The 57,671-nt window shown below is 38.5% G+C and carries 54 protein-coding genes, 4 tRNA genes and 5 pseudogenes (1 of these 63 running past the window's edge); 13 read left to right on the top strand and 50 right to left on the bottom strand.

What is annotated here, in order from left to right:
* Positions 1 to 105: 105 nt before the first annotated feature.
* The 7 genes and pseudogenes from HMPREF2933_RS10465 to gyrA all read right to left on the bottom strand — a co-directional run bounded on the left by HMPREF2933_RS10465 (position 106) and on the right by gyrA (position 6,738).
* Positions 106 to 591, bottom strand: coding sequence for an acyl-CoA dehydrogenase family protein (locus tag HMPREF2933_RS10465; protein WP_024051637.1), 486 nt, complete (start codon positions 589 to 591; stop codon positions 106 to 108).
* Positions 592 to 663: 72 nt separating this feature from the next.
* Positions 664 to 864, bottom strand: coding sequence for a hypothetical protein (locus tag HMPREF2933_RS10470; RefSeq protein WP_024051638.1), 201 nt, complete (start codon positions 862 to 864; stop codon positions 664 to 666).
* A gap of 15 nt (positions 865 to 879) precedes the next feature.
* Positions 880 to 1,727: pseudogene (locus HMPREF2933_RS08985) on the bottom strand (LysR family transcriptional regulator).
* A gap of 187 nt (positions 1,728 to 1,914) precedes the next feature.
* Positions 1,915 to 2,567, bottom strand: a pseudogene (locus tag HMPREF2933_RS08990) (3-oxoacid CoA-transferase subunit B).
* A gap of 1 nt (position 2,568) precedes the next feature.
* Positions 2,569 to 3,291 carry a CoA transferase subunit A gene (locus tag HMPREF2933_RS08995; RefSeq protein WP_024051642.1) on the bottom strand — a complete coding sequence of 241 codons (723 nt, stop codon included), beginning with the start codon at positions 3,289 to 3,291 and terminating at the stop codon, positions 2,569 to 2,571.
* 235 nt (positions 3,292 to 3,526) lie between these two features.
* Positions 3,527 to 4,270 (bottom strand): class A sortase, encoded by a 744-nt coding sequence (locus HMPREF2933_RS09000; RefSeq protein ID WP_024051643.1) that lies wholly within the window; start codon positions 4,268 to 4,270, stop codon positions 3,527 to 3,529.
* A gap of 20 nt (positions 4,271 to 4,290) precedes the next feature.
* Entirely contained in the window at positions 4,291 to 6,738 is a 2,448-nt protein-coding gene (gyrA, locus tag HMPREF2933_RS09005; RefSeq protein ID WP_024051644.1) for a DNA gyrase subunit A, read from the bottom strand.
* Between the two features lie 198 nt (positions 6,739 to 6,936).
* Here gyrA and HMPREF2933_RS09010 point away from each other — a divergent pair, with 198 nt between their 5' ends.
* The gene (locus tag HMPREF2933_RS09010; protein ID WP_003024429.1) at positions 6,937 to 7,920 is read left to right on the top strand and encodes an L-lactate dehydrogenase; all 984 of its coding nucleotides are present in this window, start codon (positions 6,937 to 6,939) and stop codon (positions 7,918 to 7,920) included.
* A 221-nt stretch (positions 7,921 to 8,141) separates the two neighbouring features.
* Here the strand turns inward: HMPREF2933_RS09010 and HMPREF2933_RS09015 are convergent, their stop codons facing one another.
* From HMPREF2933_RS09015 to parE, 11 genes are all read right to left on the bottom strand, one after another.
* Entirely contained in the window at positions 8,142 to 8,546 is a 405-nt protein-coding gene (locus HMPREF2933_RS09015) for an NUDIX hydrolase (RefSeq protein ID WP_024051645.1), read from the bottom strand.
* 66 nt (positions 8,547 to 8,612) lie between these two features.
* Positions 8,613 to 8,684: transfer RNA gene (locus HMPREF2933_RS09020), tRNA-Arg, on the bottom strand.
* Positions 8,685 to 8,766: 82 nt separating this feature from the next.
* Positions 8,767 to 9,966, bottom strand: coding sequence for a 30S ribosomal protein S1 (gene rpsA / locus HMPREF2933_RS09025; RefSeq protein ID WP_024051646.1), 1,200 nt, complete (start codon positions 9,964 to 9,966; stop codon positions 8,767 to 8,769).
* A 162-nt stretch (positions 9,967 to 10,128) separates the two neighbouring features.
* Positions 10,129 to 10,200 (bottom strand) — tRNA-Gln (locus tag HMPREF2933_RS09030).
* 40 nt (positions 10,201 to 10,240) lie between these two features.
* A tRNA-Tyr gene (locus HMPREF2933_RS09035) sits at positions 10,241 to 10,321 on the bottom strand.
* A gap of 52 nt (positions 10,322 to 10,373) precedes the next feature.
* Positions 10,374 to 10,604 carry a DUF2969 domain-containing protein gene (locus HMPREF2933_RS09040; protein ID WP_024051647.1) on the bottom strand — a complete coding sequence of 77 codons (231 nt, stop codon included), beginning with the start codon at positions 10,602 to 10,604 and terminating at the stop codon, positions 10,374 to 10,376.
* Positions 10,605 to 10,707: 103 nt separating this feature from the next.
* On the bottom strand, positions 10,708 to 11,745 hold the full coding sequence (locus tag HMPREF2933_RS09045) for a branched-chain amino acid aminotransferase (protein ID WP_224784586.1): 1,038 nt from the start codon (positions 11,743 to 11,745) through the stop codon (positions 10,708 to 10,710).
* Between the two features lie 122 nt (positions 11,746 to 11,867).
* A complete protein-coding gene (parC, locus tag HMPREF2933_RS09050; protein WP_042753937.1) occupies positions 11,868 to 14,324 on the bottom strand; it encodes a DNA topoisomerase IV subunit A in 2,457 nt (818 codons plus the stop codon).
* Between the two features lie 268 nt (positions 14,325 to 14,592).
* Positions 14,593 to 15,129: a hypothetical protein gene (locus HMPREF2933_RS09055; RefSeq protein WP_070241637.1), complete on the bottom strand. Its 537-nt coding sequence runs from the start codon at positions 15,127 to 15,129 to the stop codon at positions 14,593 to 14,595.
* A complete protein-coding gene (locus tag HMPREF2933_RS10160; RefSeq protein WP_024051651.1) occupies positions 15,113 to 15,271 on the bottom strand; it encodes a hypothetical protein in 159 nt (52 codons plus the stop codon). Before HMPREF2933_RS10160 ends, HMPREF2933_RS09055 begins: the two co-directional genes overlap by 17 nt.
* A gap of 11 nt (positions 15,272 to 15,282) precedes the next feature.
* Positions 15,283 to 17,232 carry a DNA topoisomerase IV subunit B gene (gene parE, locus HMPREF2933_RS09060; RefSeq protein ID WP_024051652.1) on the bottom strand — a complete coding sequence of 650 codons (1,950 nt, stop codon included), beginning with the start codon at positions 17,230 to 17,232 and terminating at the stop codon, positions 15,283 to 15,285.
* 182 nt (positions 17,233 to 17,414) lie between these two features.
* Here parE and plsY point away from each other — a divergent pair, with 182 nt between their 5' ends.
* On the top strand, positions 17,415 to 18,062 hold the full coding sequence (gene plsY / locus HMPREF2933_RS09065) for a glycerol-3-phosphate 1-O-acyltransferase PlsY (protein ID WP_024051653.1): 648 nt from the start codon (positions 17,415 to 17,417) through the stop codon (positions 18,060 to 18,062).
* 37 nt (positions 18,063 to 18,099) lie between these two features.
* Here the strand turns inward: plsY and nt5e are convergent, their stop codons facing one another.
* The 4 genes from nt5e to HMPREF2933_RS09085 all read right to left on the bottom strand — a co-directional run bounded on the left by nt5e (position 18,100) and on the right by HMPREF2933_RS09085 (position 22,165).
* Positions 18,100 to 20,253 (bottom strand): cell surface ecto-5'-nucleotidase Nt5e, encoded by a 2,154-nt coding sequence (gene nt5e / locus HMPREF2933_RS09070; protein WP_024051654.1) that lies wholly within the window; start codon positions 20,251 to 20,253, stop codon positions 18,100 to 18,102.
* A gap of 159 nt (positions 20,254 to 20,412) precedes the next feature.
* Positions 20,413 to 21,048 carry a tetratricopeptide repeat protein gene (locus HMPREF2933_RS09075; RefSeq protein ID WP_070241638.1) on the bottom strand — a complete coding sequence of 212 codons (636 nt, stop codon included), beginning with the start codon at positions 21,046 to 21,048 and terminating at the stop codon, positions 20,413 to 20,415.
* Positions 21,049 to 21,095: 47 nt separating this feature from the next.
* Positions 21,096 to 21,563: a deoxycytidylate deaminase gene (locus HMPREF2933_RS09080; RefSeq protein WP_003024408.1), complete on the bottom strand. Its 468-nt coding sequence runs from the start codon at positions 21,561 to 21,563 to the stop codon at positions 21,096 to 21,098.
* Positions 21,564 to 21,580: 17 nt separating this feature from the next.
* Positions 21,581 to 22,165: a TetR/AcrR family transcriptional regulator gene (locus HMPREF2933_RS09085; RefSeq protein WP_070241639.1), complete on the bottom strand. Its 585-nt coding sequence runs from the start codon at positions 22,163 to 22,165 to the stop codon at positions 21,581 to 21,583.
* Positions 22,166 to 22,298: 133 nt separating this feature from the next.
* Between HMPREF2933_RS09085 and HMPREF2933_RS09090 the strand changes: the two are divergent.
* Positions 22,299 to 23,142: pseudogene (locus tag HMPREF2933_RS09090) on the top strand (DegV family protein).
* A gap of 93 nt (positions 23,143 to 23,235) precedes the next feature.
* Here the strand turns inward: HMPREF2933_RS09090 and HMPREF2933_RS09095 are convergent.
* From HMPREF2933_RS09095 to eno, 4 genes and pseudogenes are all read right to left on the bottom strand, one after another.
* Positions 23,236 to 23,916 carry a DUF3307 domain-containing protein gene (locus tag HMPREF2933_RS09095; protein ID WP_070241640.1) on the bottom strand — a complete coding sequence of 227 codons (681 nt, stop codon included), beginning with the start codon at positions 23,914 to 23,916 and terminating at the stop codon, positions 23,236 to 23,238.
* A pseudogene (locus tag HMPREF2933_RS09100) lies at positions 23,909 to 24,583 on the bottom strand (SatD family protein). The gene HMPREF2933_RS09095 and the pseudogene HMPREF2933_RS09100 overlap by 8 nt, the downstream one beginning before the upstream one ends.
* Positions 24,584 to 24,715: 132 nt before the next feature.
* Entirely contained in the window at positions 24,716 to 25,456 is a 741-nt protein-coding gene (locus tag HMPREF2933_RS09105; RefSeq protein WP_070241641.1) for an NAD-dependent protein deacylase, read from the bottom strand.
* Positions 25,457 to 25,534: 78 nt separating this feature from the next.
* Positions 25,535 to 26,839: a surface-displayed alpha-enolase gene (gene eno, locus HMPREF2933_RS09110; RefSeq protein ID WP_003029634.1), complete on the bottom strand. Its 1,305-nt coding sequence runs from the start codon at positions 26,837 to 26,839 to the stop codon at positions 25,535 to 25,537.
* Between the two features lie 174 nt (positions 26,840 to 27,013).
* On the opposite strand from eno, the gene HMPREF2933_RS09115 reads away from it, so the two are divergent.
* On the top strand, positions 27,014 to 27,466 hold the full coding sequence (locus HMPREF2933_RS09115; RefSeq protein WP_042753938.1) for a DUF1694 domain-containing protein: 453 nt from the start codon (positions 27,014 to 27,016) through the stop codon (positions 27,464 to 27,466).
* 11 nt (positions 27,467 to 27,477) lie between these two features.
* Positions 27,478 to 27,801, top strand: a complete 324-nt coding sequence (locus HMPREF2933_RS09120) for a nuclear transport factor 2 family protein (protein WP_070241655.1) — start codon at positions 27,478 to 27,480, stop codon at positions 27,799 to 27,801.
* Positions 27,802 to 27,886: 85 nt separating this feature from the next.
* Here HMPREF2933_RS09120 and HMPREF2933_RS09125 read toward each other — a convergent pair whose 3' ends face one another.
* The 6 genes and pseudogenes from HMPREF2933_RS09125 to HMPREF2933_RS09150 all read right to left on the bottom strand — a co-directional run bounded on the left by HMPREF2933_RS09125 (position 27,887) and on the right by HMPREF2933_RS09150 (position 33,402).
* Positions 27,887 to 28,636 carry a PHP domain-containing protein gene (locus HMPREF2933_RS09125; RefSeq protein ID WP_024051664.1) on the bottom strand — a complete coding sequence of 250 codons (750 nt, stop codon included), beginning with the start codon at positions 28,634 to 28,636 and terminating at the stop codon, positions 27,887 to 27,889.
* A gap of 237 nt (positions 28,637 to 28,873) precedes the next feature.
* A complete protein-coding gene (locus HMPREF2933_RS09130) occupies positions 28,874 to 30,067 on the bottom strand; it encodes an MFS transporter (protein ID WP_024051665.1) in 1,194 nt (397 codons plus the stop codon).
* 110 nt (positions 30,068 to 30,177) lie between these two features.
* The gene (gene asnS, locus HMPREF2933_RS09135) at positions 30,178 to 31,524 is read right to left on the bottom strand and encodes an asparagine--tRNA ligase (protein WP_024051666.1); all 1,347 of its coding nucleotides are present in this window, start codon (positions 31,522 to 31,524) and stop codon (positions 30,178 to 30,180) included.
* Between the two features lie 19 nt (positions 31,525 to 31,543).
* Positions 31,544 to 31,690 (bottom strand): annotated as a pseudogene (locus tag HMPREF2933_RS10195) (glyoxalase); the annotation flags it as partial.
* 48 nt (positions 31,691 to 31,738) lie between these two features.
* Positions 31,739 to 32,917 (bottom strand): pyridoxal phosphate-dependent aminotransferase, encoded by a 1,179-nt coding sequence (locus HMPREF2933_RS09145; RefSeq protein ID WP_024051668.1) that lies wholly within the window; start codon positions 32,915 to 32,917, stop codon positions 31,739 to 31,741.
* Positions 32,914 to 33,402, bottom strand: a complete 489-nt coding sequence (locus HMPREF2933_RS09150; protein ID WP_024051669.1) for a cell wall elongation regulator TseB-like domain-containing protein — start codon at positions 33,400 to 33,402, stop codon at positions 32,914 to 32,916. Before HMPREF2933_RS09150 ends, HMPREF2933_RS09145 begins: the two co-directional genes overlap by 4 nt.
* Before the next feature lie 84 nt (positions 33,403 to 33,486).
* Between HMPREF2933_RS09150 and HMPREF2933_RS09155 the strand changes: the two genes are divergently transcribed.
* Together HMPREF2933_RS09155 and HMPREF2933_RS09160 are read left to right on the top strand one after the other, a co-directional pair.
* Positions 33,487 to 33,933 (top strand): MarR family winged helix-turn-helix transcriptional regulator, encoded by a 447-nt coding sequence (locus HMPREF2933_RS09155; protein ID WP_024051670.1) that lies wholly within the window; start codon positions 33,487 to 33,489, stop codon positions 33,931 to 33,933.
* A gap of 66 nt (positions 33,934 to 33,999) precedes the next feature.
* Positions 34,000 to 34,551: an NADPH-dependent FMN reductase gene (locus HMPREF2933_RS09160; RefSeq protein WP_024051671.1), complete on the top strand. Its 552-nt coding sequence runs from the start codon at positions 34,000 to 34,002 to the stop codon at positions 34,549 to 34,551.
* Positions 34,552 to 34,593: 42 nt separating this feature from the next.
* Here the strand turns inward: HMPREF2933_RS09160 and yaaA are convergent, their stop codons facing one another.
* Positions 34,594 to 35,325, bottom strand: coding sequence for a peroxide stress protein YaaA (gene yaaA / locus HMPREF2933_RS09165; protein ID WP_024051672.1), 732 nt, complete (start codon positions 35,323 to 35,325; stop codon positions 34,594 to 34,596).
* Between the two features lie 113 nt (positions 35,326 to 35,438).
* On the opposite strand from yaaA, the gene HMPREF2933_RS09170 reads away from it, so the two are divergent.
* Both HMPREF2933_RS09170 and HMPREF2933_RS09175 read left to right on the top strand, forming a co-directional pair.
* A complete protein-coding gene (locus HMPREF2933_RS09170; RefSeq protein WP_024051673.1) occupies positions 35,439 to 35,897 on the top strand; it encodes a DUF1836 domain-containing protein in 459 nt (152 codons plus the stop codon).
* Positions 35,881 to 36,528 (top strand): PAQR family membrane homeostasis protein TrhA, encoded by a 648-nt coding sequence (locus HMPREF2933_RS09175; RefSeq protein ID WP_024051674.1) that lies wholly within the window; start codon positions 35,881 to 35,883, stop codon positions 36,526 to 36,528. The genes HMPREF2933_RS09170 and HMPREF2933_RS09175 overlap by 17 nt, the downstream gene beginning before the upstream one ends.
* A gap of 110 nt (positions 36,529 to 36,638) precedes the next feature.
* Here HMPREF2933_RS09175 and HMPREF2933_RS09180 read toward each other — a convergent pair whose 3' ends face one another.
* From HMPREF2933_RS09180 to HMPREF2933_RS09215, 8 genes are all read right to left on the bottom strand, one after another.
* Positions 36,639 to 37,595: an ABC transporter permease gene (locus tag HMPREF2933_RS09180; protein WP_070241642.1), complete on the bottom strand. Its 957-nt coding sequence runs from the start codon at positions 37,593 to 37,595 to the stop codon at positions 36,639 to 36,641.
* Between the two features lies 1 nt (position 37,596).
* On the bottom strand, positions 37,597 to 38,661 hold the full coding sequence (locus HMPREF2933_RS09185) for an ABC transporter permease (RefSeq protein ID WP_070241643.1): 1,065 nt from the start codon (positions 38,659 to 38,661) through the stop codon (positions 37,597 to 37,599).
* A complete protein-coding gene (locus tag HMPREF2933_RS09190; RefSeq protein ID WP_024052201.1) occupies positions 38,654 to 40,189 on the bottom strand; it encodes an ABC transporter ATP-binding protein in 1,536 nt (511 codons plus the stop codon). Before HMPREF2933_RS09190 ends, HMPREF2933_RS09185 begins: the two co-directional genes overlap by 8 nt.
* Positions 40,190 to 40,325: 136 nt before the next feature.
* Positions 40,326 to 41,381, bottom strand: coding sequence for a BMP family lipoprotein (locus HMPREF2933_RS09195; RefSeq protein ID WP_024052202.1), 1,056 nt, complete (start codon positions 41,379 to 41,381; stop codon positions 40,326 to 40,328).
* 72 nt (positions 41,382 to 41,453) lie between these two features.
* Positions 41,454 to 41,843 carry a cytidine deaminase gene (locus HMPREF2933_RS09200; RefSeq protein ID WP_024052203.1) on the bottom strand — a complete coding sequence of 130 codons (390 nt, stop codon included), beginning with the start codon at positions 41,841 to 41,843 and terminating at the stop codon, positions 41,454 to 41,456.
* Positions 41,830 to 42,492 (bottom strand): deoxyribose-phosphate aldolase, encoded by a 663-nt coding sequence (gene deoC / locus HMPREF2933_RS09205; RefSeq protein WP_024052204.1) that lies wholly within the window; start codon positions 42,490 to 42,492, stop codon positions 41,830 to 41,832. Before deoC ends, HMPREF2933_RS09200 begins: the two co-directional genes overlap by 14 nt.
* 18 nt (positions 42,493 to 42,510) lie before the next feature.
* Positions 42,511 to 43,788, bottom strand: a complete 1,278-nt coding sequence (locus tag HMPREF2933_RS09210) for a pyrimidine-nucleoside phosphorylase (protein ID WP_024052205.1) — start codon at positions 43,786 to 43,788, stop codon at positions 42,511 to 42,513.
* Positions 43,785 to 44,378, bottom strand: a complete 594-nt coding sequence (locus tag HMPREF2933_RS09215; RefSeq protein WP_024052206.1) for a class I SAM-dependent methyltransferase — start codon at positions 44,376 to 44,378, stop codon at positions 43,785 to 43,787. The genes HMPREF2933_RS09210 and HMPREF2933_RS09215 overlap by 4 nt, the downstream gene beginning before the upstream one ends.
* Positions 44,379 to 44,470: 92 nt before the next feature.
* On the opposite strand from HMPREF2933_RS09215, the gene coaA reads away from it, so the two are divergent.
* From coaA to HMPREF2933_RS09230, 3 genes are all read left to right on the top strand, one after another.
* Positions 44,471 to 45,391, top strand: coding sequence for a type I pantothenate kinase (gene coaA / locus HMPREF2933_RS09220; RefSeq protein WP_024052207.1), 921 nt, complete (start codon positions 44,471 to 44,473; stop codon positions 45,389 to 45,391).
* 53 nt (positions 45,392 to 45,444) lie between these two features.
* The gene (rpsT, locus tag HMPREF2933_RS09225; protein ID WP_020999623.1) at positions 45,445 to 45,696 is read left to right on the top strand and encodes a 30S ribosomal protein S20; all 252 of its coding nucleotides are present in this window, start codon (positions 45,445 to 45,447) and stop codon (positions 45,694 to 45,696) included.
* 63 nt (positions 45,697 to 45,759) lie between these two features.
* Complete coding sequence (locus tag HMPREF2933_RS09230) at positions 45,760 to 46,269, top strand: DNA topology modulation protein (protein ID WP_042754050.1); 510 nt, start codon at positions 45,760 to 45,762, stop codon at positions 46,267 to 46,269.
* Positions 46,270 to 46,317: 48 nt separating this feature from the next.
* Here the strand turns inward: HMPREF2933_RS09230 and HMPREF2933_RS09235 are convergent, their stop codons facing one another.
* Entirely contained in the window at positions 46,318 to 47,934 is a 1,617-nt protein-coding gene (locus HMPREF2933_RS09235; RefSeq protein ID WP_024052209.1) for a M20/M25/M40 family metallo-hydrolase, read from the bottom strand.
* A 176-nt stretch (positions 47,935 to 48,110) separates the two neighbouring features.
* Here HMPREF2933_RS09235 and HMPREF2933_RS09240 point away from each other — a divergent pair, with 176 nt between their 5' ends.
* Complete coding sequence (locus HMPREF2933_RS09240; RefSeq protein ID WP_070241644.1) at positions 48,111 to 49,559, top strand: alpha-amylase; 1,449 nt, start codon at positions 48,111 to 48,113, stop codon at positions 49,557 to 49,559.
* A 433-nt stretch (positions 49,560 to 49,992) separates the two neighbouring features.
* Here the strand turns inward: HMPREF2933_RS09240 and HMPREF2933_RS09245 are convergent, their stop codons facing one another.
* The 8 genes from HMPREF2933_RS09245 to carB form a co-directional block, all read right to left on the bottom strand.
* On the bottom strand, positions 49,993 to 51,339 hold the full coding sequence (locus HMPREF2933_RS09245; protein ID WP_024052211.1) for a sensor histidine kinase: 1,347 nt from the start codon (positions 51,337 to 51,339) through the stop codon (positions 49,993 to 49,995).
* A complete protein-coding gene (locus HMPREF2933_RS09250; RefSeq protein ID WP_003024352.1) occupies positions 51,329 to 52,003 on the bottom strand; it encodes a response regulator transcription factor in 675 nt (224 codons plus the stop codon). Before HMPREF2933_RS09250 ends, HMPREF2933_RS09245 begins: the two co-directional genes overlap by 11 nt.
* Positions 52,004 to 52,277: 274 nt before the next feature.
* Positions 52,278 to 52,736, bottom strand: coding sequence for a hypothetical protein (locus HMPREF2933_RS09255; protein ID WP_024052212.1), 459 nt, complete (start codon positions 52,734 to 52,736; stop codon positions 52,278 to 52,280).
* A gap of 347 nt (positions 52,737 to 53,083) precedes the next feature.
* Positions 53,084 to 53,827, bottom strand: a complete 744-nt coding sequence (locus HMPREF2933_RS09260; RefSeq protein ID WP_070241645.1) for an alpha/beta fold hydrolase — start codon at positions 53,825 to 53,827, stop codon at positions 53,084 to 53,086.
* Between the two features lie 129 nt (positions 53,828 to 53,956).
* Positions 53,957 to 54,028: transfer RNA gene (locus tag HMPREF2933_RS09265), tRNA-Arg, on the bottom strand.
* 39 nt (positions 54,029 to 54,067) lie between these two features.
* A complete protein-coding gene (gene rplS, locus HMPREF2933_RS09270) occupies positions 54,068 to 54,415 on the bottom strand; it encodes a 50S ribosomal protein L19 (protein ID WP_003024326.1) in 348 nt (115 codons plus the stop codon).
* Positions 54,416 to 54,566: 151 nt separating this feature from the next.
* Entirely contained in the window at positions 54,567 to 55,526 is a 960-nt protein-coding gene (locus tag HMPREF2933_RS09275) for an ROK family glucokinase (protein WP_024052255.1), read from the bottom strand.
* A gap of 106 nt (positions 55,527 to 55,632) precedes the next feature.
* Positions 55,633 to 57,671: the 3' portion of a carbamoyl-phosphate synthase large subunit gene (gene carB, locus HMPREF2933_RS09280; RefSeq protein WP_024052256.1), read on the bottom strand. Its footprint extends 1,141 nt past the window's final position; only the last 2,039 of its 3,180 coding nucleotides appear in the window; its start codon lies off the right edge, out of view; the stop codon is at positions 55,633 to 55,635.

Consider the following 57,671-nt stretch of genomic DNA (forward strand, 5'->3'; position numbering starts at 1 on the left):
TCATCTACCCACTACAGTTGACAAAGAGCCAATTTATTTTGATGAATTTCCACATCAATTAAACGCTTTCCAAATCCTCTCTTCACCTTTGCAAATTCAATACCTTTATTGAAAGCCCCCCTCAGCAACACCTAATGCAATAGCACTTAAGCCAAGTTGCATATTTTTAATGATGTTAGCAAATTGGACATCCCCAGCTAATTCGTCTCCCAATAAGGCGTTTTCCGGGAGCAAGACATTTTTCAGCGTGACTGAACTCAAAGGAAGACCTATCAAGCCCGATTTTTCAATCTGTTCACCAATTAGCACATCCGAATCTTTTGGATCAACAATAAAGAGTCCGTACTTCTCCACCTTACCTTGTTCTTTTACTTTTGCCAAAACCAGTAGTATATCTGCAACGCTGCTATTGGAAATCATCGCCTTTTTCCCTGAGAGACACCATCCCTGCTCAGTCTTTGTCGCATACGTTTCAAGATCTTCTAGCCCCTTTAGATGTTTATACTCGCAAAATCCTAATCCTCCTATATACTGACCTTTTAGTAACTTTTCAAGATATAATTCCTTTTGCTCTGCTGTCCCAAAATTCAAAATAGAATAAATTCCATAGCAACCTTGTGTTAATAAAACAGCTGAAAGAGCAGCAAATTCATTAGCAATTTTTCAGATAAATGTGATGAAATCAGAACTTAACGTGTGATTCTCTTCAGATAAAATGGGCAAAAATATATCCATTTCGTTCGTCAATTCATCCCACATTTCCTTTGGAAAATAAGTTGATTCATCATGTGATTTTATATAGTTTTTAATTGCTGTATTCGTATATGAATCAATCATAGCTGCTGTAGTGCTAATTTTTGACATCAATTTGCTCCTTTATTAGGTATCAAGGCTCGAAATAGGATGATAGTAACCTTTCAAAAGTTCTTCATAAACGTATGCTTCAACTTCATTATAATTTGCTTTATACGGTCTGCAGAACCAGATATTAGAGGTAAAATAGTAATCATATCATTCTTATACGTAGACTCTGTTAAAAAATCCCATGCTGATGATAAATATGTAAAATTTGTCTCTATCTTCTTATTTTTTAATTTTTCAGCTACTAATTCATAAGTGGTAAATGACTTATTAAATGTTGCTAAATCGTAAGCGGCGATGTCTTTCCATTCAAGAAGTTCTTTATCTGCTAAAGGATGATTTTTATCCATATAAGCTGCATATTCATCGGCTTGTATAATATATTGCTCGTACTTTTTAGCACCTAAATTAGTCGGCTCAATCAATAAAACAAAATTTAAATCACCTTCAAGAAATTTTTGACGTAAATCCTTGCTTCCTCCCTCCACAACTTGAATATTAATGTTCAAATTATCCTTTAAAAATTTAGGGAGAGCACTTGCAAAATAAACACGCAAAATCAGAGAAGGAATGCCTAAGTTAATGGTTCCTTTTTGTTTTTGCGCTTCCATATGAATCATAGATTGCATTTCTTCATGACGATTGACAATTTCCGTAACAAAACGATAAATTTTCCCACCAGCTTCTGTCAGACTTTCTAATCTTCCATTTCTACGATTAAAAAGCTGCAGTCCTTCAGTCGCTTCAAAATTTGTGACAAATTGACTCAAAGCAGATTGACTAATATGAATTTTTTTAGCAGCAATCGAAAGATTACATCCACATTCGACGATATTGATAAAGTAAGTCATTTGAATAATATCCATGTTCATCGTCTCCTATCTTTCAATATTTGTAATATAATTGTCAGGAATAAAATAGCAACTGATCTTTTTAATATAGATGATCAGTTGCTAATAGGTTGATTAAAAACTTATCATCGATAAAGTTCGTTATAAGCATATACTAACACACTTTATGGCAAACAGTAGCTATATTTGCTTGATAATTTAACTAGATAGACATTGTTTTTAAGTCATCTGATACGATTACTTCGCCCTCTGTCTTTTCAAGAACTTCTTCCAAAGAGACACCGGGAGCTAATTCTTTCAAAAGGAATTTCCCGTCTTGAAAACCAAATACTGCTAATTCTGTAATGACCAAATCCAAAACTCCTTTAGCTGATAAGGGCAGTGTGCATTCTTTCAGCATTTTTGATTTGCCGTCAACGGTAGTATATTGAATAGCCGCGATAACCCTTTTGACACCAACTAGAAGATCCATAGCTCCCCCCATTCCTGGAGCAAACTTATCGGGGATAATCCAGTTTGCAATACTACCATCTTGGCTAACTTCTAACGCTCCTAAAACTGTAGCATCAACGTGGCCTCCACGAATAATGGCAAACGACGTTTGAAGGTCAAATAAAGATGCTCCCGTAAAAGAGTAGTGGGGGCTCCACCAGAGTTCGCCAGATTCGCATTGTAGTTTTCTTTTGTTGGTGTCTCACCAAAACGAAGAGCATCATTTTCTGCTTGAAGGATAACATTCACGCCTTCAGGAATATAATCAGCAGAGGCATTCGGAATACCAAATCCAAGGTTGATGACATCTCCATCTTTAAATTCAAGAGCTACACGTCTTGCTATAATTTCTTTTGATTTCATATTAATTTACCCCTGCCAATTTTTTAGTCTCTATCCAGAGGTCGCTCATCATTTTATGATGTTCTTTAGAAGTCAAGCTTTTAACAACATAGTCTACAAGAATTCCGGGAATATATACATCGTTAGGATCAATTTCTCCAACTTCAACAATTTCATTGGCTTCAACAATCACTGTATCAGCTGCAAGAGCCAGCTGCAATGAAATATTTTTAGTTGTCCCATCAATGTATAAATTGCCATATTTATCTGACTTGGTAGCTTTAATCAAAGCAACATCGATTTTCAAAGGATCATAAACCAGATATTCTCTGCCGTTGCGAGCTACTTTTTCATAATCTTTTTCCAAAATAGTCCCAACTCCAGTCGGAGTCAAGACAGCTCCCAAACCAGCACCCGCAGCGTGAAGTCGTTCTACCACAGTTCCCATTGGTGTGAACTCAACTTCCATATCACCACTAAAATATTCATGTTGTACGGCAGCAGAAGTTCCCACATGAGCAGCGATGTATTTTTTTACTTGGTGATTTTCACACAAGCGACCAACGCTAAGCTCTTTACCCGGTTGTGAGGTAACAACAGATACTATTGTTAAGTTCTGTTGATTTTGTCGAACCAATTCTTCAATGAGTTCAAATGGTTCACCTACCCCAAGAAAGCCTGAGATGCCAACCATATAACCAGATTTAATCTTAGAAACTGCTTCTGGTAATGTTACAATGTGCATACCACTACCTCCACCTACTATTTGCGATTTAATCACGACTTCTGCACTTTGACAAAAATATTGTCATAAACCATTTTGATTTCATTCGACAAAAAAACAAAAGTGGGATAGGGCTGAAAACTAAAAATTTTTAGCCCGTTCTCTCACTCTTGCAAAACTTGCTCAAGTATCGCGTGACTATTTATTTCCATCATAAAAACGAGGCTGGGATATTATCGTCCCAACCTCGTTTTTATTATAGTTGCATTTGGTTATACGTTTTACTAAATGCATTTAGAATTTCTTTTGGTGCGTCTTTATAAGAAGTTTCTTCTTCCAGCGTTCCTTTAACAATCGTTCGTGACGTAGCTGCAGCATCTTCACAAGTCACCAAAGTCACTTCATTGACACCTTCGCGGTCATTAATCACATCTACTCTATCAGGTGCTACATTCTCAACTGAAGTAATGGAGTAAGTATAAATTTTTTCCTTATCTGTCAGATAAATTTTCATTCCGGCTTTAGCACGATCTAAAGGAGAAAAGAGCATATTGCTTGCACCTGTAATCCCAAATACATGGTGACTAGCCAATGCGTAATTCCCTTTCCCCATTTGCTGCGTTTCTTTCATCGTACCTGCGCCATAATAAAGCCCCACATTATCCAAGCCTTTAAAAATCGGCAAATTCATTGAAAGTTCAGGAATAGCAATTCCACCAACAACTGGTAATTGCTGTGCTTTCCATTGCGCGTTAATCACATCTTCGGTAGACAGCGATTTAACTTTATCGAAATTAAAGCTAGTTTTGGCTTTTTTATTTTGAGTGATTTTATCTTTTGAAACTTTGCTCACTTGATACCGATTGGTATGCCAAACCATTATCATATTCCGAATAGAAGAGTTGAAAATAAGTGCAAGTGCAACAATGATTAACAATGTCGCAATAATGTTAATCAGAATATTTTTTCTTTTATTATGTTTTTTTCTTGTTGATGACATAACATTTCCTTTTATTTAGTTTATTCTTCATCCACTTCTTTTTCATTCTCTGCTGCAACGCTTGTAAAAGTAACAATCTGCGCTCCCTTATCTAGTCGCATTACTTTAACACCCAAAGTTGCACGTCCTGTTTGAGAAATATTAGCAACATTTGTCCGAATAATAACCCCTGTATTTGTGATAATCATCAAATCTTCATCACCATTCACAGCCATCAAACCTGCTAATGGACCATTTTTCTCAGTAATATTAGCTGTTTTCATCCCTTTTCCGCCACGTCCTTTCGTAGCGTATTCACTAGCTAAAGTACGCTTGCCATATCCTTTTTTAGTGATGACTAACACTTCTTGATCATTCAAAATGACACTTGCTCCTACAACATGGTCACCCGCACGCAAATTCACTCCACGCACACCGGTCGCAGCCCGTCCCATATTTCGGACTTGGTTTTCATTAAAACGTACAGCATAACCCATTTTTGTTCCAATAATGATATCTGCTTGACCATTTGTCAAAAAGACATTGATGAGTTCATCCTCATCTTTTAAATTCAGAGCTTTCAGACCATTTTGACGAATATTAGCAAACTCTGTTACGCTTGTCCGTTTCACAACACCATGACGCGTTGTAAAGAAAAGGTAGGAATTATCATCATGCTCGGCTTGAACGTTGATAATCGTTTGGATTGTTTCGCCTTCGTCCAATTTCAATAAATTAACAATCGGCAAACCTTTCGCTGTACGACCGTATTCAGGAATTTCATAACCTTTCAAACGATAAACACGACCTTTATTGGTAAAGAAGAGTAAGCGATCATGTGTGCTGGTAGAAACTAATTCACGGACAAAATCGTCATCCTTTACACCTGTTCCTTGAATACCACGCCCACCACGTTTTTGCGCAGTAAATTCATCTTGGTTCAACCGTTTAATGTAACCCTTATTGGAAAGTGTAATCAAAACATCTGCTTCCTCGATGAGATCTTCATCTTCCAGAGCCAGTACTTCACCAACCATTAGTTCTGTACGACGTTCGTCAGAAAACTTACGTTTAATCTCTTCTAATTCTTCCTTGATAATCGCAACAACTCGTTCTGGTTTTGCCAATATATCTGCTAGATCTGCTATCAATTTCATCAAGTCGTCATATTCAGATTGAATCTTATTCCGTTCTAATCCCGTTAAACGGCGAAGACGCATATCCAGAATCGCCTGACTTTGACGTTCGGATAATTCATAGCGTGCCATCAACTCTGCTTGCGCTTCTGCATCTGTCTCACTGTTTCGGATGATGCGAATCACTTCATCAATGTGATCAAGTGCAATCAGCAAACCAGCTAAAATATGTGCACGAGCTTCCGCCTTTTCCTTATCAAAAACAGTCCGACGTGTCACCACTTCTTTTTGGTGTTCAATATAAGCAAGCAAAATCTCGCGTAAAGACAGAATCTTTGGCACTCCATTTTGAATTGCTAGCATATTGAAACTGAAATTCGCCTGCATTTGCGTGAGTTTAAACAAATTATTCAAAATAACATGCGCACTTGCATCACGTTTCACTTCAATGATAAAGCGAACCCCTTCACGGTTAGACTCGTCACGAACTGCCGTAATCCCGTCAATACGCTTTTCTTGGACTAACCGCACAATATGTTCATGAACTTTTGTTTTATTGACCATATACGGAAATTCGGTAACAACAATCCGTTCGCGACCAGATTTAGTTTCTTCGATTTCTGTCCGAGCACGTAAAACAATGGACCCCTTCCCAGTTTCATAAGCGCGATGAATGCCTGATTTTCCCATAACCAAAGCGCCTGTCGGGAAATCTGGACCAGGCAACACTTCCATAAGGTCACGTGTGGTCACATCTGGATTATCCATGACTAATTTCACAGCATCAATGGTCTCACCAAGATTGTGAGGAGGAATGTTTGTTGCCATTCCCACAGCAATACCTGTCGCCCCATTGACCAGCAAATTAGGAAAACGTGACGGTAAAACTAATGGTTCACGCTCACTGCTATCATAGTTATCTGCAAAATCAACTGTATTTTTGTTAATATCGCGCAACATTTCAAGTGATATTTTGCTCATCCGAGCTTCTGTATACCGTTGTGCCGCGGGACCGTCTCCGTCCATAGAACCAAAGTTTCCGTGACCATCTACTAACATGTGACGGTAAGACCACCATTGCGCCATCCGCACCATTGCTTCATAGATAGAAGAGTCTCCATGTGGGTGGTATTTACCCATGACATCACCCGTGATACGAGCAGATTTCTTATGTGGTTTGTCAGGAGTTACCCCCAACTCATTCATTCCATACAATATTCTACGGTGAACAGGCTTTAAGCCATCACGAACATCAGGAAGCGCTCGAGCAACAATGACACTCATGGCGTAGTCAATGAAACTCGTCTTCATTTCACTCGTTAAATTCACATTTACTAAATTATTATCCTGCATTAAAAAATGCCTCTCTTCATTTATATGACCATATCATTATAACATAAATTGGGATTTTTTTCAGTAAACATCCCTTATTATAAAAACGTTTACATAAGATGATATGTATTATATTCGTGACAAAATGTTACAAAAGTGATAGAATAGATGTGTAAAGGGAAAACGTTCCCCAATAAAATAAAGGAGATGTTTAGCAAAATGACTCTTACTAAACAACATAAAAAAGTCATCCTTGTTGGTGACGGTGCTGTAGGTTCTTCTTACGCATTTGCTCTTGTCAACCAAGGAATCGCCCAAGAACTTGGTATTGTTGATATTTTCAAAGAAAAAACAGAAGGGGATGCTGAAGACCTTAGCCATGCCTTGGCTTTCACTTCACCTAAGAAAATTTATTCAGCAGAATATGCTGATGCGCACGATGCAGATCTTGTCGTTTTGACTGCTGGTGCACCACAAAAACCGGGTGAAACTCGTCTTCAATTGGTTGAAAAAAACCTTCGTATCAACAAAGATGTTGTTACTAAAATTGTTGCTTCAGGATTCAACGGTATCTTCCTTGTAGCTGCTAACCCAGTTGACATTTTGACTTATTCAACTTGGAAATTCTCTGGATTCCCTAAAGAACGTGTCATTGGTTCAGGTACTTCTCTTGACTCAGCACGTTTCCGTCAAGCACTTGCTGAAAAATTAGATGTAGATGCTCGTTCTGTCCATGCTTACATCATGGGAGAACATGGTGATTCAGAATTCGCTGTTTGGTCACATGCCAACGTTGCAGGTGTCAACCTTGAAAATTATCTCCAAGACGTAGAAAACTTTAATGCAGCTGAATTAGTTGACTTGTTTGAAGGTGTTCGTGATGCTGCATACTCAATCATCAATAAAAAAGGTGCAACTTTCTATGGTATCGCAGTTGCCTTAGCTCGTATCACAAAAGCTATCCTTGATGACGAAAATTCAGTTCTTCCACTTTCAGTATTCCAAGAAGGTCAATATCCTGGCGTTACAGATTGCTACATTGGTCAACCAGCTATTGTCGGCGCACATGGTATCGTACGTCCAGTAAATATCCCGTTGAATGATGCTGAAAAACAAAAAATGCAAGCTTCTGCTAAACAATTAAAAGACATCATCAATGATGCCTTCTCCAAAGAAGAATTTGCTTCAGCAGCTAAAAACTAAAGAATTTCCTTTCTTGAGAGTGGGGCTGTAAAAGTTGATTTATCAACGTATTAGAGTCCACTCAGCCACTGCGTCTTATAATTCTAACTATATAAACAAAGGAAGCTGGAGACTTTTGTCTCAGCTCCTTTTTCATATCTAAAACGGATACGATAAAGTCATGATGCCGTGCAAATCAACTTTATCGTATCCATTTATTTTATATAATCTCACTTTATCAATTATTTCAATATATCTTTTAAATAAGGAACAGTCTTCTCACCCTTCATATCTGACAGCACCCGAATCCAGCGAAACGCTGTATGCTCTTCTGGATCAAGTTTAATCTCTCTATATTCCAGCAAATTTGCCTTATACACTAGACGCGTAAAAACGACGCCCTTTGTATCATCATAACAGCTATCCTCATGAAGAATCGAACTTAATTGTACCTTTTGGTTAACTTCTTCCATCGCTTCACGTACAGCTCCTTCTCGTGGCAATTCGTCTTCTTCCACACTCCCTCCAGGAATGTCCCAATATTCGGGATACATATTTGGCTCACCACGTTTTATTTTACTTCGTTTGATGAGCAAGTATTTTCCATTTTTTTCAATTAGAGCATGTGCAATCAATTTCACAGGCATTGGTAATCTCCCTTATAAAAATAAAAAATCTTGCATATAACAAGATTTATAAGCAGATAACAATCATCCACCCTGAGGGAATCGAACCCCCATCTCAAGAACCGGAATCTTACGTGATATCCATTACACTAAGGGTGGCAACTATTATAGTATACACAAAAAATGAAAAAATAACAAGTAAAAAAAGACTGAAATGATAAATTCCAATCCTTTTATTTGATTATAATTCAATATCACCAAATAAGTCAGCCATTGAAAATCCAGTTTGAGTTTCTGGAAGTTCAAAGTCACGTTTTTCTTGACGTTTTTGACGACGAGGACGTGATTGACGTTTTTCTTTTTGGTCATCTTCTTGTGCTGGACGTTCTTCAAGAGCCTTGATAGAAAGTGATACACGTTCTGCATCAGCATTTACATCAAGAACTTTCACGGTTACTTCCTGACCGACTTTAAGCACATCTTTGGGATTTTCAACACGTTTATGTGAAATTTGTGAAATATGGACAAGTCCGTCAATACCTGGTAATACTTCTACAAAAGCACCGAAATCTGTTAAACGTTTAACTGTACCTTCGATAACATCACCGGAAGCAAGTTTTTGCTCGACACCGTCCCATGGTCCAGGAGTTGTAGCTTTAAGAGAAAGCGATACACGACCTTCTTCTTCATTCAAATCAAGAACTTTTACTTCGATTTCATCGCCAACTGATACAACAGATTTTGGTGAAACATTGCGCTCATGTGACAATTCAGTTAAATGAACAAGTCCATCAACACCACCAAGATCAATAAAAGCGCCAAAGCTTGTGATACGTGCAACTTTACCAGTCACGATGTCACCAACAGCTAATTTGCTAAATACTTCAGCACGTGCTGCTGCAGCTTTTTCTTCTACTACTTCACGGCGTGAAAGAATGAAACGATTTTCTTTTGGATCCACTTCTTTAATTTTTGCTTCAAATTCTTGGCCAACAAAACGTTCAGTGTTACGAACGAAACGAGTATCTAGCATTGAAGCAGGGATAAATCCACGAAGCCCTTCAAATTCTACTGAAAGACCGCCTTTAACAGCACGAGTACCTTTTACAGTAACAACTTCTTCTTCACGTCCAACCAACTTGTCCCATGCCTTGCGAGCTTCTAAACGTTTTTTAGATACAAGGTAAGTAACTGTATCAGTATCTTTACCAACTACTTGACGAAGAACAAGCAATTCAAGTGTTTCACCTGGTTTTACAAGATCGTTAATGTCAGCTTCACGATCATTTGTCAATTCACGAAGGGTCAATACACCTTCTACACCAGTTCCAGCGATTGCAACATTAGCTTGGTTCGCATCAACAGTCAATACTTCAGCAGTAACGACATCGCCTGGCTCAACTTGGCTAACACTATTTAGCAAATCTTCAAATTCATTCATCTAAAAAAATCCTCCAACAATCAAGCATTTCTCGCTTGACATACTTATAATATTTTTCCTAAGCACCGCAATGACATTGAACTATCTTTAACGTTTCTCACCCTATAAAGAAATAAAATGCCCTAAGATATTTTACCATTTATCTGATATATTACCTAAGAACTGGGGTAGCTGGATTCGAACCAACGCATGAGGGAGTCAAAGTCCCTTGCCTTACCGCTTGGCTATACCCCAAAAAGAACGTGGTCATACCATTAAAAACTAAGTACGCTCATGGAGAGGGAGGGATTCGAACCCCCGAACCCGAAGGAGCGGATTTACAGTCCGCCGCGTTTAGCCTCTTCGCTACCTCTCCTGTATAATCAACAGTATTTATTATACCATTGATGAAGAGAAAACACAAGCATTTATTTCCCCAAATTATAGGTTTCAATCAATTTTTCCACGGCATTTTCAATTTTTTTATAAAAACTATCAACATTTTCATTTTTTATAATAGCAAATTGCCCGTCTAACTCAGCAATTTGACCAATGACTTTTTTACCAATAGATAAAACATAACCTTCGTACTGGTCAGTTCCTATTTTAACTTTGCTATCTGCCAATTGGATTTCAATCTTTTTATCTTTTTTACTCATCATATACCTCTTTCAAGTTTCTATTTTACAAAAAAATAGAAAAACTAGCAAGTGCTACGTGAAAATAAAAGCTACCTCAATCGAGAGATAGCTTCAAAAATTTTTAAACTTTTACAATCCAACCTTCTGGTGCTTCAACATCGCCAAATTGAATACCGGTTAATTCATTATAGAGTTTTCGAGTGACAGGTCCAACTTCTGTTTCGCTATAAAAGACATGGAAATCGTCACCGTGCTGAATACCACCAATTGGAGAGATGACCGCTGCTGTACCGCAAGCCCCTGCTTCAGCAAAACGATCCAAATCATCAATTGGCACACCTCCTTCGATAGCTTTCAAGCCCAAACGATGTTCTGCTAGGTATAGAAGAGAATATTTTGTGATAGAAGGAAGGATAGATGGGCTGTACGGCGTTACAAATTCGTTGTCTTTGGTAATTCCAAAGAAGTTTGCAGATCCCACTTCTTCAATCTTCGTGTGAGTAGCTGGGTCTAGATAAATAACATCAGAGAATTTCCTTTCATGCGCCATTTGTCCTGGAAGCAAGCTTGCTGCGTAGTTACCGCCGACTTTAGCAGCACCTGTTCCATAAGGAGCAGCACGGTCATACTTGTCAGAAACGATAAAGTTTGTTGGAATCAAGCCCCCTTTAAAGTAATTTCCAACAGGCATGGCAAACACGGTGAAAATGTATTCATCTGCTGGTTTAACACCGATGATGTCACCAACACCTAACAATAGCGGACGAATATAAAGGGTTCCTCCCGTTCCGTACGGCGGAACGTATTCTTCATTTGCACGAACCACTTGCTTTACAGCATCAACAAACATATCAGTCGGAACTTGCGGCATCAAGAGACGGTCTGAGGTGCGTTGCAGACGTTTTGCATTTTGATCTGGACGAAATAGCTGTACACTACCGTCTTTCGTGCGATAGGCTTTCATTCCCTCAAAGGCTTGTTGCCCATAATGAAGGCAAGGAGAAGATTCGGACATATGCAAAGTAGCATCTTCGGTCAATTCTCCTTTTTCCCACTGACCATTTTTATAATAAGCAAGATAGCGATAAGGCAATTTCATATAGGAAAAACCAAGATTTTCCCAATCAAGATTTACTGGCATAACATTCTCCTTTTTAATTTTATGATTTTTATTTTACACTATTTTTAGATATTTTCAATAGTTTTTTTGCAAAATTCTGAAATTTTTTTAATTTCAGTTTATACCTGAACAAAAAATCAGCCGCTTGGACTGATTTTCACTTATTTAATATTCGCAGAGAACACTTCTTCATCAGAAATAGTATCAGAGATAAAGCTACCGTTGCTGGTTCTTTCAGACAAACCGAGGTCAGCAAGATTCACTTGGTAAGTCGTTCCTTTGTTAGAAACAATAGAAAGAATCTGCTCTTCTTCTGCCGTTGGATGATCTGAACTAAAGAGGTCTAGTTCTGCAGGTTGCTCTCCAAAGACAGGACCTGCTTGGAAAATACGATGTGGCTTGGACTTCAGCTCGCGCAACACTTGCAAGCCACGATTTGCTCGACTGGTCACAGGAATATCTGCAACTGCCATTCGCTTGAGTGCTCCGCGCTGGGTCAAGATATAAAATGAATCAGTATTGGCAATAAAAGCTGCTGCTAAGACATCATCTTTTTTGAGATTGATAGCTTTGACACCTGCTGCCTTAGCGCCCACAACTGGTACTTCTTCGATATTGAACCGCAAGGCATAGCCGTTCTGGGTCACTAGCATAACATCGTCTAGCTTGATTGGAGAAAGTGTGATAATTTGGTCGTCTTCATTTTTTAATTTAGCAAATTTAACAGACTTGGACTTATAGGTGCGCCAAGGACTGAATTCTTTTCGCTCTACGCGCTTGATTTGCCCTAGTTTTGTTACCGCAAAATAAGTGCCTTCGTCAAAATTATCTACTAACTCAGTGTAGATGACTTCTTCATTCGTCTCAAAATTGGTAATGGTCTGGCTGAGGTGTTCCCCGATTTCTTTCCAGCGAATGTCTGCCAATTCATGTACCGGTCGATAGATGACATTTCCAAGATTGGTAAAAATCAAAAGGTGCTGAGTGGTTTTCGCCGAGCTGACAAAAATCAGACGGTCGTCCTCGCGCTTGCCGACCTCGTCAACCGTTGATGAATTGAAAGAACGTGGACTGGTGCGTTTGAGGTAGCCCCCACGAGTGACGCTGACATAGGTTTCTTCTTCCACAATCAGACTAGCCGTATCAATCTCAATGGCGTTAGCCGTATCTTGCAATTCACTAAGACGAGGATTACCAAATTTCTTTTTGACCTCGCGAAGTTCACGCTTCATGAGATTGTACATGGTCCGCTCATCACCGATAATGGCTGAGAGCATGGCAATTTTCTCGCGCAATTCCGCCTGCTCTTCCTCCAGAATCACCACGTCTGTATTGGTCAAACGATAAAGTTGGAGAGTGACGATAGCCTCTGCCTGCTCCTCGGTGAAATCATAGCTGACTTTGAGATTTTCCTTGGCGTCAGCTTTATTTTCCGACGCACGAATGAGCGCAATCACTTCATCCAAGATAGAAATCACTCGAATCAAGCCTTCTACGATATGCAGGCGTTTTTCTGCTTTTGCCTTGTCAAATCGACTACGCGCCAGAATAATCTCTTTTCGGTGGGCGATGTAACTAGTCAGAATCGGCACAATCCCTACCAAACGCGGTGTAAAATGATCAATCGCCACCATGTTAAAATTGTAATTGACCTGCAAATCCGTATATTTAAAGAGATAATTCAAAATCAGCTCGGTATTGGCATCCTTTTTCAGCTCAATGGCAATACGAAGCCCGTCACGGTCAGACTCATCCCGTACTTCCGCAATACCAGCTACCTTATTATTGACCCGAACGTCATCAATCTTCTTGACCAGAACAGCCTTGTTAATCTCGTAAGGAATCTCAGTGACAACAATCTGCTCTTTGCCGCCTTTGAGCTTTTCAATCTCCGTCCGAGAACGCACGACAACGCGACCCTTTCCAGTCTCATAGGCTTTCTTAATCTCATCTCGCCCTTGCACAATGGCCCCCGTTGGGAAGTCAGGCCCCGGCAGAAACTCCATGAGTTTGTCAACCTTGGCTTTGGGGTGATCAATCATATACACCACCGCATCTATGACTTCTGCCAGATTGTGAGGCGGAATGTCCGTCGCATACCCAGCAGAAATCCCCGTCGCCCCATTCACCAAAAGATTGGGAAAGGCAGCAGGCAATACGGTCGGTTCTTTCTCCGTATCGTCAAAGTTCCAAGCAAAGGGCACGGTGTCCTTTTCGATGTCTTGGAGCAAGTAGCCCGCAATCTCAGACAGGCGAGCTTCGGTGTACCGCATAGCGGCTGGCGGATCGCCGTCCATAGAACCGTTATTTCCGTGCATCTCCACTAAAATCTCACGGTTCTTCCAGTCCTGAGACATACGTACCATGGCGTCGTAAATGGAGCTATCACCGTGCGGGTGGAAATTCCCCATGATATTTCCGACAGACTTTGCTGACTTGCGGTAGCCCTTGTCAAAGGTATTGCCGTCCTTGTTCATCGAATAAAGAATCCGACGCTGCACAGGCTTGAGCCCGTCACGAATGTCGGGCAAAGCCCGCTCTTGAATGATGTATTTGGAGTAGCGTCCAAAACGCTCTCCCATGATGTCCTCCAAGGACATGTTTTGAATGTTACTCATAAAATACAAAGGGACGTTTCGGCTTGCCGAAAATTTCTGTAGAAAAATAGGGAATCGATGCAGGGTTCGATGAACTCCAATCGATTTATCTTTTTTCTAAGTCTTAGTCCCGTGTTCAGTTGCTATACAACCAAACTATCCTTTCTGTAATTTTCTTTTTTAATGCTCCCTGATGTAAGAAGCATCTCTTATGAATGAGCAACGCCATTATAATGTTGCTCAATGGAAGTAAATTTTTCGTCAAACGTAAAATCTTGTTCTTTTTTCTTCACCGGATAATAATTTTTATACCCATCAGAAAAAAATTTTGAAGATTCGTTTTATAATTTCCGATAGGAAAACCTTCTTGCAATATTCTTTTTATTATATCTACTTCCGTCTCGGCATTAAAATCACTATTGAGGGAAAGACTTTTTGTTTTTTCTTGTTCTAGTTGTCGAGTAGTCTTGTTATTTTCTGTAACTCTCTGAGTAAGGCTGTCAATTTTTTCTGACAAGTGATCAATTCTATCCCTAGTTTGCCCATGCATTTCGTTATGTACTGCAATATCAGCTTGCGTAAGATTGGAAGTATCCTTTACTGTATCAGATAAGTATTTGTCCAATTCATCCATCAATTCAAATAACAGAGAACTATTAAAATCTTGGTTACTATTCTCTGTTTTGAGGTGATTTTTAAACCCTTCATAACTGTCATACTTACTATTCAATAAATAGCGAATCTTCACAAGTTCTTCAAAAACTTGATTTTCTTTCCAAAATTTGGCTATACCATCATAACTCGGATTCTCACCATGTCTCTTCAATATATAATTCTTTAAAATATTCTACTGCGGTTTGAATTTTCCGATATTCAAGTTTTTCGTCTATTCCCAATCCCGCTAAAAACTTATCTAAATCCAACCCAGCAGTTCCAACTAAAGCAGAAATAAATTTTTGTATATCCATATATTCTTCTCCTAAAACACCATCTCTCCACTCTCCTCCAACGTAAACTTGACATTATCTTCAATCCATTTACGGCGAGGTGGGACTTTGTCACCCATGAGGACATTGACGCGGCGCTCGGCACGGGCCAAGTCGTCAATGGTGACGCGAATGAGGGTGCGGTTTTCAGGATTCATGGTGGTTTCCCAGAGCTGGTCGGCGTTCATTTCCCCAAGCCCTTTGTAGCGCTGCAACGTGGCACCTTTGCCAAATTTCTTGCGCAGGTCTTCTAGCTCACCGTCCGTCCAAGCATACTCGACAACCTCGTTCTTGCCTTTGCCTTTGGACATTTTATAAAGAGGAGGCAGAGCGATATAGACATGCCCCGCTTCTACGAGTGGGCGCATATAGCGGTAAAAGAAGGTCAGCAAGAGCGTCTGGATATGGGCGCCGTCCGTATCGGCATCGGTCATGATGATAATCTTGTCATAGTTGGCATCTTCGAGGGAGAAGTCCGAACCAACACCCGCACCAATGGTGTAAATCATGGTGTTGATTTCTTCATTTTTAAGAATATCTGCCATTTTAGCCTTGGCAGTATTGATGACTTTACCACGTAGGGGCAGAATCGCCTGAAACTTGCGGTCGCGTCCTTGCTTAGCAGAGCCACCTGCCGAATCGCCTTCGACTAGATAGAGTTCGTTTTTAGCTGGGTTTTTGGATTGAGCTGGCGTTAGCTTTCCAGATAAAAGCCCCTTGTCTTTTTTGTTTTTCTTGCCACTTCGGCTTTCATCTCTCGCCTTGCGGGCTGCCTCGCGCGCATCTCTCGCCTTAATCGCCTTGCGGATGAGATTAGATGCCAATTCCCCATTTTCCAAGAGGAAGAAAGTCAACTTGTCTGACACAATCGAATCCACCGCAGGACGAGCAAGCGGACTGCCCAGCTTGTCCTTGGTCTGTCCTTCAAACTGCAAATGCTCTTCTGGAACTAAGATAGAAAGAACAGCCGCTAAGCCCTCACGGTAGTCAGAACCTTCCAGATTTTTATCCTTTTCTTTCAGCAATCCAGTCTTTCTTGCATAGTCATTCATGACCTTGGTAATAGCTGATTTAAGCCCCGTCTCGTGCGTTCCGCCGTCCTTGGTGCGGACGTTATTTACAAACGATAGGATATTGTCTGAGTAACCGTCATTGTACTGGAGAGCCACTTCCACTTGAAAACCACCCTCTTCTCCTTCAAAATAAAGAACTGGTGTCAAAGTTTCCTTGTCCTCGTTCAAGTAGCTGACAAAGTCCTGCACCCCATTTTCATAATGAAAATCAACAGACTCGCCCGTTCGCTCATCTGTCAGAGAAAGGTGAACGTTTTTCAAGAGAAAGGCTGATTCATTGAGCCGCTCCGAAATGGTATTGTATTTGAAATCTGTCGTTGAGAAAATCGTATCGTCTGGCATAAAGGTCACTTTTGTGCCCGTTTTTGATTTAGGAGCTTTGCTAATCTTTTCCAGACTGGTAACAGGTTTGCCACCCTGCTCAAATCGTTGCCGATAAACCGTTCCGCCACGTGTGATTTCAACTTCCAGCCAACTAGACAGTGCATTGACCACAGAAGAACCCACACCGTGCAGCCCCCCAGAGGTCTTGTAACCCCCCTGACCGAATTTACCCCCAGCGTGGAGCACTGTAAAGATGACTTCCACTGTCGGGATTCCCATAGCGTGCATACCGACCGGCATTCCCCGACCGTGGTCTGCTACAGTCAAACTCCCGTCTTTGTTAATCGTCACGTCAATCTTATCGCCAAAGCCAGACAGAGCCTCGTCAACTGCATTGTCAACAATTTCCCAGACCAAATGGTGAAGCCCAGTTGCATCGGTTGAGCCGATATACATACCAGGACGTTTACGAACCGCGTCCAATCCTTCTAATACTTGAATGGCATCATCATTGTAATTGTTAATATTGATTTCCTTTTTTGCCACAAGGAACCTCCTGAATCATTCATCCTTTCTATCTTACAAGTTTTTAGTGAATTTTGCAAAGATTTTTAGAAAATAGTGTATTCTTTCTGCTTCTCACCGCTATTTTTTCAGCCTAGACAAATTTTATAAAATATTTCTGGTCGTTCAACTATCAAAATCAAAATTCATGGTATAATAAAAACATGATAAAGATAGTTTTTACATTGATAGTAGCTTATTTGATTGGTTCAATCCCTGCCGGGCTTTGGATTGGACAAGTATTTTACAAGAAAAATCTCCGCGAATACGGCAGCGGAAATACAGGGACGACCAATACCTTTCGTGTCCTTGGAAAAAAAGCAGGCATCATCACCTTTATTTTTGACTTTTTTAAAGGGACATTTGCGACACTATTGCCATTTTTCCTTCATATCAACGGTATTTCTCCTCTCGTTTTTGGACTTTTAGCCGTTCTTGGGCATACCTTCCCCATTTTTGCTGAATTTAAAGGCGGTAAAGCCGTGGCAACCAGTGCAGGTGCCATTCTGGGCTTCTCACCGACTTTCTTCACTTATTTAGCTGTCATCTTTTTCAGCTGCTTGTATCTGACTAGTATGATTTCCTTTTCAAGTGTGACAGCTGCTGCCTCCGCTATTCTGGGAGTCTTAATTTTCCCACTATTTGGCTTTCTTTTGCCACGTTATGATGTACTCTTTACCGTGATTGTGCTCGCACTAGCGCTTATCATTATCGTTCGACACAAAGATAATATCCAGCGAATTCGGATGAAACAAGAAAACCTCATTCCCTTCGGATTGAATATCACAAAACAACAACCTAAACAGAAATAAAAGAAGCTAGGATAAAAAATCTTAGCTTCCTTTTATTCTATTCTTTGTGAGCTTTTTTAAATCTGGATAATCCTAAAAGTCCAACAACAAAGCCAAATAAACTGATAAAGGTAGTATCTGTTGTACCTGTTTCTGGCAAGCTCTTTTGACTTGAAGGCATAAATTGTTTATGTACATTGACTGGAATCGTTGCCGTTCTTTGAGCTGTATTTGTTTGAACTGCTGGCACAAGTTCTTTTTCTCCAGTTTCATTTGGCTTCACTTGGTTAGCAGCTTGATCCAGAAGTTTCTTGTATTGTGCAGTTGAGATTGAGATAGTTCGTGAATTAGGATTGACAACCGCATAAGCTGTTAAGTCTGTTTTTGCTAAATAGTCCGCAAAAGCCACATCCATTGAAGGACCTTCTTCGCGAGCCCCGCCCAACATACTATAACCATCACCACCTGCAGCCAAGAAATCGTTGGTTGTAAGATAGTAAGTTTTTGCGAGATTTAATTTTTCGTATTTTCCTGTTTCAGGATTTTTGATTTCAATGCCAAGAATACGCTTATCGGCTGGCAAGGTAGTGTCATAATAAACTTTTGCTCCAGAAACTTGTAGGAAACCGCCGCTTGGTTCAAGTAACGGTTGCCCATTTTCATCTAGGACTGGTTTGCCGTCTTTTTCTTGTACAATAGAACCTAAAGACTTAGCAAACATGTCTGCGATGTTTTGCCCAGTTACTTTTATTTGAGTAATGGTATTACCAAATGGTAGAACAGCAATGATATCTCCTTTGGTGATTGGTTTTCCTTTCGCAATTGTTTCACGAAGTCCGCCGCCGTTAGTTACAGCAAGGTCTGTCTTATGACTGAATCCTGTTTGCCCGTACTCATAGAGCGCATCTGCTACGACATTTCCAAGATTGGTTTCCCGCACACGCACATTTTCCCGATTGCCATTTAACTCAACTGGGCTATTAGCAACGACCACTTTTGCGTTTTCTTGGTCATATTTCTCTTTGATTTTGTTTACTAATTGCTGAATAGCTGGATCTGGAGTAATTCCTTTCACTGAATCAGCTGAGATTTGTTGAGGATTTCCTAGAAGTTGACCAGATTTGTATGTTACTTTTCCGATATTATGCAAGTAACTACCTGTTTGATTATAAGTAACATTGTCTCCATAGGTTACTGATTCTACAGTATGTGAATGCCCGTCAATCACCGTCACACGTTTTCCTTTTAGCAAAGGATTTTTTGATAATGCTTCTGCCAAGGTAGAACCGCGCCATTCAACTGGTGTCGTCGTATCTACACCCAAATGCGCCAAAACGACATAATGTTTGTAAGTTTTACCTTCCGCTTTCGCACGAGATTCCACTTCTTCAATGACTTTATTGACTTCTGAAATTGGATCTGTAAACGTAACCCCTTGAACATTGCGTGGGTGTGTTTTTGTTGCAGTTTCTGGCGTTGTCACCCCAATAACCACAAATTCATCTCCCACAACATTCTTGTCTTTATCAACAATCGTAGAAGCTTGGAAAAGACGTGCTCCATTGACATAAGTGTTGGCACTAAGAAGAGGGAATTTCAAAATTTCTTTGTATTTTTTCACCTCATCCAAACCAAAGTCAAATTCATGATTTCCGACCGCCATTGCGTCATAGCCAATCTTATTTAAAATATTCGCGCGCTCTTCTCCTTTTGAGCTATTGGAAATCGGAAGCCCTTGAAAAGCATCGCCTGCATCCACAACAAGTGTTGTTTGATTAGTCTTTGCACGTTCTTGCTCAATGACTGCTGCTAATTTAGCATCGCCAATGACTCCTTTTTCTTCCACAATACGACCGTGTACATCATTTGTATGAAGAATAACCGTATCTTTTTCAGATTGAGTTGTAGGTGCAGCAACCGCTTGAGCGGCTGGAGTTATAGAATCTGCTGGAGTTACAGAAGTTTCAACTTGTTTGTTCTCACTCTTTTCTGTTACTTTCTCCGTGGAAGCTTCAGTAGCAGGCGAAACTGCTGAATCTCCTTGAGCGATCGTAGGGGCAACCGACTGATTTTCTTTAGGAACTTCTACTTGCTCTACAGGTGCTGTTGAAGCAGTTGGATCTACAGCATCAGCAGAAACCTGATGTGCTAAAATTGCTGGAGCAATTAGCAATGCTGACAAAATGGGGATAATGAATTTTTTCTTTTTCATAATCAATCCTCTTTTATTCTTTTTTGATTCTATTATACAAGATTTTTTGGTAAAATAAAACTTTATTAAGCAAACTTTATCTTATCGTTCGCTAAAATTGTTCTAAAAAGAAAAATATTCTAACTTTTACATTAGAATATCTTATTTCACAAACATTATTTATAAACTTCTATCTTGTGAGTTTATCTGTGTCATTAAGTCCTTCAGTCCTGCTGCTCCAACGGTATCACCTGCTTTTTCAAAACACGCCAATGCTTTTTGAGAATCAGATTTAGCCATTTTTATATCTCCCTTAGCTAATCTTACCTCAGCCAAGGCGCGATAAGCACAAGCATGGTTGACTAAATCATCTGTCTGCAACGCTAAATTTAATGTTTCTTGCAAAGGTTCTTCTGCAAGGTGAATATTTCCAAGTTTGAATTTTAAATACCCCTGTTCGTACAAATTGACCGATGTCTTTAGGACATCATCAGGGAAATTCTCTGTAATAATTGCAGCTTCTGCCATTATCAAGTCATAAGCCTTTTGAAAATGCTCTTCTTCTCGTTCGACCATCGCTAATTGATGTAAGCCTACATGCTGTTCTTCCAGATTCTTTTCAGACACAGCTTGAGCATAATAGTCTTTTAAAAACTGACGAGCCAACTGAAAATCATTTTCTTCCAAAGCAATATAAGCTTTTAAATTCAGTGTACTATAACTATCTTGGTCTATTTGATAAACGAATTGCTTGGCAAGCTGATATTGCCCGTCAAACAATGCTTGCCAGGCTTTTTGAAGTTGTTCTTCTGTCATAATTTCTTTCCTTTTATTCATAGAAAACAAAAGTCACACTTTAAAAGTTATATCAAATCAGTCTCCGAGATTGCTTCTTTTACTTTTTCAATTGGCAAATGTACTAGCTCAACTTTCTTTTCGCTATATAAATAGCGCGCATAATCATCCATACGGTATTGATTGATATAAACCACTCGCTTGCAACCAACTTGTAAGAGCTGCTTTGTACAATTGAGACAAGGGAAATGTGTGACATAAACAGTAAATCCTTTTGGGATTCCACGCTCTGCACCTTGCAAAATTGCATTTACTTCTGCATGCAAAGTCCTCACACAATGCCCGTCAACTATCAGGCATTCATGATCGATGCAGTGCTCCGTTCCTGAAACAGATCCATTATATCCTGTTGATATAACTTTATTATCCTTTACAATAACTGCACCAACACTTGCTCGCTTGCAGGTTGAGCGATTTGCAATCAAGAGCGCTTGTGCTGCAAAATATTCGTCCCAAGCCAATCTTTTTGTCGCCATATTGTCACCTTCTTTTCTTACTTATCACTCAGTTTATCATTTTTTCGATGTGGAAAAAGCGGAAGTCCGAGCGATGCAATCTTCTCTGCTGGAATCCTCATACCGTCTTTTATCCATTTAATCAAAACAGAAACCACTGCCGAACTCCAAAAAGAATTCATGTACGTTGAAGCCTCTTTTCTGGAATAATTTTGTTGCTCTAACATATCAAACACAGCACTTGTCAACAGTTTTTCTAAATTATAATCCACTGCTAAGCTAAGGATTTGTGCTTCTTTTTTGACTTCTTTAAACAAGAACAGCCACACTTGATAAAGCTCGGTTCTCATATTGAATTGTTCCAATTTATCGGTAATCTTTTGTACTATTCGTTGGAAAATCTCTTGTAAAATTTCTTCTTTTGAATCATAATTTCGATAAAAAGCTGCTCGCGAGACACCCGCTCTCTCTACTAATTCAGAAATGGTAATTTTGGTCAACTCTTTCTTTTCTAACAATTGCAATAGCGAGATTTCTAAGGATTCTTTTGTAATTCGGTTAGATTCCCGATTTGATATTTTTAGATTTTCTAAAGATTTTTTCGATATTTTACGTTCCGACATAACATTTTCTTTCTACATGTAACAACCGACTGTAAAGGCTTTCTAAAGCGATGTTTCCATGATATAATTGTAAAAAAAGGCAAACCTTTTGTCAATGTCTAATTAAGGGATCATCCCACTAAAGGAGAATTGAATGACTTGGAAAATTGTAGCTGATTCAGGCTGTGATTATAGAACTATCGAAAACCTTGCTGTTGACACCTTATTTGAAAGTGTTCCTCTGACCATTCAAGTGGGCAATGAAATCTTTATAGATAATGCTCAGCTCAATATTGATAATATGATGGAAAAAATGTATACTACTTCTTCGGCTTCAAAGTCTGCTTGCCCTAGTCCAGATGACTATATGAAAGCTTTTGATGGAGCTTCAAATATTTTTGTGGTCACCATTACAAACCCTATCAGGAAGCTATAATAGCGCACAAGTGGCTAAAAGACTCTATCTTGAAGACCATCCTGACGTGAATATCCACATTATTGATACTCTTTCTGCTGGCGGTGAAAATGATTTGATTATCAAAAAGCTTAATCTTCTTATCGGTCAAGGTTTAAGTTATGAAGAAGTCATAAAAGAAATTACAACCTATCAAACCAAGACAAAATTGCTTTTCGTTCTTGCAAAAGTTGACAATTTAGTCAAAAACGGACGGCTGAGCAAATTACTTGGAGCCGTTGTAGGATTACTGAATATTCGTATGGTCGGCGAAGCCAGTCAAGACGGCAAGTTGGAGTTGCTTCAAAAGGCGCGTGGTGCTAAAAAATCACTAGTCGCAGCTTTTGATGAACTCATCAAAGAAGGCTATGCCGGTGGACAAATCATTATTGCTCATCGAAATAATCCCAAGTTTTGCCAGCAATTTTTCGAAATGGTTCGTAAAAGATTCCCACAAGCTGTTATTGAAGTCATCCCGACTTCTGGACTTTGTAGCTTTTATGCTGAAGAAAATGGTCTCCTCATGGGCTATGAAATTCAATAATATAACGAAACTGTAGTCAATCACTAAACTACAGTTTTTATATTACAAATAAAGCAAACCAAAAACAATTAACACACTAATCATGCTAAAAAGTTAGCCAATGAGATAGTATTCTGCAAAGGACTGACTTTCAGAAATTTTGTTATACCGTGCGATTGACTTAGCAGTAAAGACTAAGCCAACGGAAGCGAACTGCCCAAATATAAGAGATAAAGCCATAATAAAACGCTCTAAAATCCCAATCATCGCCCCTGCACCTGCTATAGTGTCTTGGTTATCTCCCTTTGACTGATACCTACTGAAGAAAAGCTTAAATAAAATATTAACAGGCTTGCCAACGATTGCTAAGAAAAGGAGGGGTTGAGCAACTGACGCTCCATTTTTCAGCCATTGTGGGGTGATTTTATTAGCTAATAAAGCATAAAATAGAAAAATATAAATCAAATGAAGGAGTTGGTCAATGATGAAAACTTGCTTTGTGAGTTTCTTTATTTCTATAAACGTGTTGAGCCTGTATTTCAGGAAATCAATAACTACATGACTAAGCCAAACAGCGATAAAGTAAATAATATTTTTCGGGAAAAAGGTACTCAAAATCAGCAACGGAAGAAAAACAATGGCTAAATGCAGCAATAAATAAGGCAATTTTCGACATTTTAAATCTGCCATTTTTTGACTTTGCCATTGAAAATCAGCTAAAACATGCGCTAATAAGGTTAACAACAAGATTGGATGTTGTGCAAAATAGCCTGAAAATCCCCACAAATTAGACATGTTTCTCCTCCTTCTCTATCGCATTTAACATCAAGTTCATAGCAACTCGTTTATTTCTGAGATAAATTTTTAACCCACTCGCCTTGATACGTTTGTTGAAAGCACTTGGAGTGATACCAAGTAGTTTTGCCATTTCTTTATGCGAAAATGTTTCATCGTATATATTTTCAGCTAGTAATTGTTTGAGGACATCATATTGGACATCTGTCCACTTGGACTGAATAAAAGAGCACGCAGCTAAAATAGCATTGATTGTATGACCGACTTCTTAGTCTGCCAAAGAAACCGAAATGTGATTGATGCCATAGTCATTCTTATCATGAACATAATTAATCGCTTCTCTCGCGAGCCAATACGCCGGACCGTCAGAACCAATGCTTTGTTCTTTGTTAATTTCTGTAATCATGTCTCCAGCACCAATCCCAAATCGACTTTCATAAGGAGCAAATGCTATAGAAAGCTGTTCTATGATTTGAAACATATCCGAATTTGGTAAAAACAAAGCTTGAAATTCATCGCCAGCTGTGACTGTAAAGGGAGAAACTAAATATTTCTGATATTGCTGATTCAACTCTTTCATCAATTGCAACAATTTCTGTTGCGCCTGCGCTCGGTCTTGTATTTTTTTTGATTCAATAACGTCTCCAATAAGAGCAATGTACATCATCTTCTCACCTCTTTTTTTCTATTATAATGGAAATTTTAAAAAATTTCCGTCATGGAGGACATTTTTCAATCTACTATCTCTAAAAAATACAGCTAAGCACATGATTGAAACCATCATTTGATTTGAAAATGACTACCCCATTACTTTCCATGCCTTATCCAGCACTTCTCCAATCTTACCCTTGATGACTAAGTCAGCTTGACTATCTTGTAGTACATTGTATTTATTGATAACAACTAAGTGCCGTCCTTGAAAATAATGAACCAAATTAGCAGCTGGATAAACAACTAGCGATGTTCCGCCAATGATGAGTAGGTCAGCTTGACTGATAACCTGAATAGCTTGAGAAAAAACTTCCATATTTAACGGTTCCTCATAAAGAGTCACATCTGGCTTAACTACACAACCACAAGCCTCGCAATAAGGAATGATTCCCGGCAATTTCAAAAAATCCTCTAAGTCATAAAAACGATGACAATTGGTACAAAAATTTCGGTCCACACTACCATGAATTTTTAATACGTTCCTGCTTCCTGCCATCTCGTGTAAACTATCAATATTCTGGGTAACAATTGCTTTTAATTTCCCTAGCTTTTCTAGATAAGCTAAATATTCATGGGCTACATTTGGCTTAGCGTTAGGATAAATAAGATATTTCTTGTAAAAGTCAAAAAACTGTTCTGGATAACATTCAAACATCGTATGCGAAACTAATTGTTCTGCTGAAAAATGCTGGTTTAACTCAATATTGTAGATACCATTTGAGCTGCGAAAATCCGGAATACCAGATTCAGTTGAAACACCTGCACCACCGAAGAATACAATATTTTGGCTACTTTGAATGTTCTGAGCCAGTTCTTCAATCTTATCCATATCGCCCTCCTAAAAGTTACCAATATTATTAAAGAAAAAATCGGCTAGCAGAACTAGCCGATTCATATTATAACTGAATTATTTTGACAAGTTATAGAAAGATTTCAAACCACGGTATTCAGCTACTTCACCAAGTTGATCTTCGATGCGAAGTAATTGATTGTATTTAGCAATACGGTCAGTACGTGACAATGAACCAGTCTTAATTTGTCCAGCGTTAGTTGCAACTGCGATGTCAGCAATTGTTGAATCTTCAGTTTCACCAGAACGGTGTGATACAACGGCAGTGTAACCAGCTTCTTTTGCCATTTCAATAGCATCAAATGTTTCAGTAAGAGTACCGATTTGGTTAACTTTAATAAGGATTGAGTTAGCACATCCTTCGTTAATACCTCTTTCAAGATAAGAAGTGTTTGTTACGAAGAAGTCATCACCAACAAGTTGTACTTTCTTACCAAGGCGTTCAGTAAGTTTCTTCCAACCTTCCCAGTCATTTTCATCCATACCATCTTCGATAGTGATGATTGGGTATTTGTCAACTAATTGTTCAAGATATTCTATTTGTTCGTCAGCTGTACGAACTGCAGCTCCTTCACCTTCGAATTTAGTGTAATCATAAACTTTACGTTCTTTGTCGTAGAATTCTGATGATGCACAGTCAAATCCAAGGAATACATCTTTACCAGGAACATAACCAGCAGCTTCGATAGCAGCAAGGATAGTTTCTACACCATCTTCAGTTCCATCAAAACGAGGAGCAAATCCACCTTCGTCACCAACAGCTGTTTCAAGACCACGAGATTTAAGGATTTTCTTAAGAGCGTGGAAAATTTCAGCACCCCAACGAAGAGCTTCTTTGAATGTAGGTGCACCAGCAGGCACAATCATAAATTCTTGGAAAGCGATTGGAGCATCTGAGTGAGAACCACCGTTGACGATGTTCATCATTGGAGTTGGAAGAACTTTAGTATTGAATCCACCAAGGTAGCTGTAAAGTGGGATTTCAAGATAATCAGCAGCAGCACGCGCTACAGCAATAGATACACCAAGAATTGCGTTTGCACCCAATTTACCTTTATTTGGAGTACCGTCAAGTGCAATCATTGCACGGTCAATAGCTTGTTGATCGCGAACGTCATAACCAATAACTGCTTCAGCAATGATATTGTTTACGTTGTCAACAGCTTTTTGTGTACCAAGACCGCCGTAACGAGATTTGTCACCATCACGAAGTTCAACTGCTTCGTGTTCACCAGTAGAAGCTCCAGATGGAACCATACCACGTCCGAAAGCACCTGATTCAGTATAAACTTCTACTTCAAGTGTTGGGTTACCGCGTGAGTCTAGGACTTCGCGAGCGTAAACATCAGTAATAATTGACATTTTTTACTCTCCTTTGAGTTATTTTATTTACATTCCTATCATACCTTAAAAATCAGTTTTTTTCAAGGAAAAATCGTGCCTTTCTATGAAATTTGCGATAATTTTCTGTGTAAGCGTTTTATATTTCCGAATGTTTCTTGGATAAATTTCAAAAAAGTATGTTATACTAACTTTATGACAGATATAAACAAAGCAATAATCGAAAAAGCTCAAGGGGGATTAAAATTAAATCCTGATGAGCAAAGAAAATTTTTAGGAACATTTGAAGAACGGGTCGTAGCAGAATGTAGCATTGATGAGGCTAATAGTGCTCCTATCCACGACCACTTTAAAGAAATGTTACAAAAGATTATCTTGGACTATCAGCCTGTAACTGTGAAAATATCTCCCGAGGTTACCAATCAGTATCAAATTTTTTACTTAAAAATAGCAAAAGACCTTGGCTGCAAAGCAACAATCGTGTCTAGTAACTGCAAGAATTCTCCGTTTGGCTTGGTCATTCATAGTGATCATCCAGTAGAAATAGCTGAAAAAGAAATTGCTAAACAATTTTCTGAGTTTTTCCAAACAGATTCAACTCAAAAAACAGAAAAGAAAACTTCTTTTTGGAAAAAGTTGTTTCATTAAAGGGGCGATTGATGCCAAATTCAGAAAAACTAACCTTATTCTTTCAAGCAGAAAATCAAAAAGATTGGGAAATGTACCAAAGTTTTTTACATTCTGATATTACTTGGGAATTGCACGGGCAAGAAGTTTCAGTCATTCATGGAATAGATGACTATCTTCTGAAGATTCAGCAAGCCTATCATCAGAGCAACGTTCAATTTTCCTGCTTGCATACTTTTTCAACTAATGAAAATCGGATTGTTACTATTTTCAAAAACGATTTTGGTCAACTATCCTGTGATATTTTTGAGTTTGAAAATGATTTAATTATCAGAGAATATGAATATTTATTATGATGTTTCCATGTCCGACAACTACTACACCTTGTAATCTAAAACAAATATAATGGGAGGTTAAGAACTTTTTGTTCTAACCCCTTTTTTATAGCAACATTCCTTCGTCTATGTCAAATTCCGTTAGGATTTGCTGGATTCGGTCGAAATTCAAGCGAAAATGTTCTAACGTATGGGCATCAGAGCCAACAGAATACTTTGTCCCGCCTAATTCTTTCACCAAAGATAGAGCATAGATATAAATATCTTCGTGATTATAGAGATACATAGACTTGCAATTTAGTTCAAAAGCCAAGTTGTATTCTATCATTTTCTGAAAGAGGGTACGAAGTTGGGGTTCAAAGTTTTTCAGTTCTTCAACCGTCACATTAAATTTACGAAAACCATAGTCAAAATGAGCCAAAACATCAGCTGGAATACTTTCAATAGCTTCTTCCATTTCTTTAAAATAAGTTGGAATCACCTTCATTTTATCAGATTGTAAAGCAGGTTCTTCTAAGTAATCGAACTTCCCATTATGGTGAACAGACAACAGTTTTAAATCATAATTTTTATTTTCTAAGAAAGCTAAAATATCTTTCTTTCGTGGTCTGTAATAGCCAATCTCAATTCCTTTTTTGATTCGATTTCCATATTTCCGATTGAGAGTAGCTATTTTTCTAGAATAAGACTCATAATCAGGAATATCATCGTGAGGAGAGCCTGCATCATACGGATAAGGATTAGATAAATCCAGATGTTCAGTCGTCACGATTTCACCATCGTAATGTTCCAAATAATCTCTGAAATCAGCATCTGAATCATAAGAAAAGTAAGTATGAAGATGATTATCGCGCATAAGTTTTCCTCCTATCATATCTATAACACTAAGGAATTATATAGCAGTTTATACTAACTACAATATATAGTATTTTTAAACAAGAGTTTCCTAAATTTGATAATTATATTTTGTAGTTGTGTAAAAAATAAGTATATAATTTTCCTTATATTTACTGTTTTTATCATAAGCAGCAACAACTGGTTGCATTAATTAAAAATTAGATACAAATCACTACTGCAGATAATAAATAATGAGCTAATTTTTGATTGATTTCAATTGTTTACGAATCATTTGAAAAACAATCACTAAAAGTGGCGTTAGCAAGATAAGAACTAGCCCTAATCCAATAAAAGTCTGATCAAAACCAAAACTGTCAATCAGCCAACCAACAATCGGAAAAATGATAATCATGCTTAAACTGAACATCATTGAAGCAACACTTAACATGGTCGCTCTGGCTGAACTTGGTAAATACTGTTGCAAATCATTGTAAAATATTGGTTGATACATGGCATACAGAGCATTTGTTGCCAAATAAATCATAATATACATGAATGGTGTTCCCAAAAATGACAGTACATAAGCTGCTCCTGTTAAGCTGACAACTACTGGAAAAATCCGAAAAGAATGCCATGTTTTCCCAATCTTACTGGCAAGAGAAACTGCCAAAATATTTAAGACGCTGCCAATCAACATAACTGTCGAAATCTGCCATTCTGCCAAGTCTGGCAATTGCTTTTGATAGTAAAAGTAAAACATGCACATTATTGTTCCAACAAATTGAAAAATCATCATCCATGTAAAAAGACTGGGATTACTTTTCATTTCTTCTTTTACCGTCAGGATTATTTTCTTCATCGTGACCACTTCGTCATTTTTCTTTTTCATTGTCGGTTCTTTTATCAACCAAATCAGAATTAAAACAATAATAGAAACCGCAATCATGATATAATAAGTAATATACAAATATCCATGTACAAATAACCCCGCTAGTACCGTTCCTAAAGAGATTGCTGCCTCAGAAACACCTGACATCAAACTTGATATTTTCAAATAACGGTCTTTTAAACCAGCTTCAACAGCAGAGTCATATAGCAGTGCAGAGCTCGTTCCTGAATCAAAGTTATAAGACAAAGCATTGATTATCATTGCCATTGTATATATCCAAAAATTCCCTTGCCCTGTCAACATTAAAATAGATGATAAAATGCTAGTCAAGCGGCTTACGTACAGATTGGTCTTATAAGAAAATCGATCTGCCAACATGCCTGACGGAATTTCAAAAACAATGCCTGTTGCATGAAAAATACTCTCTAACAGCCCAATTTGCAGTAAAGACATACCATTTTGACTGAGGAATAAAATCCAAAAACTCGTAATACCTAAAAATCCTAAGAATTCCACTCCTGCCATAAGAGGAATATTTCTTTTGTAACTTCTCCTAGACATACTTTTTCCTTTACTAAGAAGAAACCGAACTTTCCGTTCAGTTTTCTAACTTATTCATTTTTCATATTCTTTTAATTTTAAAAAAACGCCAATCGGCGTTTTTACATTTCCTAAGGCTCAATTCTGTGGAGCATACGTGGGAATGGAATGGCTTCACGGATGTGTTTCGTTCCTGCAACAAACGTCACCATACGTTCTAAACCAAGTCCAAATCCAGCATGAGGAACAGAACCGTATTTACGAAGATCAAGATAGAAAGCGTAGTCATCAGAGTTCAGACCATTTTCTTCAATCTTCGCTAATAATTTTTCGTAGCTTTCTTCACGAGCTGATCCACCTATGATTTCTCCATAGCCCTCTGGTGCTAAAAGGTCTGCACAAAGCACACGTTCTTCGTTACCAGGAACAGGTTTCATATAGAAAGCCTTAAAGCTAGCAGGGTAGTTCACAACGAAAGTTGGCACACCAAAATAGTTTGAAATCCAAGTTTCGTGTGGTGACCCGAAATCATCACCTCGTTCGATATGCTCATACTCAGCTTCTTCATCATTTTCGTGTTCTTGTAAGAGGTCAATTACTTCATCGTAAGAAATACGTTTGAAGGGTTCTGTCACGTATTTTTTAAGAAGATCAGTATCACGTTCCAACACTTCAAGCGCATGTGGTGCACGATCCAAAACTCCTTGAATCAAAGCCTTCACATAAGCCTCCTGAAGATCAAGCGACTCATCATGAGTAACAAATGGATATTCTGCATCCATCATCCAGAATTCTGTCAAATGGCGGCGTGTTTTGGATTTTTCGGCACGGAAAACAGGACCAAAGTCAAATACACGACCAAGTGCCATAGCACCTGCTTCTAAGTAAAGTTGCCCAGATTGACTTAGAAAGGCAGGAGTTCCAAAATAATCTGTTTCAAAAAGCTCTGTGGAATCTTCTGCTGCATTTCCCGATAAAATCGGACTATCAAATTTGATAAAGCCGTTGCGATCAAAAAATTCATAGGAAGCATAGATAATTGCGTTGCGAATCTGCATAATTGCCATTTGCTTGCGTGAACGCAACCATAAGTGACGATGATCCATCAAAAAGTCTGTTCCGTGCTCTTTTGGTGTGATAGGATAATCATTAGACTCTCCAACGATTTCAATATCCGTCACGTCTAATTCATATCCAAATTTTGAGCGCTCATCTTCTTTGACGATTCCTTTTACCAAAACAGCTGTTTCTTGGTTCAAGTGTTTGATGATATTAAATTTATTCAACCCCTCTTCTTCACCAAATTTTTCAAGGAAATTTGGCTTGAAAGCCACAGCTTGAAAAAAAGCTGTCCCATCGCGTAATTGCAGAAAAGCAATCTTTCCTTTTCCTGATTTATTGGCAACCCAAGCACCAATCGTCACTTCTTCTCCGACATGATTTTTAACATCCATAATTGAAGTATATTTTGTTGACATGTTTTTTCTCTTTTCTATTTTATTTTTTATGATAAACAGCCTCAATGTTGTTCCTGTCTGGATCTATCACAAAGGCCGCATAGTATCCCACATGGTAATTTTTACGTTAGCTAGGTGCACCATTATCCTTTCCTCCAGCAGCCAAAGCTGCTTGATAGAAAGCTTTAGAAACTTCTAAATTCTTTACCTTAAGGGTAAAATGATCGATCATTTTTTAATCCTCCATAAACGCCTTGATACGATGAACGGCCTCTATCAAGGTATCCATATCCGTCGCATAGCTCAGGCGAACATTCTCTGGCGCACCGAAGCCAGCACCCGTTACAAGAGCGACACCTACTTCTTCTAGGATTGCTGTTGTAAACTCTGTCACATCTGAATAGCCTTTCAGCTCCATTGCTTTTTTAACATTTGGAAAGAGGTAAAACGCTCCTTGTGGTTTCACCACTTCAAAGCCAGTAACTTCTGCAAGCAAAGGATAAATGGTATTGAGACGTTCTTCAAAAGCCTGACGCATGATTTCAACAGTATCTTGAGGACCCTTTAGAGCTTCAATCGCCGCATATTGGGAAACAGCAGTTGGATTAGAAGTCGTTTGTCCAGCCACTTTACTCATCGCTGCAATGATTTCAGACTCTCCAACAGCATAACCAAGTCTCCAACCAGTCATCGAATACGACTTAGATACACCATTAATAACAATTGTTTGCTTGCGAATAGCTTCAGAAAGACTCGAAATCGGTGTAAATTCATTTCCATTGTAAACCAAGCGGCTATAAATATCATCTGCCAAAATGAGAATATCATGCTCTACAGCCCAATTACCTATCGCTAATAACTCCTCAGCAGTATAAATCATTCCCGTTGGATTGGAAGGAGAATTGAACACCAAAACTTTCGTTTTCTCTGTCCGAGCAGCCTCTAATTGCTCAACGGTCACTTTGAAATGATTTGCTTCCGTCGCTTGAACAAAAACTGGTATCCCTTCTGCCATCTTAATCTGGTCGCCATAACTAACCCAACACGGTGCCGGAATAATCGCTTCATCACCTGGATTGATGACACTCATAAAAAAGGTATAAAGGGAAAACTTTGCACCCGTCGCAACGGTCACTTGATTTGGTTTAATCGTATAACCATAGTATTTTGCAAAATATGCTACAATTGCTTCCTTTAATTCAGGCAGACCACTGGTAACCGTATAAAAGCTAGCTCTACCGTCTTTTATTGCAGAGATAGCAGCATTTTGAATATTCTTCGGAGTTGGAAAATCTGGCTCTCCCAAAGTCAGCGAAAGGATATCACGCCCTTGTGCTTTTAAAGCTTTTGCGCGCGCTGCTGCTGCTAAGGTTACACTTTCTTCCATATCTAAAACACGATTTGATAATATCATAGCCCCTCCTTGCTGAGCAATGTTCCTGTTTCAAATCCAACATTATAATAAATTGTTCCAGACTTGACTTCCCAGATTGGTTGCTCTTTTACATAGCCAAATGTCACTTTATCAATTTGTTTGGCACCAATCTCTTTAGCGATTTGTTTTGCTTTTTCTTGACTAATCCCTTTGGACAACTCATAAGTATAGATTTTATCACTATCTGCTTCTATTAAAACAGCAAGCTGCGTCTTTTTACGATTTTTCCCCAAAAGACTATAATAACTTTTTTCACCGTTATAAATAGCAAAGCGATCCACTTTATCCAAATCCGCATATTGACGAGCAATTTTACTAGCCGTTACCTTAGCTGATTGGTAAGGATCTATAGATAGATTTAAAATGTAAAGAAAAGAAAAAGTGAGAACGACCAAAACTATCACACTTCCGATAATATATTGCCAAATAATGAAATTTCTATCATTTTTTCTTCTATTTTTCACTCGTCCATTATACTATAAATAATGATTTTTTTCTATCTTTTTCTAAAATTTGATTTTATTACTACTTATTGATAAAATACAGTTATGGACAAACTTACAAAACTTTTTCAAGAAAATCATTTAGATTTAAAAACCATGATTATTTTAAATAAAGCTATTCGAACGATTCGAACTTTTGAAAATCAGGCGGCAAAACAACACAATCTGACTCCCACTCAATTTTCAGTCTTAGAAACCCTTTATAGCAAAGGGAACTTACGCATTCAAGATTTAATTGATAAAATGCTTGCTACATCTGGAAATATGACCGTTGTCATTAAAAATATGATACGGGACGGTTGGATTTTTCGTACCTGTGACCCATCTGATCGACGTTCTTTTTTAGTCGGACTGACTCCAGAAGGACGTAGTAAAATTGAAGCGGTACTTCCAGATCATATTCAAAATATTCAACAAGTATTTAACATTTTAACAGAGCAAGATAAAGAAGATTTGATTCGGATTTTAAAGAAATTTAAAAAGTTGAGCTAATTTCTTACTAACTAGTGGTATTTGTTGTAACACAAGCAGGTACAAAAGAAAAGGAGAGTGACTTATATGTCTAAAAAAGTGCTATTTATCGTCGGGTCTCTTCGCCAAGGCTCATTCAACCATCAGTTAGCTTCTCAAGCTGAAAACATTCTTGCTGGCAAAGCTGAAGTTTCTTATCTTGATTTCAAAGATGTTCCATTTTTCAATCAAGATATTGAAAGCCCAGCTCCTGCGGCTGTTGCCAAAGCTCGTGAAGAAATTCTCGCTGCTGATGCTATCTGGCTCTTCTCACCAACCTATAACTGGGCAATTCCAGGAGTTGTTAAAAATCTCTTAGATTGGCTATCACGTGCGCTTGACCTTTCAACCCCATCAGGACCTTCTGCTCTTAATGAAAAACTTGTAACAGTTTCCTCTGTAGCCAATGGAACTTCTCCAGATGAAGTTTTCAAACATTATCGCAGCCTTCTTCCATTTATTCGTATGAAAGTTGTTGAACCATTTACTGGTGTTGCCGTTAACCCGGAAGCCTGGGGAACAGGTCAACTGACAGTTTCCGAAGAAAAACAAGCTGAACTCGCAGCTCAAGCTGAAGCATTATTAGCAGCTATTGACTAAAAACAACCCAAAACGGAATGATATTTTTACATCATTCCGTTTTTATTTATTCTCCTTAACAAAGACATAGGTATTTATCGTAGACAAATCCTCTCGGAAAGCAAAACCTGCAAATTGCAATTGCTTGATTTCTTCTTTGCTTGTTATCTGATTTTCAATTAAGGCAGTTAAAAATTGACCACGAGCCTTTTTAGAAATAGTTGAGTGAACTTTCAAACTTCCTTCTCTATCTTCTAAAAATTTAAACCGAAGCATCTTATCACGCACAGATTTGGAAAACACTGTCTCAAACTCACTTGATAGCAGAGATAAAATCATTTCCTCATCTGAAATAGCTACGTCATAATCATTGCACCAATAATTTTTCAAGCTTTTGCCAAAAATAGTACATTTTACTAAAAAATCCAAGCGATGAGGTGAAATCAACGCCATAACTGGTATAACACCATATAGACTAGAAGTGATGAACAAATGCTTGTCTACATACCTCAACTCTTGCTCCGTTAAGTGACTTCTTTTGATGTTTCGATACATAAGACCATCAAATAAATGCAAAGCTGGGTAAGTCAAGGCTTGCCCATTTTTTAATTGTTGAAGATGAATATACTCTTCTTCTGCACGTTCCAGACTAATATGATAGAAATCTGCTAATTCTTCAATAGAATACTGTGATAGACTAGCTACAATTGTTTTTGTTTGCTCTGAAAGAAAACACTTGCCATGAGGCTTAAGGCTAAGATTCATTTCTTTTGCAGTTGGAATTAAAATTTTCATAATCTTATTGTATCAAAAGTTATTTTGCAGAACAAATGATTTTTCTCTTGACAACAGACAATCATTATCATATAATCTAGTTATCGAGACTAGATAAGGAAGAGGTGGATATTTTGAAAATCACAAAATTCCCAACTTGGGAAGAACTACCAGAGTTAGATCTTTATCTTGACCAGGTTCTCCTCTATGTGAATGGTGTCAACGAACAAGCATTTCATAGCACAGATAAGCCTTTAACGGCTGCTATGGTCAATAATTATGTGAAACACACCCACATTCCAAAGCCAATTAAGAAAAAATACAATCGCGTACAGATTGCTCGTCTGATTGTACTGACGACGTTAAAACCTGTCTTTCCAATACCAGATATTATCAAGACGATTCAACTTCTGGTAGACGAAAAAGATTCGGCTACTCTTTATAATGAATTCGTTAATTGCATGCGAGAAGAAAAAGCTGACACAGTCGCACCTGCTATTGAAGCAGCTTGCCAAACGGTGAAATTATTTCATCAAACAAAGAAATTAGCTCTAGCCTTAGAAGGAGGTAAAACAAATGAATCAAACGCTTAAACTCAGCAAACAACTCAGCTTCGGGGAAGAAATTGCCAATGCTGTCACTCACGCTGTCGGGGCTGTGGTTATGTTAGTACTGCTTCCTATCTCAGCCATTTATAGCTATGAAGAACATGGTATGCTTGCTGCTGTCGGAGTTTCAATTTTTGTCATCAGTTTATTTCTGATGTTTCTTTCTTCAACGATTTACCATTCAATGAGCTATGGTTCTACGCATAAGTATATTCTACGGATCATCGATCATTCAATGATTTACATTGCTATTGCGGGAAGTTATACGCCAGTCGTACTATCCCTTATGAACAATTGGTTGGGGTATCTTATTATCACAATTCAATGGGGAACGACCATTTTTGGTATTTTGTATAAAATATTTGCTAAAAAAGTTAATGAAAAATTTAGCTTAGCACTTTATCTTATTATGGGCTGGTTAGTGATTCTGATTATTCCGCAAATCATTGGTCAAACGGGACCTATTTTCTGGGGATTGATGTTAGCTGGAGGACTCTGTTATACTGTTGGTGCAGGATTTTATGCTAAGAAAAAACCATATTTCCACATGATTTGGCACCTCTTTATCCTAGCTGCTTCTGCACTTCAATATCTTGCTATTGTCTATTGTATGTAAAACATTTTAAAAACAATCATTCTCTAAGTCGCTCTTCTTAGCAGAATGATTGTTTTTTTTATCAAAAAAGCCAGGCTACTTTGAAAAGTAACTTGGCTTTTTGCAATAGTTTATTTTGATTTAATATAATTGACACCGTCTGCTTTTGGTGCAACAGCTTTTCCGAAGAATGCTGCCAACACAACAATAGTCAATACATAAGGTGCAATTTGTAGGTACACAGCTGGTACATGTGATAGGAATGGTAATTGACTTCCGATAACGGCTAAACTTTGAGATAGCCCAAAGAATAGACTTGAAAGCATAGCGCCAATTGGATTCCATTTACCAAAAATCATAGCAGCCAGTGAGATGAATCCTGGTCCGATAATGGTTGTAGCAGCGAAATTTACGGAAATAGATTGTGCATAAATCGCTCCACCAACACCGCCAAGAAAACCTGAAATCATCACACCGTAATAACGCATGAGATAAACATTGATACCGAGGGTGTCTGCCGCTTGTGGGTGTTCACCTACGGAGCGCAAACGAAGCCCAAATTTCGTCTTAAACATAATGAACCATGCTAGGAAAGCAAACGCAACTGCAATATACCCCATTAGACTGGTGTGTTTAAAGAAGATATCTCCAATGACAGGAATATCTGATAATAGTGGAAAATTAAATTTACCAAATGATACTTGAATATTATCTGTTTGCCCTTTATTATAGAAAGCTTTTACCAAGAAAATCGCTAACGCAGGCGCCATCAAATTAAGTACTGTACCACTAACAACGTGATCCGCATGGAAATTGATAGTCGCTACAGCGTGAATGAGTGAGAAAATTAGTCCCACAATACCACCAACTAAAAGTGCTAACCAAGGCGTTAAACTTCCAAAGGTATTCACAAAAGTAAGGTTAAAGACAACGCCTGAGAAAGCCCCCATAACCATAATACCTTCAAGTCCGACATTGACAATCCCAGCATGCTCTGAGAAGGAACCACCGATACTAGTAAAGATTAAAGGTGCTGCATAAATCAGCATAGAGGAAACTAACAGACTTAACATTGTTACAAAATTCATCTTATTTTCCTCCCTTTACTTTCGCTTGTTTTCTTGGTTTGATAAAGTGTTCAATGATGTAATGAATACTTACAAAGAAAATAATTGATGCTGTTACAATATTTACCAGTTCCGCTGGAATCGTTGCGGTGTTCATACCTGGAGCTCCGACTTGAAGCACGGCAAATAAGAATGCTGCAAAGAGAATACCAATTGGTGAATTATTTGCCAGCAAGCTAACGGCCATACCATTAAAGCCGACAGCTAGGGAACTTCCTTGTACATAGACATTTTGGAAAGTTCCAAGTCCTTCAACAACACCTCCGACACCGGCAAGGGCACCTGAGATAATCATTGAAAGAATAATCGTCCGTTTAGCAGACATCCCTGCATATTCACTCGCATTTGGATTTAGCCCGACAGAACGGATTTCAAATCCAAGCGTTGTTTTTTTCAGCATAAACCAGATAAGGACAACTGCAATGACCGCAAAGAAGATTCCGATATTCATCCGTGAATTATTGGTCAATGCCCGCAGCCATTCTGTTTGATAGGTTGCATTAGATCCAACCTTAACACTTGAGTCAATACTTTGCATAACACTTTTTGGGAAACTATGAATCATTGCATTTCCAACATAGAGAACGATGTAGTTCATCATAATCGTAACGATAACTTCACTTGTTCCCAAATAAGCACGAAGAATACCAGGAATAGCACCGATAATCCCACCAGCTACTGCTGCAATGACAACTGTAGCAAGAATCATAATTGGACGAGGAAGATTAGGAAACGAAAGTGCAAACCAGCCACTCAAAATCCAACCAGCTAAAGCTTGCCCTGGCAAACCGACATTAAAGAATCCAGCCCGACTTGCTACTGCAAACCCAAGAGCAATTAAAATAAGTGGACCCATTGCACGGAAAATTTCACCAATACTACGGATAGTACCAAAAGCAGCTTTGAACAGCTCTTCATAACCCCAGATAGCATCATAGCCAAAAATCCACATGATAATGGCACCAAGTAAAATTCCAAGAACAACGGAAATCAAAGGCACCGCAATTTGCTGCGTTTTCTTAGTCATTTGAATCTCCCTTCTTAATTTCACCACCAGCCATCAAGATACCCAACTCTTGTTTATTAGTTTCTGCTGGAGTTACAATACCTTGAATCTTACCATCATGAATAACAGCAATACGGTCTGAAACATTCAGGATTTCATCTAATTCAAAGCTGACCACAAGCACTGCTTTACCCTTGTCACGTTCTTCAATCAAACGTTTATGAATGTATTCAATCGCTCCAACGTCTAATCCACGAGTTGGCTGACTAACGATTAGAAGGTCAGGATTGCGGTCTATTTCACGAGCAATAATGGCTTTTTGTTGATTTCCTCCTGAAAGAGCAGATGCTGGAACACTTTCACTTGCAGCCCGAACATCAAATTCATCCATTAACTTTCGTGCATAAGAAGTGATATTATTGTAATTCAAAATTCCATTTTTGCTTAATGGCTCCTTGTAATAAGTTTGCAGAGCCATATTCTCAGACAACATCATATCTAAAACCAAGCCATCACGATGACGGTCTTCCGGCACATGACTAACTTGCATTTCGGTAATTTTCCGCGGAGATAAGCCAACGACTTCTTTCCCCTTAATGGTAATGCTACCTGATTTCACCTTCCGAAGACCTGTGATTGCTTGAACTAGCTCGCTTTGTCCATTGCCATCAATCCCGGCAATCCCAACAATTTCACCAGCTCGTACATCCAAAGATAATTTTTTAACAGCAGGCACACCACGATTCTCATTCACAACCAAATCCTTAATAGATAGAACAACTTCTTTTGGATTTGAAGCTTCTTTTTCCGTTGTAAAGGATACCGAACGTCCCACCATCATTTCAGCAAGATCTTTATTCGTTGCGCCACCAATTTCAACGGTTTGAATACTCTTACCGCGACGGATGACAGTTACACGATCAGAAACAGCACGGATTTCATCCAATTTATGTGTAATCAAAATAATGGATTTTCCTTCTTTGACTAGATTTTTCATGATATGTTCTAGTTCTTCAATTTCTGAAGGAGTTAATACTGCTGTTGGTTCGTCAAAAATCAAGATATCTGCGCCACGATACAATGTTTTCAAGATTTCAACACGTTGTTGCGCACCAACTGAAATATCTTCAACTTTTGCAGTCGGATCCACAGCTAAACCATATTTTTCGGATAGTTCCTTGATGTCTTTGATTGCCTTTCGAATATCTAAAACACCATTTTTGGTCGTTTCACTACCCAAAATGATATTTTCAGCAACCGTAAAAGCCTCTACCAGCATGAAATGCTGGTGAACCATTCCAATTCCTAAAGATGCTGATTTCGATGGAGAATCAATTGTCACTGATTTTCCATTCACAGTAATCTCACCACTTGTTGGCTCAAGCAAGCCAGCTAACATATTCATCAGAGTGGACTTGCCCGCTCCGTTTTCTCCTAAAAGTGCATGAATTTCACCGCGTCTTAGATTTAAGTTGATTTTATCATTTGCGACAAATTCACCAAAAATCTTGGTTATTTCATGCATTTCAATGACATTCTCATGTGCCATATGATTGATTCCTTTCAGAAATTATTTTATTTCAGTAAAACTCACTAAAAGATTAGCCAGCTTTACTGAGACAAAAGCTGGCTCAATCTCAAAAAAGCGACCCACGAAGGTCGCTTCTTGAGTGTCAGGTTATTATTTATTCTGTAGGAACTTTAATACTTCCGTCAAGGATTTTTGCTTTTGCATCTTCAACAGCTTTTTTAGCATCATCTGATAAGTTCTTAGTTGTCAAATCTACTCCACCGTCTTTCAGACCATAAGTTGTAGTTTTTCCTCCTGGAAATTTATCTTTTGCTGTTTTGTTAGCAATATCTTTTACAGTACCACCAACTTTTTTCAAGCTAGATACCAAAACAAAGTTAGATTCTTTGCCGTCTTTAGATTTGTATTTACCTTCATCGTTTTGGTCGCGGTCAACACCGATGACCCAAACTTTGTCAGATTCATTTCTAGTTTCGTTGATAGATTTTGCTTCGTTGAATACACCAGCACCAGTACCACCGGCTACTTGATAAACAACGTCTGCACCAGCTGCATATTGAGCTGCTGCAATTGTCTTCCCTTTAGAAGCATCTCCAAAGCTTTCAGCGTATTTCACATCAATCTTAATAGAAGGATCAACAGATTTCACACCTGCTTCAAAACCTTTTTCAAAACGAGTTAATACAGCACCTTTGATACCACCAACAAAACCAATCATTTTTGTTTTAGTTGTTTTGGCTGCAGCCACTCCAGCAAGGTAAGCAGCTTCGTTATCTGCAAAGAGTACAGAAGCTACATTCTTTTGACCTTTAATTTCATCATCAATAATAACATAGTTAATATCAGAGTGATCCTTTGCAACAGATTCTACTGCATTACGAAGAGCAAATCCAATACCAAATACTAATTTGTAATTGCTAGAAGCAGCTTGCTCAAGGTTTGTAGCGTATTCAGATTCGTTTGTAGATTGGAAGTAAGTAAAGCCATGGTCTTTTGTCAATCCATTTTCTTTACCCCAAGCTTGCAAACCTTCCCAAGCAGATTGGTTAAATGATTTATCATCTACACCACCTGTATCTGTAACAATTGCAGCTTTCAAATCCGTCTTTGCATCTTTATTATCTGATTTAGATGCACGATTACCACATGCAGCAAGTCCAATTGCTGCGACAGCTACTAGACCAAGGCCTAGCCATTGTTTCTTGTTCATCTCTGAACCTCCTAAATAAGATGTGCAACAACGTTGCAAGATTAACTATGGTCAAATGACCTTTTTTACTAACTAGTCTAAGTTAGTAAAAGAATATGGAAGTAATTCCTTGACCGTCATCACGACCGTCGATTTATCTTTGGCAACAAGTGTTACCTTTAAATTCTGCGGAAAAAATTCTGCCATTACTTGACGACAAGCTCCACACGGAGAAACGGGCTTTTGAGTTTCACCATAAACGATTAGTTCCTCAAACTCCGTAACACCTTCTGAAATAGCCTTAAATATGGCTGTCCGCTCACCGCAGTTCGTCAGACCAAAACTAGCATTTTCAATGTTCACACCTGTAAAAATCTGACCATTTTTTGCTACTAGTACAGCACCAATTGGAAAATGAGAATAAGGAACGTAGGCCTTTTTACTTGTCTCAATAGCTAGATTAATCAACTCAGTAGTCGCCACTAGCTTTTTCTCCTTTCATAATGGCTACACCAGAAGAAGCTCCAATACGCGTTGCGCCTGCTTCAATAAATGCGACTGCATCTTCGTATGAGCGAGCGCCTCCTGAAGCTTTGACCCCCATATTCGGACCAACTGCTTTTCTCATCAAAGCCACATCATGAACAGTAGCGCCTCCAGTTGAAAAACCAGTTGAAGTCTTCACAAAGTCTGCACCAGCTTTCTTAGCTAATTGACAAGCGATTACTTTCTCTTCATCTGTCAGCAAACAAGCTTCAATAATTACTTTTACAAGCGTGTCACCACTAGCTTCTACTACTGCTGCAATATCTTCTTCTACCAAAATAAGATTTTGTGATTTCAAAGCACCAATGTTGAGCACCATATCCACTTCGTCTGCACCATTCTTGATAGCATCTCTTGCTTCAAATGCTTTCACAGCAGGCGTATTTGCTCCCAGTGGGAATCCAATAACGGTACAAACTTTAACATCTGTATCTCGTAATCCTTCTGCTGCAAAGCTGACCCAAGTTGGGTTGACACAGACACTTGCAAAATCATATTCTCTTGCTTCTTCAATCAATTTTTCAATTTGCTCTTGTTGAGCATCTGGTTTCAAAAGCGTATGATCGATGTATTTATTTAACTTCATTTTCGGTTCTCCTGTAAGTTAAGCGATTACTTCAATAATCTCTTGAACTTTTTTCGGCTCATTACTTATTTTAACATTTTTTTTGAATTCTGTAACTAGTTCTTGTGAAATTTTTGCATTTGCATAAATTTTTGCAACAATTTCACCAATTTTGATTGATTCTCCGACTTTCTTTTCAAAAACAATTCCTGTTTCAAAGTCTAAGGCATCCGTTTTCACCGCTCGGCCTGCACCTAGCCGCATGGCAAATAAACCAAATTCCATAGCTGGCAATTCAGAAATATAACCCGCTTCATCTGCAGTCACTTCTACAACGTATTTTGCTGATGAAGGGCTGTACAAATCTTCTAAATCGCCACCTTGCGCTGCAACCATAGCTTCAAATTTTTGAAGAGCTGCACCATTAAATAGATGTTCTCGAACCTCGTCTACAGTTTTTTCGACATTTGCTAAGCTGAGCATAATTTGACCTAATTCACAAATAAATTCTGTTACATCTTCTCGTCCTTTTCCTTGCAGGATATCCAAAGCTTCAAGGATTTCCAAACGATTACCAATGCTAGTTCCCAGAGGTTGGCTCATATCAGTAATAACTGCTGTCGTCTTACGCCCAACTGCCTTTCCTAAATCAACCATAGTACGAGCTAGAGCACGCGCATCATCCAAGTTCTTCATAAATGCACCTTCACCAACTGTCACATCTAGCAAAATACTATCTGCACCAGCTGCAATTTTCTTGCTCATAACAGAACTTGCAATTAAAGGAATAGTATCAACGGTCGCGGTCACATCACGCAAAGCATACAGCAATTTATCCGCTTTCACCAACTGATCAGACTGACCAATGACGGATAGTCCAATATCCTGTACTTGCTTAATAAATTCTTCTTGGCTACGCTCAATTTGAAATCCTTTAATGGATTCTAATTTATCAAGCGTTCCCCCTGTGTGACCGAGTCCACGACCACTCATTTTAGCAACGGGAATTCCAAAACTAGCTACCAAAGGCACCAGTACAAGCGTTACCTTGTCTCCTACGCCTCCGGTTGAATGCTTATCAACCTTGATTCCAGAAATAGCTGACAAATCAATTTGCTGACCTGTCCCTACCATGGTCATGGTCAAATCAGATATTTCACGAGTGGTCATGCCTTTAAAATACACTGCCATTGCAAAAGCTGACATTTGATAATCTGGCACAGTTCCGGCAACATAGCCTTCAATTAACCACTTGATTTCATCACTAGTTAATTCTAAGCCGTCTCGCTTTTTCTGAATAACATCAACTGCTCTCATATTTCCTTCCTACTTCTAAGGATATAATATCCCTTATCTTTTTTTAGAATTTCGCAGTTTCCAAAAACCTCTTCCATCTTAGCTTTTGCGCTTGGTGCCCCTTGTTTTTTTTGAATCACAATCGTCAAGTCGCCCCCGTCTAGTAAGTGCGTATAACTTCCTGTAATCACCTCATGAACGACCTGTTTCCCTGCTCGAATCGGTGGATTACTGATAATATGATGAAATCTCCCTTCTACATTTTGATAAAGATTAGATTTAAAAATCGTAGCTAGGACTTGATTGCGCTCAGCATTTTGACGCGCCAAATCAAGAGCGCGCTGATTTATATCAACAAGCGTTGCTTCGACTTCTTTAGCTTTGACCAAAGTAAGTCCTAATGTTCCATAACCACAGCCGACATCTAATACGCTTTCTTGATTATGAAAATCAAGACACTTTAAAAGAGCTTGACTGCCATAATCAATCATTTTCTTACTAAATACTCCTGCATCAGTCAAGAAAGTCACATTTTGCCCCAGAAGTTGAACCTTCAATTTGTGAATATCATGTTCTGCATCTGGATTTTCTGCGAAATACATTTTAGCCATAAAACTATTTTAACATAAAGACCTTTTATTTGTAAACCGTTTACAATTTGTTTGAAATTATGTTATACTATTTTTCAACTATAGGAGTGAATATGACGAACGAATTTATCCATTTTGAAAAGATTAGTCGAAAAACTTGGCAAAATCTGCATCGTAAAACAACCCCGCCTTTGACGCAAAAAGAATTGAATTCTATCAAAAGTTTCAATGATAAGATTAGCCTTCAAGATGTGACAGATGTTTATCTGCCCTTGACCAGCCTCATCCAAATTTATAAGCGCTCAAAAGAAGATTTAGCATTTTCAAAAGGGATTTTTTTACAAAAAGCGAGCAAGCGCCAACCATTTATCATAGGTGTATCTGGAAGTGTCGCTGTCGGAAAATCTACTACCAGTCGGCTCTTGCAAATCCTTTTATCTAGAACATTTTCAAATGCTACTGTTGAATTGGTGACGACGGACGGATTTCTTTATCCAAATACTCACTTGCAGGAGCAAAATCTCCTCAAGCGCAAAGGCTTTCCAGAAAGTTATAACATGGAGCTGCTGCTTGATTTTCTTGACAATATCAAAAATGGACAGAACTACCAAATCCCTGTTTATTCACATGAAATTTATGATATTGTTCCTGATAAAAAACAGTCTGTTACAGCTGCAGATTTTGTCATTGTTGAAGGTATCAACGTTTTCCAAAATCCACAAAATGAACGCCTTTATATGACGGATTTCTTTGATTTTTCGATTTACGTGGATGCGGAAGTTGAAAATATCGAAACTTGGTATCTGGACCGCTTTAAAAAATTGCTCACGTTAGCAAAAGAAGATCCAAATAACTATTATCATCCTTTCACTTCTCAGCCAGAAAACAAAGTTATGGAATTTGCTCAAAATGTCTGGAAATCTATTAATCTTGTCAATTTACAGGATTATATCGAACCCACACGCAACCGAGCTGAAATTATTCTTCATAAAACAGAAAATCATGAAATTGATGAAATTTACTTAAAAAAATAAAAAGGCTTGTCAAATCTCAAGTTTTCATATATAATTAGATAGTTAGTATATCATTGGAGGTGAAAACATTGGCAAATATTAAATCAGCTATCAAACGCGCTGAATTAAACGTTAAACAAAACGAAAAAAACTCAGCTCAAAAATCAGCTATGCGTTCTGCAATTAAAGCATTTGAAGCAAATCCTTCTGAAGAACTTTTCCGTGCTGCAAGCTCAGCTATCGATAAAGCAGAAACTAAAGGTTTGATTCACAAAAACAAAGCGAGCCGCGATAAAGCACGCCTTGCTAGCAAACTTGCAAAATAATCTGCATAACGTAAAAAGAGCTCAAAGGAGCTTTTTTTGTTGCTGAAAACAGAAAGGCTAGACATGAAAATTATAATCATTGGTTATTCTGGATCGGGAAAATCTACTTTAACGACCAAATTAGCCCAGTATTACTCTATTCCCAAATTGCATTTAGACATGCTGCAGTTTCTACCCAATTGGGAAATGAGTGACCGCAGCTGGATGCAAGAGCAAGTCAAGACTTTCTTAAACGAGAATCTGTCTTGGGTGATAGACGGAAACTACAGCTCCTGCTGCTATGAAGAGAGAATGGAGCAAGCAGACCAAATTATCTTTTTAAATTTCTCGCGTTGGGATTGTCTTTTGCGGGCTGCAAAGCGTTATTCCAAGAACAGAGGTAAGGTCAGAGGCAGTATGGCACAAGGCTGTTCTGAAAAGTTTGACTGGGAATTTATCCGCTGGATCTTACTTGACGGACGAACTGCTAATATTCGGAAACGATATGAGAAACTTCAAAAAATGTATCCCTACAAATTTATAGTTCTTCATAACCAAAAAGAACTAGATAACTTTTTAGCGCAATTTTCATAAACATCAAAAGCTATATTCAGCTCAGTTATGAATATAGCTTTTGTTTTTTTATTTTTTAATACTGTCAATATGTTCTAGCAAATATAACAGAAATTGAGGAATCGTCTCCAACATATCCTTTTCATAGACGCGTTCTGTTAACTGATGTAAATCTTTTCCCCAAGGTCCCAGATTGATGCCAGGAACATTGATGTCCTGAATTTTCTCAAAATCAATCGAATATAAATGTTCAGGAACAGCCATACTCTCGATAATTTTTTGATACTCTTTAACAGATTTTTCTAAAGCACAGTAACTAATGTCACAGATTCCCATAAAGAACTCTTCTACTGCGAGACGACCAGCCGCTGTGTCAGATAAGTATCCACTATAAAGTGCAATGAGTTTTTCAATATCAACCACGCTATTTTTCAGATGTCGACAATTCATAGAAGGATAATAAGGCGGTGCAATAGCTAGCACAACAAATGCTTCCTTTTTATCATAGAAATCTAACACCTTTTGAACAGTTGCAATGGTTATTTCTTGATAGCTTGAACCCGCTTGAAATGCTTCATGAGCAGATTGGTTTGCCTTGTGCATAAATTCTTCAAATCCAGCCTTCTTTTGACATAACTGTATTAACTCTTCATAAGTCAATACATGAGGTTTTGTGACTTTTTTATCCTCTTTATAAGTTACCTGCAAAGCCTGATAACGCTCATAAAACTCATCAATGGCTTCTTGGCAGAGTTGTTGAATCGTCGTCATCAGCTCTTTTGGGCTTTTATCTAAATAAAGAACACTAAAATAGCCTGCTGCTCTGAGAACAGTTGACACATCATAATTTTCCTTCAAATCACGCATGTAAGACCACGAAGGCAAAGGAGCCTGCTCTCCATAAATCGAATCCGACAAGCGGGGATTAAGGTCAATTTTTTCCACCACTTTTGCGAGGAGTGAAACAGCATTGATACCTTTGAGAGGCTCTTTCATGTGGGAAAGAATACCCTGCGTAACCACGACAGGCATCATCTTTCCAACTGTTCCAACATGCAGTACTTTTTCTTGAGCTGAAGGACTTTCAAATGGTTCTGAATCAATCGCCAAGATATAATTCAGATGAAATTTCTTTTTCAGATTAGCAAGCAAACCTACAGCAGCACGCATTCCCTGAGAATAAGATTCCTCATCTCCAACTGATAAATAAAGAAGATTCACTTCTCCTTCTGCTTTGCTCGCATATTCTGCTACCACTCCCAATTGCAAAGCCAATGCAGCTTTCATATCACATGACCCACGGCCAAACTGCCATTCGTTATTAGCAGCTATATCGTCTAACACATCTTGACCCAGTGAAGCACTCGCTAAAGCCTTTTTCAAAGCAACATTATCAAAAGCAAATTCCTTTAAATTTCCAAAATCCTCAATATCCACCGTATCATGGTGATGAAACAAAATCACTGTATCTGCACAATGACCTTTTACCAAAGCCCAATTAACACTACGCTGGTAAATATCATCCGGAATCTGATAGGTGCCAAAATAATCTGAATGCTCCTGAAAATACGGCAAACCGCCAATATAGTGATTGAGAAAATTTTCAATATTTCTTTCTGAACTCGTATGCGTGAAACTCTCAATCGCCATGCTCTTGTCAAAAATATCTTGAATCCTATTTTTCATCAATGGCTCCTTCAACTTTTTATAAAAATAGCTCGCTGACCTTATTATATACCTCAACAATCATCGTTTCAATCTATTTTTCATCCTTTGACTCTATAAAATTTACGCAATCGTTTGCGCTGTTAAGATTATTTTGATAAAATAATAGCCAACAAGACCAGAAAGAGGTATCTCGTATGGAAAATCAAACATTAATGCAATATTTTGAATGGTATCTACCAAATGACGGACAACATTGGAATCGTTTGGCAACAGACGCTCCACATCTGGCTTCTAAAGGCATTCGCAAGGTTTGGATGCCACCTGCTTTTAAAGCCACTAGTTCCAACGATGTCGGCTACGGCATTTATGATTTATTTGACTTAGGCGAGTTTGACCAAAAAGGAACGGTTCGGACAAAGTATGGCTTTAAGGAAGACTATTTGAACGCAATCAAGGCACTCAAAGAAAATGGAATTGAACCCATTGCAGATATCGTTTTAAATCACAAGGCGGCAGCGGATTACAAAGAGAGATTTACTGTTATTGAAGTTGACCCAAATGATCGTACAGTCGCCCTCTCTGAGCCTTTTGAAATAAAAGGCTGGACCAAGTTCACATTCTCCGGTCGCCATAAAAAATACAATGATTTTGAATGGCATTGGTACCACTTCACAGGAACGGATTATGACGCTAAGCGAAATAAATCAGGGATTTACCTCATTCAAGGGGACAACAAAGGTTGGGCTGACGATGATTTAGTGGACAATGAAAATGGAAATTTCGACTATCTCATGTACGCTGACCTTGATTTTAAGCACCCAGAAGTCATTCAAAACCTTTATGATTGGGCAGATTGGTTTATCGAAATAACCGGCATTCATGGCTTTAGGTTGGACGCTATTAAGCATATTGACTCTTTCTTTATGGGAAATTTTATCCGCGACATTATGGCAAAGTATGGAGAAGATTTCTATGTCTTTGGAGAGTTTTGGAATGGTGATGAAACTGCAAATAACGATTATTTAGGAAGTATTGACTATCGTTTTGATCTAGTAGATGTCAAACTGCACCACAACTTATTTGATGCTAGCCGCGCTGGGGCGGACTATGATTTGAGAAATATTTTTGAACAAACGCTTGTCAAAAACCACCCTAAATCGGCTGTTACTTTTGTCGATAATCATGACACACAACGTGGACAAGCGCTGGAATCAACTATTGAAGAATGGTTTAAACCTGCTGCTTACGCTCTCATTTTGTTGCGTGAAGCAGGTCTGCCTTGCGTTTTCTATGGAGATTACTATGGTATCAAAGGCGAATTCGCTCAAGACAGCTTCCAAACAGTTCTTGATAAATTATTAGATATTCGTCTCAACTTAGCCTATGGAAAACAGAAAGATTATTTTGACGACGAGCATTGCATTGCTTGGACCCGTTCAGGAAAAGACAACGGACAGCCGATTGCTGTCATCTTAACAAACGATCAAGCCAGTTCAAAACGCATGTATGTCGGTAAAAATTGGGCTGGTAAGAAATTCAAAGATTACTTAGGAAACAGCTCATCAACCGTGACAATCAAAAAAGACGGCTGGGCAGATTTCCCAGTTGCAGAAAAGTCAGTTAGTGTCTGGTCTGCGCAATAAAATAAAGAACATAGCGAGATTGGAACCCAAATTCTTCTCTCTGTCGATTAGGGCGATGAAGCAAACCGAAAGTTGGGAGTCCTGTCCGCTCAGCTGACAGCATAAACTAAAACTTAGGCAGTTTGTTCGCCAGGCTGACAGTATAAACTAAAACTCAGGCGACTCGTCCGCCCAGCTGACAGCATAAACTAAAAGTCAGGCAACTCGTCCGCCCAGCTGACAGCATAAACCAAAAGTCAGACAACTCATCCGCCCGGCAGACGGAAGTTAAAAAAATGATGTTGACATTCCCCAGCCTCAACCATTCAACTCTGCTTTTAAACAAGATAAAAACACGAACAGATCAAGATAGCTAACAACTAATCCTGACTTTGTTCGTGTTTTTTCTCATCTTCCGAAACAACCTTCCCTATGAATACAGGTTATTCCTGACTTATTTTTTCTTTCTATTGTCCGTTCTAATGGCAATCTTCACCTCAAAAATAGTTCCTTTCGGCTTATTATCTTTCACCGTAATAGTTCCTTTAAGAGCTTCTGTGATTTGCTTTGCAAGCGACAAGCCTAGACCAAAACCACCTGTCTGCCGAGTCCGTGCTTTATCAACCCGATAAAAACGATCAAAAATCTTTTTCTTATCTGCCGTACTAATCCCCGGACCATTATCTGAAACCTTTAAAAACAAATTTCGATCATTTGCAGAGATTGTCAATTCAATCACACCGTCTTCATCTGTATATTTCAGAGCATTGTCAAACAGAATCGTCATTAATTGCTTCAGCAAGGTCTTGTCTGTTTTAATCATGCGGTGAATCCTATTGTCAAATCGGAAAGTTTTCCCATTTTCTGCGGCAACCATTTCATAGTTGGTAAAGGTCGTATTAAAGAAATTTGGCTCGACATCGCCAATTTCTGGTTTAATCCCGTCGTCACGCCGTGCTAGATTAAGCAGATTTGTCGTCAACATTTTCATGTTCCGCACTTCATCCAAACTAGAAGCAATGCTTTCGCTTGATTCCATAATGGTGGATTCTGGTTTTCTAAACAAAGTCTCCAAACGATTTTGTAAAACAGCTAGAGGTGTGCGCAACTCATGACTGGCATTTTCGACAAAACTCTTTTGCTTTTGAATGCTTTCCAACAAAGGTTTAACACTAACTCGAGCCAGATAGACACTGGCAATCAAGGAAATTCCCCAGAAACTAATCATCACAACTACAATCAGCTGCTCATGATTTTGACTAGTTTGTTCCAACTGACTGATATTGATAAAGACCGCTGCATATTTGACATTGGTTTCCAAATTTGGGATTTTCACTTCAAATAAAATCATCCGATAGGTTTCTTGTCGACCATAATTGCTTTTAACCTGGACTTGCCGAATGCGATCCAATTGCTTGCTATTAAAGGAAAGTTTATTAAGTCCCAGAAAATTATTGCTTGTAATGATTGGCTTATAATTCTTATCAAATAAAATAACTTCCGTATTGGCACTGACATTTGGTTTATCAGTAAGCTCTTTGTCACCCGTGTCGGTTTTAGGCTCTCCGTTGTCTGACTTCTGTTCCATCCCCACTCTCCGAGCGAGCGCCAAATTGATGACAGAAGCGGAATCCTGACTGAGACTTTTCAAGTTATTATCGACCGTTGTATAAAGGCTTGAGCGCATCACCTGAATGATAATCAAAGTCATGGCTGAGAAAATGAGAGTAAAAATACCAAAATTGCGAATGAAATAAGAAAAATCATCCGCATACCATGTTTTTTTAAGTTTATTCAGCATCTTTTAAAATATATCCGACGCTGCGAAGCGTTTGAAGATTGTTCGCAAAGGTCGTCCCTTTCAATTTTTTCCGGATTTTTGAAACATAGACTTCTACGACTGAAATGGTTGTATCACTATCAAACCCCCATAATCGATCGAAAATCTGCGTCTTCGGTAGAATAACATTTTGATTTTGCAAGAAATACACCAGCAAGTCAAATTCTTTTCCGAGCAATTCTACTTCATTTCCGTCTACAAGTGTAGTGTTTGTTGATAAATTAACAGTGACATCGCCATAAGAAAGGGTGTTTTCATTGAACTTGCCAGAACGCTTCAAGAGAGCTTGAATCCGCATTTTTAACTCTTCCAAATAAAATGGTTTGGTCAAATAATCGTCAGCTCCCAGTTCAAAACCATGTCCTTTATCATTCAAACTTTCTTTGGCTGTCATAATCAAAACAGGTGTGGTAACGCCTTTTTCACGCAATTCTTTCAATACTTGGAAACCGTCTTTTTCTGGCAACATCAAATCAAGCAAGATAAGGTCGTACACGCCACTCTCAGCCTCGTACAATCCTTCCTCACCGTCAAAAACTTGCATGACATCTGCAAAATCATCCAAAAAATCAAATACCGAATTAGATAGACCGAGGTCGTCTTCCACTAATAGAATCTTAATCATATGCTTTTCCTTCTAAAATACGAGTTTGGGACAAAAGTCTCCAGTTTCAAAATTCGTTATGCACTAAACTAACGATGCAGTAGCTGATTGCTCAAAACAGTACTTTGAGGCTTGAGGGGATGAGAACACGAACTAAATATTTTTAATGTTCAGTTCTGCCCCCATTCCCTTAATCGTGAACTAAGTATAAGTAAAGACTTCTTCTCACTTCACCTTTTTGAAAACCAATCTACTGACGTTCTGATTCTATTATATCATGACTTCCTCTGAAATATTAAGAATTTGTTGTATTTGAATCATTATTTTCTGTCGTGCTACTATTCTTATCTGATTTGGTTGAACCGTCAGCATTTGATGGAGCTTTTTTCTTTGAGTTATTACTGTTTCCTGAGCCATTTTGGCTGTTACTATTGTCACTTTGATCGTCATTTTGTTTGGGTGGCATTCCGTTTGGACCGCCTTGATTATTTCCATTTTGTCCACCTGGGGGCATTCCCGGACCACCTTGATTTGGCTGCGAATTTCCCTGTTGTTGATTATTTTGTGCCTGAGTTGTTGTGCTTGTCTGTACTCTTGCCTGCTGATTGAGTGCATTTATCGCTAAAGAGCCAATGCCTAGCCCACTGAGAAGACCAACAGCGAGTGCCCCGCTTGATACAACAGTCATCCACCATTTGGTACTTCTTTCAACCATGATCATCTTCTCTTTCTTACTTGTGTTCTCTTGTTTCATTTTTGTCAAATTCCTTCTTTCTATTTTTAAGCGATCAGAGATTGCATTCCAAAGAGTATTGCCACAATAACTCCTTTAATGCCAAGATTTATCAGACAAACAAATTTAACTTTAAGTTTTTCATCTCATTACGTCCTTTCTTTTGAATGGAACTATCATATCTACTTTTTCTTAAAAGTGACTGAATTTTTTCTTAAAAGAAACTAAAAATAAAGAAAATAAGTAGTAAAACAATACAGAAATTATAGAAATAAAAAAACTAAATCAGATTGTTCCAATTTAGTTTAGAAGATTATCTCATCAAATTTGTCCTAGAAAAGGCAAAGAGCAAAGTAAAGTCTCTTTTCTCAAAAGAGTGACCTAATTTCCATTTTATCTTCAAGTAATGCTGCTATTTCTTTCGGTTTTTCCATATACAATGAATGACTACAGCTAGTCATTTCTATGAGGTTTAGAAAGTTCGGGATGGTCTGTATAGCCCTCTTTTTCCAAATTGGTGTTTCCTTGTTTATTTCTGGAATGAACAAAATTACATTTTTATTTTTCAAAAAGGACAAATTTCTAAAAACTTGCCGTCTTATTGTCAATAAGTGAGTCATTAACTTTTCAGATAAGCTTAAATGCCAATGTTTTTGAACTTTATCAAAAACAAAACTTTCTTTTGCCGCCCTCTCCAAATTTTCTGACCATATAACAGAGCTTTGTTTTTCAGTTATAACAACTTTCTTTAGGCTCTCATAAACATTCGTTTGAAGATAATTCAGAGAATCTTCAATTTCTATATTCAAAGGGCAAATTTTATCCATATTAATGTATCCACCATCTAATAAGACGAGATGCGTAATTTTATCATAGACACTTGTTAGATAAACTGCTAAATCTGCTCCCAAAGAATGGGCTATTAACAGAATATCGTCATCCATATCAACTTGTGCCATAAACCAATCTTTCAACGCCTGTAATGAAATCAGTTGCTCTTCCAACCTAGAATCATACATATCTAGATAAGTAACTGGAAAAGACAGGACATTAAAAAAGTCCTGGGGATAATAGCAATTGCAACCTAGTCCTCCAATAAAATAAGCCTTCATATTCTTATCCTTTCAGTCAGATGTTTCCAAAACAAACTTTACTTTTATATTTTATTGAGAGTAACAAGCAAATATTGAACCCAAAAAAACAAAAGCCCTTCAACAATAAGGACTTTTGAGGGAACATTATGTCCCCTGCCGGAATCGAACCAGCAACTACTCCTTAGGAGGGAGTTGTTATATCCATTGAACTAAGGGGACTAGAGAAAAACTCTGCCGACAGACAGAGTTATTTCTACATTAACGGCGAATTTCTTTAATACGCGCAGCTTTACCTTGTAATGCACGAAGGTAATACAATTTCGCACGACGTACTTTACCGTAACGTACTACTTCAATCTTTTCAACACGGGGTGTGTGAAGTGGGAAGATACGTTCAACACCTACACCGTTAGAAATTTTACGAACAGTATAGTTTTCTGAAATACCTGCACCCTTACGAGCGATAACCACACCTTCGAAGATTTGGATACGTTCGCGATTTCCTTCGACAACTTTCGCGTGAACACGAACAGTGTCACCAGGACGAAATGCAGGAATATCAGTACGAAGTTGACCTTCAGTCAAACTTTGGATTAATGGATTCATTTTTCTTCTCCTATCTTACTAATCTTACAGTTCAAGACCACAGCGGATTAGTCGTTTTCTAGTGCTTCCATTACACACTAACTAATATCATAACAAATTTTGTAATAATTGTAAATGCCTTATTTGGATTATTTTTTCCATTTTAGTAGAATTATTGAAGAACCAATGAAGCTGCTCCAATGACTCCTGCATCATTTCCAAGAGTTGCAAGTGCAAGTTTTGTGGATGTACGCACTTGGGGGAAAGAATTTTCTTCATAGAACTTACGAACACCGTCTAGTAAAAATTCACCTGCTGCAGAGACGCCACCACCGATGACAATTGTTGACGGATTTAAGATTGAGCCGATATTCGCACAAGCAATACCAAGATAACGTGCAAAATTCCGATAAACAATGAGAGCTAGCTCATCACCAGCTTTAGCCAAATCAAAGACAATTTTTGCATTAACGTCTTCGCCGTTGTCAATCAATTGTTTCAGCTCTGCATCACCAGCATATTCATCAGCGTAGCGGCGCGTTAAATTGACAATTCCCGTTGCAGAAGCTACTGTTTCTAGGCAACCTTTTTTACCACAAGTACAGAGAATCGGCTGATCAAAATCAACTGTGATATGTCCCAGCTCTCCAGCTGCTCCAGCTACACCGTGCAGTAATTTTCCTTCCGCAACAATACCGCCACCGACACCTGTTCCAAGAGTCATAAACACGACATCAGGCTGATTTTCACCAGCACCTTTCCAACGTTCGCCAAGAGCAGCTACATTTGCGTCATTATCAATAAAGAAAGAAATACCAGTTGCTTTCTCAATCTTTTCTTTTACAGGTTGTAAAGTTTTCCAATTGAGATTATAAGCCCCAATAACCGTTCCTTTTTCACGATCCACAACACCAGGTGAACCCATGCCAATTCCAATGAAATCTTCTGCCCCAAGTCCCAATAGTCGCAAGCGATGATTGATAGATTCAATCATATCATCAACAATATGACTACCTTCATCTAAAATGTTTGTCTTAATAGACCATTTTTCTTGAACTTCTCCCTCTTGGGTCAGAATCGCAAACTTCACAGATGTACCACCTAGGTCAATCCCAATAATTTTTTTAGACATGCTACTCTCCTCTAATAACTTTTTTTCATTCTCATTATATCAGATTTTTTACGAATTGAAAAGGTTTGCATAGAAATTAATATATCATGACAAAAAGAATACTGCTTTAAATTGCTTCTGTCATAAAGCTACGAATTTCTAAGACCTTTAGCATGGCATCAGCTGTATCAAGTGCTGTAAATAGCGGCACTCCATGCTCAATGGCTGATTGACGGATAGCCTGACCGTGTTCATCTGCTGTTCGTTTCGTTCCGACTGTATTGATAATCGCCTGAACCTTACCTTTGCGAACAAATGCAGGAATGTCATTATGATCATCTGTACCGATTTTTTCAACTAATTGCGTCAAAACACCATTTTCCTCAAAGAATTTCGCTGTGCCTTGTGTAGCTAGAATGCTATATCCGATCGCTGCAAAACGCTTCGCTAATGTGAGGGCTTCTTCCTTATTTTCATCTGCAATCGTAAAGACAACATTGCCAAAGTTTGGAAGATGTAGATAAGAAGCTTCAAAAGCCTTGTATAAAGCTTTTTCAAGAGTTGCATCTGTTCCCATAACCTCACCTGTCGATTTCATTTCAGGACCAAGAAGGCTATCTACCTTGGCTAACTTGGTAAAGGAAAAAACTGGCGCTTTTACATGTACTTGTTTGCTTTCTGGATAAAGACCGTCTTCATACCCTAGCTCCGCCAAAGTTTGACCTAAAATCAGTTGAGTTGCCACCTGTGCCATAGGAATATTTGTCACTTTCGACAAGAATGGCACCGTCCGGCTAGCACGAGGATTGACCTCAATGACATAAACCTTCTCATCTTTGATGACAAACTGAATGTTCATCATACCGATACAGTGAAGTCCGATAGCCAATTTCTTAGTATAATCGGCGATAGTCTGCTGCACTTGAGCAGATAAGGTTTGCGGAGGATAGACAGCCATAGAATCACCTGAGTGAACTCCAGCCCGTTCAATATGCTCCATAATTCCTGGAATCAAGACCTGACGACCGTCTGAAATAGCATCTACCTCACATTCTTTGCCAACAATGTAAGAGTCCACCAACACCGGATGATCAGGGCTAGCCTTGACAGCAGTTCGCATATAAGAACGAAGATCTGCTTCATTCTCGACAATCTCCATAGCCCGACCGCCCAGAACGTAAGACGGACGAACCAAAACAGAAAAACCAATCTTACGAGCAGCTGCTACCGCTTCTTCTTCATTCGTCGCTGTCTGACCTAGTGGCTGCGGAATATCCAAATCCTTAAGAGCCTGTTCAAAAAGGTCACGGTCTTCTGCACGGTCAAGGTCAGCTACCTGAGTACCTAAAATTTTCACGCCAGCTTTTGACAATGGCTCAGCTAGATTGATAGCGGTTTGTCCACCGAACTGAACGATAACTCCCTTAGGTTTTTCCAGTTCAACGACATTCATGACATCTTCAAAAGTCAAGGGTTCAAAGTAAAGCTTATCAGAAACCGAAAAATCTGTTGAGACCGTTTCAGGATTACTATTCATAATGATTGCTTCATAGCCAGTTGCTTGAATAGCCTTGACCGAGTGCACGGTCGCATAGTCAAATTCTACTCCTTGACCAATCCGAATAGGTCCAGAGCCTAGCACCAGAACAGATTCTTTGTCTGACTTGATTGATTCATTTTCCAAAGCATAAGTAGAATAAAAATATGGTGTGCTTGATTCAAACTCAGCTGCACAGGTGTCAACCATTTTATAGACTGGAAGAATTCGCTCCTCTTTACGAAATTGACGTATTTCTTCTGCTGTCATTTTCCAAAGCCGAGCTAATTTAGTATCTGCAAAGCCGTTTTGCTTAGCCTGTCTAAGCAGATTTGCATCTCCAATATGAGTCATTAACTCCTGCTCTAATTCATGGATGTGAAGTAATTTATCCAGAAAGAACAAATCAATCTTGGTTAGTTTTGCAATTTCTTCGATATCATAGCCACGGCGGATTGCTTCAGATATATAGAAAAGACGATCATCCTGAGCTTTGACGACCTTTTCCAGTAAATCATCATCTGCCACTAGATTTAGTTCTGGCATTTCATTATGGTCAACACCAATTTCCAGAGAACGACAGGCTTTGAGCAAACTTTCTTCTATATTACGTCCAATAGCCATGACTT

It is taken from the genome of Streptococcus sp. HMSC066F10 (assembly GCF_001813805.1).
Taxonomy (GTDB): domain Bacteria; phylum Bacillota; class Bacilli; order Lactobacillales; family Streptococcaceae; genus Streptococcus; species Streptococcus vaginalis.

Coding starts and splice junctions, on each gene's coding strand:
- HMPREF2933_RS10470 (WP_024051638.1), bottom strand. CDS start 864: ATGTCAAAAATTAGCACTACAGCAGCTATGATTGATTCATATACGAAT.
- HMPREF2933_RS08995 (WP_024051642.1), bottom strand. CDS start 3,291: ATGCACATTGTAACATTACCAGAAGCAGTTTCTAAGATTAAATCTGGT.
- HMPREF2933_RS09000 (WP_024051643.1), bottom strand. CDS start 4,270: ATGTCATCAACAAGAAAAAAACATAATAAAAGAAAAAATATTCTGATT.
- gyrA (WP_024051644.1), bottom strand. CDS start 6,738: ATGCAGGATAATAATTTAGTAAATGTGAATTTAACGAGTGAAATGAAG.
- HMPREF2933_RS09010 (WP_003024429.1), top strand. CDS start 6,937: ATGACTCTTACTAAACAACATAAAAAAGTCATCCTTGTTGGTGACGGT.
- HMPREF2933_RS09015 (WP_024051645.1), bottom strand. CDS start 8,546: ATGCCTGTGAAATTGATTGCACATGCTCTAATTGAAAAAAATGGAAAA.
- rpsA (WP_024051646.1), bottom strand. CDS start 9,966: ATGAATGAATTTGAAGATTTGCTAAATAGTGTTAGCCAAGTTGAGCCA.
- HMPREF2933_RS09040 (WP_024051647.1), bottom strand. CDS start 10,604: ATGAGTAAAAAAGATAAAAAGATTGAAATCCAATTGGCAGATAGCAAA.
- parC (WP_042753937.1), bottom strand. CDS start 14,324: ATGAGTAACATTCAAAACATGTCCTTGGAGGACATCATGGGAGAGCGT.
- HMPREF2933_RS10160 (WP_024051651.1), bottom strand. CDS start 15,271: ATGGATATACAAAAATTTATTTCTGCTTTAGTTGGAACTGCTGGGTTG.
- plsY (WP_024051653.1), top strand. CDS start 17,415: ATGATAAAGATAGTTTTTACATTGATAGTAGCTTATTTGATTGGTTCA.
- nt5e (WP_024051654.1), bottom strand. CDS start 20,253: ATGAAAAAGAAAAAATTCATTATCCCCATTTTGTCAGCATTGCTAATT.
- HMPREF2933_RS09075 (WP_070241638.1), bottom strand. CDS start 21,048: ATGACAGAAGAACAACTTCAAAAAGCCTGGCAAGCATTGTTTGACGGG.
- HMPREF2933_RS09080 (WP_003024408.1), bottom strand. CDS start 21,563: ATGGCGACAAAAAGATTGGCTTGGGACGAATATTTTGCAGCACAAGCG.
- HMPREF2933_RS09085 (WP_070241639.1), bottom strand. CDS start 22,165: ATGTCGGAACGTAAAATATCGAAAAAATCTTTAGAAAATCTAAAAATA.
- HMPREF2933_RS09095 (WP_070241640.1), bottom strand. CDS start 23,916: ATGTCTAATTTGTGGGGATTTTCAGGCTATTTTGCACAACATCCAATC.
- HMPREF2933_RS09105 (WP_070241641.1), bottom strand. CDS start 25,456: ATGGATAAGATTGAAGAACTGGCTCAGAACATTCAAAGTAGCCAAAAT.
- eno (WP_003029634.1), bottom strand. CDS start 26,839: ATGTCAATTATTACTGATGTTTACGCTCGCGAAGTCCTAGACTCACGC.
- HMPREF2933_RS09115 (WP_042753938.1), top strand. CDS start 27,014: ATGACAGATATAAACAAAGCAATAATCGAAAAAGCTCAAGGGGGATTA.
- HMPREF2933_RS09120 (WP_070241655.1), top strand. CDS start 27,478: ATGCCAAATTCAGAAAAACTAACCTTATTCTTTCAAGCAGAAAATCAA.
- HMPREF2933_RS09125 (WP_024051664.1), bottom strand. CDS start 28,636: ATGCGCGATAATCATCTTCATACTTACTTTTCTTATGATTCAGATGCT.
- HMPREF2933_RS09130 (WP_024051665.1), bottom strand. CDS start 30,067: ATGTCTAGGAGAAGTTACAAAAGAAATATTCCTCTTATGGCAGGAGTG.
- asnS (WP_024051666.1), bottom strand. CDS start 31,524: ATGTCAACAAAATATACTTCAATTATGGATGTTAAAAATCATGTCGGA.
- HMPREF2933_RS09145 (WP_024051668.1), bottom strand. CDS start 32,917: ATGATATTATCAAATCGTGTTTTAGATATGGAAGAAAGTGTAACCTTA.
- HMPREF2933_RS09155 (WP_024051670.1), top strand. CDS start 33,487: ATGGACAAACTTACAAAACTTTTTCAAGAAAATCATTTAGATTTAAAA.
- HMPREF2933_RS09160 (WP_024051671.1), top strand. CDS start 34,000: ATGTCTAAAAAAGTGCTATTTATCGTCGGGTCTCTTCGCCAAGGCTCA.
- yaaA (WP_024051672.1), bottom strand. CDS start 35,325: ATGAAAATTTTAATTCCAACTGCAAAAGAAATGAATCTTAGCCTTAAG.
- HMPREF2933_RS09175 (WP_024051674.1), top strand. CDS start 35,881: ATGAATCAAACGCTTAAACTCAGCAAACAACTCAGCTTCGGGGAAGAA.
- HMPREF2933_RS09180 (WP_070241642.1), bottom strand. CDS start 37,595: ATGAATTTTGTAACAATGTTAAGTCTGTTAGTTTCCTCTATGCTGATT.
- HMPREF2933_RS09185 (WP_070241643.1), bottom strand. CDS start 38,661: ATGACTAAGAAAACGCAGCAAATTGCGGTGCCTTTGATTTCCGTTGTT.
- HMPREF2933_RS09190 (WP_024052201.1), bottom strand. CDS start 40,189: ATGGCACATGAGAATGTCATTGAAATGCATGAAATAACCAAGATTTTT.
- HMPREF2933_RS09195 (WP_024052202.1), bottom strand. CDS start 41,381: ATGAACAAGAAACAATGGCTAGGCCTTGGTCTAGTAGCTGTCGCAGCA.
- deoC (WP_024052204.1), bottom strand. CDS start 42,492: ATGAAGTTAAATAAATACATCGATCATACGCTTTTGAAACCAGATGCT.
- HMPREF2933_RS09210 (WP_024052205.1), bottom strand. CDS start 43,788: ATGAGAGCAGTTGATGTTATTCAGAAAAAGCGAGACGGCTTAGAATTA.
- HMPREF2933_RS09215 (WP_024052206.1), bottom strand. CDS start 44,378: ATGGCTAAAATGTATTTCGCAGAAAATCCAGATGCAGAACATGATATT.
- coaA (WP_024052207.1), top strand. CDS start 44,471: ATGACGAACGAATTTATCCATTTTGAAAAGATTAGTCGAAAAACTTGG.
- HMPREF2933_RS09230 (WP_042754050.1), top strand. CDS start 45,760: ATGAAAATTATAATCATTGGTTATTCTGGATCGGGAAAATCTACTTTA.
- HMPREF2933_RS09235 (WP_024052209.1), bottom strand. CDS start 47,934: ATGAAAAATAGGATTCAAGATATTTTTGACAAGAGCATGGCGATTGAG.
- HMPREF2933_RS09240 (WP_070241644.1), top strand. CDS start 48,111: ATGGAAAATCAAACATTAATGCAATATTTTGAATGGTATCTACCAAAT.
- HMPREF2933_RS09245 (WP_024052211.1), bottom strand. CDS start 51,339: ATGCTGAATAAACTTAAAAAAACATGGTATGCGGATGATTTTTCTTAT.
- HMPREF2933_RS09250 (WP_003024352.1), bottom strand. CDS start 52,003: ATGATTAAGATTCTATTAGTGGAAGACGACCTCGGTCTATCTAATTCG.
- HMPREF2933_RS09255 (WP_024052212.1), bottom strand. CDS start 52,736: ATGAAACAAGAGAACACAAGTAAGAAAGAGAAGATGATCATGGTTGAA.
- HMPREF2933_RS09260 (WP_070241645.1), bottom strand. CDS start 53,827: ATGAAGGCTTATTTTATTGGAGGACTAGGTTGCAATTGCTATTATCCC.
- rplS (WP_003024326.1), bottom strand. CDS start 54,415: ATGAATCCATTAATCCAAAGTTTGACTGAAGGTCAACTTCGTACTGAT.
- HMPREF2933_RS09275 (WP_024052255.1), bottom strand. CDS start 55,526: ATGTCTAAAAAAATTATTGGGATTGACCTAGGTGGTACATCTGTGAAG.